The sequence below is a fragment of the Croceifilum oryzae genome (assembly GCF_030814315.1).
Taxonomy (GTDB): Bacteria; Bacillota; Bacilli; order Thermoactinomycetales; family Thermoactinomycetaceae; genus Baia; species Baia oryzae.
Genome location: NZ_JAUSUV010000001.1, coordinates 115,343 through 173,013, shown reverse-complemented (window position 1 = coordinate 173,013; position 57,671 = coordinate 115,343). Strand labels below are relative to the sequence as shown.

Below are 57,671 nucleotides of genomic sequence, written 5' to 3'. Positions count from 1 at the left end.
GAGTAGCTACATCAGCAAAATCCAGTAGGAGCTGTTACATTAATTAGTTGTATCTCTAGCATTTCAGTAAGTGATATTTGATCAGAAGTAGCAATCCATGAGTTATACTCTAGCGGATTTTCCCTTATTAATCCAGTCTCACGATGAAGAGGTACTAACGTCCCAAATTCTTCTGGGATCTCTTTATCATTGCACATAAATCCAACATAATAAGGCTAGTTGCACTAAGTTTGATTTGTATTATTTTTTTCATTCTAATTGACAATAATTATCATTCTCTATTACAATGAGGCTATAAATGAGATTAATTATCATTATCATATATATGGGGGATTTATTTATGAAGAAAGTCGTTAAGTTAATCGGGGTTTCATTCCTTTGCCTTGGGATTATGACAGCTTGTCAATCAAAGGCACCGGAAGCATCTGCTCCAAAATCATCCTCACAGATAACCGTTACGGATGCGGCGAAGCGAACACTTACTTTTAAACAACAACCAAAGAAGGTAGCCGCTCTGAGTTCAGGGGATATGGATATCATTCATGCTTTAGGTGGAGAGATCGTAGGGAGACCCTCGACAAAAGCACCCGTTTCCGATCCTGAACTACAAAAAGCAACTGAAATCGGAAATCCACACAGTCCTAATTTTGAAAAGATAGCCGCAGTGAAGCCAGATGTATTAATCGCAAACAGCGGTTTTGAAAGACATATTCCAACCTTAGAGAAACAAGGGATTCAGGTTTATATCGCAAATGGTAGTTCTGTCGAAGGTATAAATAAGTCAATCGAGGACTATGGAGTTCTCTTAAGCAAACAAGACGAAGCAAAAAAATGGACAAAGCAAATAGCTGATAAATTACAAACTCTCCAAAAAGAGCAACCTGCTAAAAAGGCAAAAGCATTACTTGTGTACGGAGCACCAGGCTCGTATATGGTAGCATTGCCATCTTCTCTATCGGGTGATCTCCTATCGAAAGTAGGGGGAGAAAACATCGCGGCATCATTCCCTATTTCAAAAGAAATGCCTGGATACGCACAGCTAAGTACAGAGCGAATCGTGCAAAGCAATCCAGATGTGTTTTATCTCATTACTCATGGAGATCCAGCAGCCGTTCAGAAAGCTTTTGAAGCTGAGATGAAGAAAAACTCTGCATGGAATAACTTGTCCGCAGTGAAAAATGGCAAGATCGTCGTCTTACCATCTCATCTGTTTGGCTCAAATCCTGGAACAAAGGTAATTGAAAGCTTAGATTTCCTAAAGGATAGCTTAGCGAAAGCGATTGGATCGTAATGGAAGGTTTGTCTGTACAGGAAAGCAAGGGGGTTACGCATCCTCTATCACGAAAGCGATTCACTGTATTGATCTTGTTAGTTTTCGGATTGCTTGGGGCTGTATGTTATGCGATATTCGCGGGACCTGTCTCTTTCACATCAACGGAATTAGTAGATGGAGTCCTCTATCAACAAGATAATATGGCGAAACGAATTGTATGGGACCTGCGGCTTCCTCGAATCCTGATTGGCGTAATTGTTGGGATTTGCTTGGCTCTATCTGGTTCTATCTTGCAAGGTGTAATGCGTAATCCGCTTTCTGATCCTGGGATTATCGGGGTTTCTTCAGGAGCGGGTGTCGTTGCGACAACGATGCTCATCATTTTTCCAACAGCTGCGGCAACATTTTTACCAATTGGTGCTTTTGTGGGCGCTTTTGGTACAACTCTCTTAATCTACTTCCTGTCATGGAACCAAGGGGCATCGTCCCACCGCATCATTTTGGTAGGAGTTGCGATTAACGCACTAATTGGGGCGATTTTATCTTCGTTAATGTTGTTATTTAGTGATCGAGTTCAGTCTGTACTTCCATGGCTTTCGGGTGGGATTGGCGGAGTTGGCTGGAGTCACTTTCAGATGGTCGTTGGATATGCTTTAATCGCGATCGTACTCAGTTTCTTTGCCGCGCATCATCTACGTGTTCTCAGTTTAGGGGATGAAGTGGCGAAGTTGCTCGGACATCGTGTAGAGAGAAGTCGTTTCTTCCTGATTCTACTAAGTAGTTTACTAGCGGCGATTGCGGTGAGTGTATCAGGATTGATTGGCTTTGTAGGCTTAGTCATCCCTCATATTTTACGAATGATAATAGGTAACGATGCACGGTATCTATTACCTGCATCTGCGTTAGGCGGGGCATTATTGGTAACTCTAGCAGATGCCTTTGCGAGAACTTGGTTTGATCCAATTGAACTACCTGTGGGTGTTTTCCTCTCCTTCTTAGGAGGACCGTTTTTCCTATTCATTCTACTAAAGGGGATGCGAAGAAATGCTACTAGCTAAAGAGATTTCCTATCAGCACTCTCAGCGGTTTCAACTACAAGTTCCTCATCTCCAGCTGAAACAGGGGGAAATCCTGAGCATTATCGGTCCCAATGGATCAGGGAAATCAACTCTGCTTCGTTTGCTGGGGAGATTGTGGAATCCTACATCAGGTCAAATTTTGTTAGATGGAGTCCCTTTGTCACAGTGGGATGGATGTGAGATTGCCAAGCGATTAGCCATGCTACCTCAAGTTCATGATCATTCGATTGAGTGGACGGTACGTGAGCTCGTGGAGTTCGGTCGGCATCCCCATAAGACGTGGTACAAACGTTTATCACCCGAAGATGAGAGAATGGTTCATTGGGCGCTAGAAGTAACGAAGATGGATGCTTTTCAAGATCGTCCACTCCCTGCTCTCTCTGGCGGCGAAAGACAACGTGCTTGGATTGCGATGACGCTTGCACAGAGTTCTAACATCCTACTTCTAGATGAGCCTACTACGTATTTGGATATTGCCCACCAATTAGAAGTGATGGAGCTTGTGAAAACGCTCAATCAAGAATTAGGCCTAACCGTTGTGATGGTGCTACATGATATTAATCAAGCGACTTTATATAGTGATCGCCTAGTGGTGATGAAGAATGGACGGGTTCATATGGATGGAAGTCCTGAAGAGGTAATCCAGCCGAGTATGTTTCAAGATGTGTTTGGTATTGAAGTATCGATTCAGCATTCTGATAAGCCGACCTTCATCCCAATGAGAACCTGCTGTGACCAGAGGAGGAAATAAGATATGACAGCGGCAGAAAGCAAGAAAGAAAAAGTGAGAATTCCCGATGAGATGGTACGAAATTTTGTAGCTTCTGCGCATATGGATTTTGATACAATCAAAGAGATGCTGGAGCAAGAACCAGGTCTACTCTATGCTGCATGGAACTGGGGGAATGAGGACTGGGAGACTGCCTTAGGGGCTGCCAGCCACGTAGGAAGAAGAGATATTGCTCTTTACTTAATTGAAAAAGGGGCCCGCATGGATATCTTTACAGCAGCCATGTTAGGTAATTTAGATATTGTAAAGACGATGCTCGACTCTTTTCCAGAGATGATTCATGCTAAAGGACCTCATGGACTTCCATTGATCGTCCATGCTCAGATGGGCGGAGAAGAAGCAAAAGACGTATTTGATTACTTAATTAGTCTAGAGCAAGTACATTCAAATTAGGAGGAGATTTATATGTTTATCGTTACAAATACCATTCGTGTAAAGTCTGGACATGGGCATGAATTAGAAGAAAGATTCCGTAATCCGAAAACGGTTCATGAGTTCCCTGGATTCGTCAGAATGCAACTATTAAAGACACAAGATACAACAGACCATGAGGAATATGTGGTGAGCACAACTTGGGAAGGCAAAGAATTCTTTGAAAAGTGGGTAGAGAGTGATTCATTTAAAGGCGCCCATGCGAAAAGAAGAGAGTCCAAAGAACCCTCTACCATTTTAGGAAACAGCCTCCATACGTATGAAGTTGTAGTGGAACATTTACCAGCTTAATATCCAAAACCCCCTATCCTTATGGTTTAGGGGGTTTCGATTATCCATCCTTTGCACCTAGCAATTTTGATCGCTTCCAATCGATTGCTGGTATTCATCTTACTGTTTACTTCTGATAGATAGTTCCGTACCGTGCCCGATGAGAGGAAAAGCCTACCTGCTATTTCATTGGTTGTAAGGCCTTGTTCAGCTAATATGAGAATCTCTTGCTCCCTTGAAGTTAAAGGGTTTTTTTCTTCCCAGACAATCTCGATTAATTCAGGAGAGATCTCCCGTTTCCCTAACATGATATTTCGTAGTGAATCGGTTAATTCATCGCTAGATCGATCTTTTAGCAGATATCCTTGAACACCAGCTGCCACGGCGCGTTGAAAATAACCTGGACGAGCAAATGTGGTTAAGACTACAACCCGACATGGATGTTGCTTCGCCTTTAGCTGTTCTGCTACTTCCAAACCGCTCATAATCGGCATCTCAATATCTACGATGCAAAGGTCCGGTTGGTGTTGATAAATCAATTCTAGAGCCTCTTTCCCATTTTCTGCTTGTCCAATAACCGTAATATCTTCTTCTAGATCCAATAAAGCCCCCAACGCACTACGCAACATTCCTTGATCTTCTGCAATCACAACCCGGATCATCGCTCTCCTACTTTCTCTTTATGTTTGTTTGATCACTTTCGGGATTTGGATCGTAATCGTTGTTCCTTTGTTAGTAGACTCGATTTGCAAATTCCCCTCCACCAAAGATAACCGTTGCCTCATCCCAATCAGTCCATGGCTCTCTGCTTTTTGCTTTTCTGGGGAAAATCCAGTCCCATTGTCTGTTACACGTAAATAAAAGTGACCTTCTTCTTCTCCCGATTGTAGACGACAAGTTGTCGCCTTACTATGCTTCACAATGTTCGTAATCAGTTCACGCAAGCACATCGCGAAAATGTTTTCCACAAATGGGGTAAGGGTCACTCCTCCTTCTTGAGAGGTGAATTGAATCTCGGCTGCACCTAAAATTTGACGGGAGCGGTTCACTTCATCTTCCCACTTTGCAATATGTAGATCCGAAACCAACTCCCGCACCTGTTTTAAAGCACTACGAGCCGTTGTTTGAATATCCCTCGCTTCTTGCTCAGCTTTTAAGGGATCTTTATGTATTAGTTTTTCTGCCAATTGTCCTTTTAAGGTAATCAATGAAAGTGTATGGCCCAGCGTATCATGCAAGTCTCTCGCAATTCGTTGTCTCTCATCATTCTTACCCATCTCTACAATTTGCTCTTGAGCAAGTAGGAGTTGGCTTTGAATGGCATCCCGTCTCCCTTGAATCCGACCCACAAAAGGGAGGGAAAGGAGCAATATAAGATAAGGAAAAGCAAAGGAAATTACTTTACCCAACTCAACTAAATCGTAAAAGGAAAAGAAAGTTATGATGATGAACGTAAGCAAAATTGCATACCCGATTAAAAATTTTCTGCGATTCGGCAAAAAGCCAATAGAGGCAGCCGGGTAACAAAAGGTTGTTATTACTTGGAATGAGAGGAACGAACAAATAACAAATGCGAGAACCAGTTGAGCAATGACATAAAGGAGTCCTCCCGATCGAGTATATAGAAGAAAAGCGATAATCAAAGCGAGAATAAGAAAGGAGCCCAGAACAGCATGAGTGGTCTGGGTCCAAAAACTATATAAAGGGTAGAACATGAAAATCAGCCAAATATAGATAAACGGTGATTTGTTTCTTCTCATGAAGATACTTCTTTCTTCTGTAAAATATAGGATGCAAGTCCTGTGAATAAGACGAAGTATATCGCTAAGATCGCCACACCACCCCAGTCTACTGGTTGATTTCCGAGGATATTCCATGCTCCATTCCCCATCAAATAGGAAGGAGTCAATTCCCCAAACTTACGCAACCACTCTGGAAATAGTGACATCGGATAAAAAATTCCTCCTAAAAAAGAAAGTCCCAACGTAACAATCTGATTGACGATTTGCGCGGTTTCCACCTTGTCCATCGTTCCAAGCAGTGTACCTATCGCAAGGAATGGGACGCTTCCAAGCAAGAGCCAAAAACCAGCTCCAATCCATTGCCCAGCGGTTAATTCTACACTGTTAGCAAAGTGCCCCACTAAAAACATCACGACAATCTGACCTAAATTCACTAGTAACTGCACACTAACTTTTGCTGCAAAATAGGTGCTTGGCGGTAGCGGTGTGATTTTGAGTTGATGTGACCATCCTTGCGTTCGTTCCTGAACCAATCGTAAGGATAGATTAAATATGGAGGAACCCATCAGACCATATGCGGTCATAGAAATCAAGAAATAGGCCTTCCACTCGACTCCCCCCATCTTCTCCGCACCATTTTGCGACATAATGAAATAAAAAATAATCGGCATTAACAGAGTAAAAAAGATCGATTTTCGATTACGGAATGTCCGTAATAATTCAATCTTAGACTGTGCTAAATAAGCTCTCATCATCAGACACCCTCCTTCATCAAATTCGAAAATGCTTCGTCAAGATTACCTCTATGAATATCAAAGTCTCTCACAGCTATATTTTGTCTCACTAGGTGAATTAAAATAGCATCCGTATCATCACCATAAAGCCTTACATGTTCTCCTACTCTCTCTACCTCAGTCACTCCAGGAATCGACTGGAGTGTACCAAGCTCAAGCGAATTATCGGCGGTTACAGATACATACTTCACTGTCAAACGGTTTTTAATCTCTTCTGGAGTCCCGTCCGCAACGATTTTTCCATGGTTCATCATGATAATTCGGTCAGACAAACGATCTGCTTCCTCAAGATAATGTGTCGTTAGGATAATTGTTTTCCCAGCATCTTTTAGTAAACGAATCGTCTCCCAAAACTCGGATCGTGATGTAACATCCATCCCCACAGTTGGTTCATCGAGAAAGAGAACAGATGGATCGCCAGCCATCGCTAACGCAAAGCCTAATCGTCTCTTTTGCCCTCCAGAAAGACTTGTCGCCATGATTTCAGCATCTCTCTCTAATCCTGATAGCTTAAGCAAATGCTCGTATGGAAGCGATTTATCATAATAGCTACGAAACAGTTGAATAAGCTCTGATACTTTCACCGTATCCATCACACTGACTTCCTGTAGCATCGCACCGATCTCTTGTTTTACTTTTCGCTCTGAGGGGGAACGTCCTAAAATTTGAATCGATCCAGAGGTAGGATTTTTTAGCCCAAGCATCATGGAAATCGTCGTTGTCTTCCCTGCACCATTGGGACCAAGAATCGAGACGATCTCTCCTTTTCCAATGGTAAAACTAATATGATCAACTGCGTTTTTAGCAGCATATTGCTTCGTTACTTCGGATAATTGGATTGCCGTTTCCACATTACTCACCTTCATCTTCTAAATTGTCGAGCTACAATCTATCTTAAAGGTTTCCCCTATTTGTAATTAGTAATGAGTATCATACATTTAATATTACATTTGTCACGTTTGATCTAAATTCGTACCGGGAACACTCTTACAATCGGTTCCACATCCTCTATTCTTCTATAAAATAACTACTATTATTGCAGAGGTGATGAAAATGATTATTACTTGCGACTCTTCAGTAAATATGGGGTATATATATCTTCAACAACCACGTAATTGTCTAGAATTTATCCAAACAAGAGAAGACGATTTAATCTCTTCAATAGGAACCCGGGGATACCAAATCCCTCTTTTACGAGATGAATTCGTCTTAGACAAGCTACTCAAATTAAAACAGTCTTCAAAGATCTATACCCATGCACATAGAGATGGAGAATTCCACTATGAATATCAGAACGATCTGGATTCAGAAGGGTATTTAACAGGAATTGAGATCTCATTACATAAAGAGTGTTTCCTTGCTCTTTTGCAACAGAACTCCTTTCGGTGCTACTCATTTAGTTGGAATCATAAGCAAATGCGTTTATTTACTTTTGAAGATGAGAACGTTGTATTTAATTCACTAAACATTCTCTATCCATTACACTGGGACCATGATTCTTTTCTCATTGTCGATATTGATCCAGTAAGTAAGATCGGGCGGATTCGAGGTCTTCTTACCTCCAATGAAGATCGCTATCCCACTCCATATCTTCTCCAACCTCTATTTTTTATAAAATAAAGACCAGATGAACGAAATCTCCATCTGGTCTTTTCTCTAACTCAATCCTTATGTCTGTTTTCCTTTTACCACATAAGAGGCGATAAATAAGAAAGCGACCACACCCAATGCCAAGAGAGACTTGGCAAGGTTATCAGGGGTAAATAAGATAATAGCTAAGATCACTGTAAAAGCAACAAGTGTCGCTCCTGAAATATACGGGAACCCTTTTAATAAAAAGCGACCTGGCTTATGGTAGTCCTTATCTGTAAAGCGAAGTTTCAATTGCGCTCCACAAATCATAATCCACATAATAAGCACAGTTATAGCTGGAATCCCCATTAAGATCGAAAAGACACTTTTAGGTGCGAAGTATGCAACAGCCGCTCCACCAAATAGGAAGATCGCACTAACGAGAATTCCTAAAACGGGAACTTGGCTTTTCGATAATCGTTGGAATACCTTTGGTGCTTCTCCATCCCCAGCTAGTGAGAACAACATCCGTGAGGTTGCATATACTCCAGAGTTCGCTGCCGAGATAACTGCCACCAGCATGACGAAGTTCATCACATCAGCTGCTGAAGAAAGTCCGATGTTTTGTAGTACGTTTACAAATGGACTTCCTTGACTTCCGATTTGGTTCCATGGCACTAAACCGACAATCACGAGAATTGGAAGAATGTAAAAGAGCGACACGCGTACTACTACGCCACGTAACACTTTCGGTAAGACTTTGTGTGCATCTTTTGTTTCACGAAGAGTAAGACCTAATAACTCTGCTCCTCCAAAGGAGAAGATGACGACTGTCACCGCAGTAGCAAGTCCACCGAGTCCAGTCGGGAAAAATCCACCGTGCTTAGTGAAATTAGATAGTCCAACCTCTTGATTCGCAAATAGAAGATATGCACCCAATCCTACAAATAACAAAATGGTAACGACTTTAATAATGGAAAGCCAGAATTCTATTTCTCCAAAGAGCTTCACGCTCGCTAAATTCAAAATTAAGATAAACAAAGCACAAAGCGTGCTTAATAACCAAATGGGTGTCTGAGGAAACCATACATGTAAAAATGTACCTGCTGCGACCACTTCTGCAGCTAAGACAAGCACCCAGTTGAAGTAGTACAACCATCCAGTCACAAAGGAAACTTTCCCTCCAAATGCCCGGTGGATCATTCCTTTTACATCGAGATCGGGATAGGCACTTCCCATTTCAGCCAATGCCCCCATCACAACGTACAACAAAAGTCCTGCTAAGAGATATACAAATACAATCCCAGGACCTGCTAGGTTAATCGTATCTGCACTCCCCATAAAAATACCTGCCCCAATCGTACCGCCAATTGCCATCATTCGCAACTGACGCGCCGATAAGGAACGCGCTAAACCTTGACTCATCTCTGCTCAACTCCTCTACGATTGCATAACAGCATACCACGATTAATTCTTTTTTTCTAGAGGTAAGTATTTCTTTTTCGAATTATTTTATGTGTGTATTAATATTTTTAATTACAAAACAAAAAACACCAAGGATCGTTTGTGATTCTTGGTGTTTTTTGTTGTATTTCCGTTTGGGCTGTGGATAGATCTGAGTCCTATTCTTTTTTTAGAAGAAGCCCATTGGGTTTTGATCATACGATACTAGCATGTTTTTCGTTTGGCGATAGTGTTCGAGCATCATTTTATGGCTCTCTCGACCAATGCCAGACTGTTTGTAGCCGCCAAATGCAGCATGAGCAGGGTATAGATGGTAACAGTTTACCCAGACTCGTCCTGCCTCGACTTTTCGTGCTACCTCATACGCTTGATGCATGTCACGAGTCCAGAGACCAGCACCGAGTCCGTATGGGGTATTGTTGGCAATCTCTAATAGTTCTTGTTCGTCCTCAAATTTGGTTACTGATACGACAGGACCGAAGATCTCCTCTTGGAAAATCCTCATCTTGTTACTTCCTTCAAAAACAGTTGGCTCAACATAGAAACCATCTGGATAATATTCGTTTGTATAAGGCTTACCACCTGTTAGACAAGCAGCACTCTCTGCTTTTCCGATATCTAGATAGCTGAGGATCTTCTCGTATTGTTCACGAGATGCTTGGGCTCCCATCATCGTGGTCGGATCAAGCGGATCTCCCAGCTTGATCTTCTTAACACGCTCTAAAGCTCGTTCCATAAACTCGTCGTAGATGGAGGCTTGGATTAAAGCCCGAGATGGACAGGTACATACTTCTCCTTGATTCAGGGCAAACATAGCAAAGCCTTCCAATACCTTGTCTAGAAAAGCATCATTGGCACGTAGCACGCTTTCTGTAAAGATATTAGGAGACTTACCACCTAGCTCTAGCGTGACAGGTTTAATATTCTCTGATGCGTACTGCATAATGAGTCGACCTGTATTGGTTTCACCTGTAAATGCAATCTTTCCAACTCTAGGAGAGGTAGCAAGTGGTTGTCCGGCTTCTAGACCAAAGCCATTTACAATATTTAAGACACCCGCAGGCAATAGGTCAGCAATCATTTCAGCAAAGATGAGAACTGTTACAGGTGTTTGTTCTGCTGGTTTCAAAACGACACAGTTTCCAGCAGCCAAAGCCGGTGCAATCTTCCAAGCGGCCATCAGGAGAGGGAAGTTCCAAGGTATAATTTGTCCTACAACCCCAATGGGTTCCTTCATCTGAATCGATAAGGTTTTGGCATCTAGTTCAGAGATACCACCTTCCTCCCCACGGATCACACCTGCAAAGTAACGAAAATGATCAACTGCGAGTGGTAAATCGGCCGCTAACGTTTCGCGGACGGGCTTTCCGTTCCCCCACGTCTCTGCTAACGCCAGTTGCTCCATATTTGCTTCCAGACGATCGGCAATCTTTAATAAACAGTTACTACGCTCTGCAACAGGGCGTGATCCCCACGCTTCTCTCACTTCATGCGCTTTGGTTAGCGCTAGCTCTATATCTTCTTTTTGGGAGCGTGCTACTTGAGTATAGACCTGACCATCCACCGGAGAGACCACATCAAAGTATTGTCCATTAAGCGGAGCAACCCATTCTCCACCAATAAAATTATCGTACCTCGACTTAAAACGGATCAGACTTCCAGCTAGATTTGGCTTCACAAATACACTCATGGCAGAACTCCTCCTTTAATCACAGAAAATAATGATTGAAAATATATATTCTTTCAATTAATATATTTAACATAAATGAGGAAAATTCCTTCTATTATTCTCAAAATAAGTATGCAAGAATATATAAAAAAACAGCACCTCTCCTGTTAGTTGTATCTAACCATTGAGGTACTGTTATCTATCTTCTAGTTATATAAATGACAAGCAACAAAATGCTTCTCTTTTATCTCTTTCCACTCAGGAATCGTACTTGCACAAATATCCATCGCCTGTGGACAACGAGTACGGAACTTACAGCCGCTTGGTGGATCGATCGGGCTTGGAACATCTCCCTTAAGGATAACCCGTTCACGTTCATTCTTAAGGCTCGGGTCTGCAATCGGTACTGCCGATAGAAGTGCCTGTGTATATGGGTGAAGTGGATTATCGTACATCTCATCGCTATCCGCTAATTCCACTAGGTTCCCCAGATACATAACCCCTACACGATCACTAATATATTTCACCATAGAAAGATCATGAGCAATAAACAGATAGGTAAGTCCACGTTCTCTCTGCAGCTTTTTCATCAAGTTTACAACTTGAGCTTGTACAGAAACATCCAGCGCAGAAATAGGCTCATCCGCAATGATGAAATCTGGCTCTACAGCTAGAGCACGTGCAATCCCGATCCGTTGCCGTTGTCCACCTGAAAACTCATGTGGAAAACGAGTTGCATGACTCTTATTTAGACCAACTGTTTCCAGAAGCTCAATCACACGATCTTCGCGCTTCTTCCCATTTAGTCCATGAATATCAATTCCTTCAGCAATGATATCCATTACTTTCATTCGTGGGTTTAGAGAAGCATACGGATCTTGGAAGATCATCTGCATACTACGATTCAATTGTTTCAGTTCTTTTCCCTTAAGTTCGTGTACATTCTTGCCTTTAAAACTTACTTCTCCAGAAGTAGCATTGTATAGGCGAATCAGTGTACGTCCAACAGTCGATTTACCGCATCCAGACTCTCCCACTAAACCAAGAGTTTCCCCCGGATAGATGTCAAAGCTAATACCGTCAACCGCTTTAAGAATCTTCTTACCACCTACTTGAAAGTGCTTCTTTACATTTTTCACGCTAAGGATTGGCTCTTTTTTTTCTGTTGCACTCATACTGATTCCCTCCCTTCAACTACTTCTTTGCGGTAAGCTTCGGCCATTGGATGCTCCAGCCAGCAAGCTACTCGGTGATCTTTACTATGCTCTGTTAGTTCAGGGTCAACTTCTTGACAGATCTTCATCGCATATTTACAACGTGCCGCAAAAGCACATCCCTTAGGAGGAGCCAATAAATCAGGTGGCGCACCTGGAATAGGGCTAAGCTCTTCTGAGCGATCCTGATTCAATTTCGGCATGGAATTCATTAGACCCCATGTATACGGATGGCGTGGCTCTGCAAAGATTTCATTAATCGTACCCGATTCGACTACTTTCCCAGCATACATCACCACGACACGGTCAGCTGTTTCGGCAACCACTCCGAGATCGTGAGTAATGAGGATAATAGAAGTACCTAATCGTGCTTGAAGGTCCTTCATCAAATCCATAATCTGTGCTTGAATGGTTACATCAAGCGCCGTAGTTGGCTCATCTGCAATCAAGACATTTGGATTACAAGAGAGAGCAATCGCAATCATCGCCCGCTGACGCATTCCACCTGAGAATTGATGCGGATATTGAGTAAATCTCGATTCAGGGCTAGGAATTCCTACTAACTTCAGCATCTCAATTGCCTTTTCTTTCGCTTCGGCTTTCGAGAGCTTCTGGTGCTTGATAATACCCTCAACAATCTGTTTTCCTACAGTCATTGTTGGGTTCAATGAAGTCATCGGGTCTTGGAAAATCATCGCAATTTCTTTCCCGCGAATCTGCTCCATCTCTTTTTCGCTCATCTTGACAAGATCTTTTCCGTTATAGAGAACTTCGCCGTGCTTATATTCTCCAGGAGGAGTTAAGATCAATTTCATAATCGCTTGTGAAGTAACACTCTTTCCACAACCCGATTCACCTACTATTGCTAAGGTCTGACCTTTCTCTACGTCAAAGCTCACCCCACGTACTGCCTTAACCTCACCACTATAGGTATGGAAAGAGACGTGAAGGTCGCGTACATCCAAAATTTTGCTCATCCTTATCTCTCCCTCCTATTTTTTCATTCGTGGATCAAGTGCATCTCTTAGTCCATCACCAATCATATTAAACGCGAACATAAGGATCGATAGGACAGTTGCTGGCCAAATCAAATTATGTGGAGAAAGTTGCATAAAACCATTTCCTTCACTGATCAAAACACCCAAACTTGCCTCTGGTGGACGAAGACCTAGACCAATAAAGCTGAGAAACGCCTCAAAGAAAATCGCGGATGGGATAGAAAACGTAACTGCAATGATGATAGGTCCTATTACATTCGGAATAAGATGCTTCAGTAAGATACGTTTATGACTCGCTCCTAAAGTACGAGCAGCCAACACATACTCTTGGGAACGTAGCTTTAACACTTGTGCGCGAACAATCCGCGACATCGGTACCCAACCTGTCATAGCGATGGAAATCGCAATCGCCCAAATTCCAGGTTCCATCAACATAATCAATAAAATAATAATAATTAAGTTTGGAATCGAGTAGATAATCTCAATGAAACGTTGGATAACGGCATCCACCCGCCCGCCAAAATAGCCGGATATTCCTCCAATGGTAACTCCGATTATTACATCTAAGAAAACGGCTAAAAAAGCGATCATTAGTGAGACTTTCGCTCCATACCAGACTCTTTGCCATAAATCTCTACCTGCATGATCAGTACCAAAATAATGACCATCCACCGCTGTATCTTGATTCTTAATCGTTACATTTTGAGACGACCAATCATAATCATTTATCAATGGGCCAAAAATTGCCAACAGACCAATTACCAACACTAGAAACAATCCAAGGAGTGCCCCTTTATTCTGCTTAAATCGTAACCAAGCATCTTTCCAAACGCCTACCTGCTTGCGATTTAGTTGTTCTGCTCGTTTGTCCAACTGGCCAATCGGTTCAAAAAGATCTGGTGTATAAGTTTTTTCTGTACTCATGGGATCACTCCTTTGCTCCAGTGATACGAATCCGTGGATCGATAATTCCATATAGAAGATCGACTATAAAAAGGGTAACGACAATGAGAACACTATAAAAAATGGTTGTTCCCATAATAACGGTATAATCATTATTCAAAATCGATTCTACAAACATTTTCCCCATCCCAGGAATCGCAAAGATACCTTCTACTACCAATGACCCCGTAATAATATTAACAGCAAGCGGGCCCATAACTGTAATAGCAGGAATCAATGCATTACGTAAAGCATGTCTTACCAAGATTGCGAAACGGTTGATTCCCTTTGCTTTCGCGGTACGCATATAATCTTGCTCCAATACCTCTACCATCTCTGTACGTACATAGCGAGAGATCTGAGCAATAACCGCAAAAGAAAGTGCGAAGGAAGGCATAATCGTGGCCGAATAAGTGTCATATCCAGTAGCAGGTAGCCACCCTAACTTCACTCCGACAAAGTAGGCTAAGAGCGCGGCTAAAACGAAACTAGGAATCGAGACACCCATGATAGAAGCCCCTGTAGCCAAACTATCTAACCATGTATTTCTCTTTAAAGCAGCTAAAACCCCTAATATAAGTCCAATCAAAACTCCAAATAAAAGTGCTTGTGATCCAATAAGAAGAGACGGTCCAAAGCCCTGCATCAACATATCGGTTACTTCCCGACCATCATAATTAAGGGATTTCCCTAAATCACCTTGTACGAGATGACCAACAAACTTAAAGTACTGAACATAAGCCGGTTTATCTAAACCATACTGTTCTAAAATCTGTGCCCGAAGCTCAGGGGATAACTTTTCTTCATTTTTGAGTGGTGTACCCGGCAAACTATGCATGAGAAAAAAAGTAGCTGTAATAATAACTAGTAACGTTACAATCATTAAAGAGAATCTCTTGAGGATATAACGTGCCACATTTTCACTTCCTTTCATCTGATGGGGAATAAAAAGAGAAGGTATATATCGTAGGAAGATATATACCTTCTGTCATCACCCTACTCGATGTAAGCCCATTTAAAGCTGTACTCCTCACCAAATCCTGCTGAGTTAAATACCATATCTTTTACTTCTGGCTTAACCATGTAGTAAACAGAACGGTAGTACTCTGGGACAATTCCAGCATCCTCTAGAAGGATCGCCTCTGCTTTTCTTAGATTTTGGAGACGCTCTTCAACATTTCCAGTTGTATTCTCTCTGGCCTTTTTCACTAGCTCATCATACTCTTTATTAGACCATTTACCACGGTTGTAAGGACTGTCGCTTGTAAATAGATCTCCAATAAAACTCAGTGAGTCACTGTAGTCTGCATGCCATCCAGAAGCTAGAAGGTCAAATTCGCCCTTTTTCCCACGATCTAAACGTTGCTTAAATGGAACAGAAGAAACTTTGATCTCCAAGCCTAGGTTTTTCTTATAGGCGTCTTTCACGTATTCTCCATGACGTTTAGCAGCTGTGGTATCATCAGTTACCATCTCTAAAGCAGGAGCTTGAGAAAGGTTCAATTCTTTTAAACCTGTCTCAAAAAGACTTTTTGCTTTTGTTGCATCAAACTTAGGTTCCTCTGGGAAAGCTTCGCGATATAACTTATTCGCATCGTTTCCGTTTGCTTTAATCTCTGGTGGAACTAATCCCCCTGCTGGAACGGACTTATCTTGCAGAACGTTCGCTTGGAATTCCTTCTTATCCAGCGCTAGATTCAATGCTTGACGAACTTTTTTGTTTTGAAGAAGCTTATTCTTTTGATTCATTTCCAGATACCAAGATGATCCCTCAGCAACTGATACTGCTTCTTTGTTGTCTTTATATTTTGGGATGTAATCAGTACCCAATAGTGTAACTTGGACTTGATTGGTATTGTAAGCATTGACGTTAGCGGAAGAATCCTTCATAACCTTTGTCACAATTTTATTAAGCTTGACCGATTTTGCATCCCAGTACTGATCATTTTTCTCCATCGTGTAGCTCTGTTCATGTTTCCATTCGGTCAATTTGAACGGACCACTGTAAACGTTTGTATTTGCCTCTTTGGCAAATTTGCCGGCTTTATCGCCGTGCTGCTTCACAATATCTTCTCGTTGTGGTAAGTAGTTAGGAAACGCTACCAAATCCAAGAAGTATGGAGTAACTCGCTCTAGCTTTACTTCTAATGTCTTGTCATCAATTGCTTTGACTCCAACATCTTCTGCTTTACCGTTCTTTTCATTATATGCTTTACCATTTTTAAGGGCATGTAAGATAAATGCATACTCAGAAGCCGTCTCAGGTGCTAATGCACGCTTCCAAGCAAATTCAAAATCTTTTGCCGTTACAGGTTTTCCATCGCTCCATTTACTGTCACGAAGTTTGAAGGTATAGGTTAACTTGTCATCACTGATTTTTGGTTCGCTCTCTGCCAAGGCTGGTTCGATTGATTTCCCATCCTTAGAATGACGGTAAAGTCCTTCTTGAGTGTTGGCAAGAACGTTACGAGATGCACTGTCTGAGGATATAGCACTATCCAAATTCGGTGGTTCTGCTCGATCTGTAACAGTTAATGTCCCCTTGTCTTTAGCACCTTTGTCACCACCAAAGCTACATGCCGTAACCCCTAGGCTTGCCACAAGAGTTAGTGCAAGAAACGGAACAAGCTTTTTTTTCTTCATTAACCTTCCTCCTTAAAGATAAAAGAATAATAGCTACATTTTGTTTTGTTTGTATCCACATCACAAGTTGATACTAACTAAATGCTCTTATCTGAAAGCATATCTTTATCCAAATAAACGATTTGAATATATTTAGATAATTTCATTAGGCAGTTTGTTGTGAGTAGGAATTGATTGCTATAAATTTAACTTAAAAGTGCTGATTTTGTAAAGAGTATTTTTTATCATCTCCCTACTCATTTTTATTCTAAGAGAGGATAGAAACTTATTTTTTGTGAATGCATAAAAATACTTTTTAGTATATGAATATGTCTCACAGAGTGCGTCGTTTCTACATTCTCCCCATTAATTCTTACAAGTTAATTTCGTAAAATCTCTCTTAATTTCCTCTTTTCCCTTTCCACATTTTACATATAAAAAATACCATTCAAAATTTTGTATGTTAGTGGAATAAACTAAAAATTATATCGATTAAACGATATTTTTTCTAAAAATATATTTTTTATATATGCATTTCTTCTACTGGAGGGGGATAAGAACGGATAAAGCAAACTTGAGTATTACTATGTTTTTGATTTACTTCCCATATCGACTCATCAAAGGATTTCCAGAATCTAAAAAAATCGTGCATTTTATGACACACTTGATCTACATTCTTCCTTGTGACTTGAAAGCGAAACCATATGACTCCCTTATGAACGACTCCATGAACCATAGGAGGGATTTGAATAATGAAGTCTTTGCCATTATGAGTAAGGAAAATTCGCTTTTCCTTTACCGCATATCGGAAGACCGCTTCATCATGAAATCCCCTCATCTGTACAGAGCTAACAGTCTCTACATCATAGCCAAGAGTATCAAAGAAATCTTTCACTCGTGGTGTCACATTTTCATCTAGAAACAGTCTCATTCCACTAGCTCCCCATAAATGGATCATCCAGAACTCGAATAGCAAAGCTTAATGCTTGTTGGATCTGTTCACGTGTTAATCCGTAATCCTCACAAATCTCTTCTATTGTCATCCCATCACGTAAGCACGCCAAAATCATCGTCACTTGAATACGAGTCCCTTGTATGACTGGCATCTCGCTTACCACTTTTTGATCCATGCTAATTCCAGGTTGATGAGACACAATCATGCGCAGAAATGATTTCATCTGGTTCATCCCCATGTCATTTGGATGGTAACCATTATAGTCGTGTAGGAAATCGTTTATGCATTTCCCCCACTTGGGGTCTTCAAGTAATTCTAGCAAAGAAAACGGTAAAGTTGGCTCTTGTATTTCTTTCATCTTGTGACAACTCCAATCATCATTGCATCATTTGCAAACAAAACAATTGCAATTGGATATGGTATGTTACATGCAATAAACTCAACTTCCACCAGTCAATTTAATCCCACACCTTCTATTTTATCAGTTCCGTATACACTTGTCAGAAAGAAATACCAGATAATCAAGATTGGAACACTCCCACTACTTGTCTTTTCACGCATCAACCTTGTAGACACCTTATGTATGGAAATTATGGATCGCATTTGGGACCCTTTCCTGAATTCTTAGGATCTTAATTTTGGTTTTTTTGAGCGCTGACAGATTTAGATTAAAATTCTAGCATGTTCCCTTATAGTTTCCTTTCTATTAGATGAGCCAACGTCGTTTGGTCTAGTAGTCGTGCAATCGAATCGCGAATTAATGCCCACAGCGGCTTTAGGAGACACGTTCCTTCTAGAGGACATGCTTCGTATGAGGTAATACTTACACACCCCATCGGGGCAAGCGGCCCTTCTAAGCTCCGAATCACTTCCCCAATCACGATTTGGTCCGGAGCTTTTGCTAACATGTAACCCCCGTGCTTCCCTCGTTTACTTTTTAGATAGCCTAACAATTTCAATTGAAGGAGGATCTGTTCTAAGTAGGCAACAGGAACTAGGGTTTGTTCAGATATCTCCGCAATCGTTGAAATTTCCTCCGCATGTAATCCCAGAACAATGAGTGCCCTTAATGCATACTCCCCTCTACTCGATACTTTCACCTTTAAATCCCCCTTTTCCGATCTAATATTATACCTATCAATTTATGATTTTTTCCTTTCGTTATGCCGATTTTAGTGCGCATAATGAATGAAAATGACATATATTAGTCTCATAGTCAGTTCGATACCTGAGTATGTTAGTCAACATAATCAAGTAGAAGGGGTAGATCGATATGAAGTATGCCAAACATATCCAAAATCTTTTGAACTTAGAGGGTGTAAATCTGGATCCCCGCAAGGATGCTTCGCATTATTATCAGGCCATGTGCCGTCTGCTACAAGCATCCGATTGTACCATTGACCGAATTGCTCCTTATCTAACTGCACCTGTTGCTCCACTTGAATATGGACGAAACCAAATCTATTGTTCTGATTTATTTGAGGTGATTGTGCTACATGTTCCACCAAATGTAGAAACCCCCATACACGACCACGGAGAAGCGTGTTGTTGTGTTCATGTGATAAAAGGAAGTACTTTAAACCGTGTATACCGGAAAGGAGCCGACGAATCACTACACATATTGAGTAGCAATCATTTTGCAGCAGGTGAATTTTTCTATAGCCCACATGGACAAATTCATTCGATGTACAATCCAACAGATCAACCGTTTGTTACCTTACATGTCTATACACCTCCTATTTCAGGCAATCATATCTATCCCCATAATGTGCTACAATCGCACAAGGAGGGGGTATAAACTTGAAGACAAGGGAGCAAGAATTTTCGGAAAGTTTAAACGATCAGCGAAGTATTTGGCTAAATGGAAAGCAAGTTCGTGTTTTAGAGGAAGAGGCATTTCGTGGTGCGATTCAAACGGTTTGTAATCTGTTTCGGATGATGGATGATCCTACTACTCAGGAAAGCGTCGCCTATGTGAGCCCTACTACTGGTGAGTGGGTTCATCAATCATTTCATATTCCACAGTCAATCGTCGACTTACAAAAACGACGTGTTGCTTTTGAACAATGGAGCGAAGCAACTGACGGGATGATGAGCAGACTTTCTGATTATGCCCGCTCCCGTTTAACTGGATGGTACTGTGCTCGAAATCAATTCTCTATGTATGATTCAGCATTTTCAGAGAAAATTGCTCGTTACTATGAACAAGCACGGGATGAAAATCGATTTATCACCGTTGTACAAAGAGATGTTCAAATCAATCGCGCGAATCAATATGACCCTCAGCTCTTACGTGAATCAGGACTACTACACATCACTCGAAAAACACAAGACGGCATCTACTTAAACGGGGCTAAGATGATTGCGACAGCAGCCCCTTATACGCATGACTTCCTGATCTATCCTGTGGTTCGGTTAAATGAGTCCCAAAAATCAGTAGCCAATATGTTAATTGTCCCTGCGGATTCCGCTGGATTACACATCGTATGCCGGGAATCGTTTGCCAAGAGTAATCAGGAACAACCCGATTTCCCTCTTAGCTCTCAATATGACGAGATGGACGCCCTCCTTATTTTTGATGATGTCTTCATTCCGTGGGAATATGTGTTCATCCATGAAAATCCAGAAGCGATTTGGGTCATCAAAGAGAATCCACATTCCATTTGCTTGGGATATCACCAAGCCATCATCCGCTTAAAAACAAAGCTGGAGTTTATCACTGGTTTAGCTTGTAAAATTGCCACAACCATTGGGGCTACTCAATTTCTTCATGTTCAAGAAAAACTAGGTGAGCTGATCTCACAAGTAGAAACCATTCACGCATGTATTATTGCCAGCGAAGCAGAAGGAGCAATGACCGAAGAGGGCATTTTTCTACCAAGAGCAACCGCCATTGACACAGCTAAAAACCTCGGAACCACCTTCTACCCGCGGGCAGTTGAGATTCTCCAGTTAATCGCGGCTGGGGGGGTCATTCAAATTCCCTCAAGTGTACAAGACTTTCAATCTCCAATATCGGACCTGATGAATCAATATTTCCGTGGTGCAGATGTAGACGCGGAAAAAAGGACCAAGCTATTTAAGCTGGCCTGGGACGTCATCGGGACTCCGTTTGCTTCACGATCGGAGTTGTATGAACGATTTTACTCTGGCGATCCCATCCGCAATCGCGCTGGGCAGTACTTATCTTACGATAAGGATAAATTAACAAATATGATTGATAAGTATCTATGAGCTCTTAAAACAAAACAAGCTCTCTATTCGCGAGAGCTTGTTTTGTTTTTTGCCTCAACTTTTCATCTCCGAAATGGCCACCAATTCGCTTTTCCTAAACTTTTCACTAGTACAGGAATCAGTAGAGGAAGCATAACAAAGGTGTATAAAAATAACCCGATCAAAATGATGGAAGCGATTTGAATGAGGGATAACATGCCTGACGGAATCATCGCTGCAAAGGTACCGCCTAATATGATCACAGCGGAGATGATAACGGTCCCCATCTTCTTCATCGATAATAGCATCGCATCCGCAACCTTTAGATCTTGATACTCATTAAAGCGATCCATGAGGAAGATGCTATAATCGACTCCCAGTGCCACTAACATCACGAAAGCAAAAAACGGTACAATCCAGCTAATTCCGCTATAACCTAGAATGTGTACGAACAATACTTCATTTATCGCCATGCTCGTATAGTAAGTGAGGAGCAACGATCCAATAATATAAATCGGCATCATGAAAGAACGGAATAGAAACGCCAAGACAAGCCCGATTCCTAGCAACATAAGCGTAACGGTACGAGAGTAATCTTGATTCGACATAGCCTTTAAATCAGCATTCATACTTGTAATACCGCCTACTGCCACTGTGGCATTTTCTAACTTGGTTCCTTTAGTCGCTCGACCGACAGCCTCCTTTAGCTTCTCTATTTGATCCATGGTTTCACGAGCATATGGATTCGATTTGAAGACTACGTCCATCGTCATAGTCTTCCCGTCTGGAGATAAATACACATCTAATACGCTTTGAAATCCCTTATCTTCTACTATATTGGCTGGCATATAAAATCCATCAACACTCGAAGTAGCGGAGAGATCTGTTAAATATCTTTGTGCAACTCCTAATCCATCTGATACCTTATTTAGACCATCTGCCCCCTGGCTTAGACCTGATTTTAATTCTCCTAATTGATCTTTTAGCTTGTCGAAACCGCCAAGTAACTCTTTTTGTCCATCATTCATTTTCGATAAACCATCGGTTAGACGAGGAAGTTGTTTGACAATCTGCCCTTGTGCATCCGCTGCTTTTTCCAAACCTTTTACTTGTTTCTCTATTCCTTGGGTAAAGGCATTGATATCCTTGGTTACCTGATCCTCATTTTCCATCACTTTTGTCAAATTAGAACGGAATTTCATCATCTTATCTTTTTTTTCAATAGCAAGCAGGACATTTTTTTTGATTTCTTGATATTCTGCTGACTCAGATAATCCCTTTACGCCATTTTCTAAATTTTGGAAATCAACCACTTTTATTTGATCTAATTGATTTAGCAAAGGATCAATCTGTTGTAAGTCACGGTTCACTCCTTTGTATGTTTTGGAAAAGTTTTGATACATCTGAAGCAGTTCCTGTGTCTTTTCTTTTGCGGTCTCTAGCTCCTTTTTTGCTTGTACAGAACCCGATCTCATTCCCTGTTCCATTTTAGATAAATACGTCTCAAGCAATGTTAGTTTTGATTCTGCAAGACTCGTCCCATCAATTAAGCGTTGGATTCCGTCTGTTGCTCGTTTCAGTTCTGGTTCTTTCTTTGTTAATTCACTATTTGCTTCCTGCAATCCCTCAGAAACTTTCTTAACACCTTCGTTTCCTTTTCCTAACCCTTTTCCTATCTTTTCTGATTGCTTAGTAATCAGAAATTTCTCAAAAGGTTCTCCCATAGGTCTGGTAATCGAGCGGACAGAAGTGACTAGGTCTACCTTTCCTAACTCTCTACTAATCCGTTCTACCACATAGAAGTAATCGACCGAATCCAACCGGTCATCGTTTTTGAAAACCAGCTTCGTGGGCATCGATTCCCCTGCACCAAAGCTAGTTTCAATTACGCGAAATGCTTTAATAGTAGGCACATCTTCGCCTATCTCTTCTATGGAGTTAAACGATACCTCACCTTTATATGCAATCATAAAAGGAACACAGATAGCCGCAACCACGAGTATAGAGAGTATCGGTCTAGATAGGGAAAAACCTCCTATAATGCTCCATAATCTACTATCCTTATGTTCTAGTTTTCTTTTAGATGGCCAGTACATCGCTTTTCCCAGAAGCGCCATAAAGAACGGCACGAGCGTAAATAAGGCGAGGAGCAACACGGCAATCCCTACCGCAACTGCCGCAGCAGACTGATACAGATTAAACTCAGAAAAGCCTATAGAAGCAAAGCCAACCATGACCGCAATCCCACTAATCAGCACCGTACGACCTGCCCGTTTATACGTTTCTATAATCGCTGGGATTACCTGTCCGCTATGTATTAACTCTTCCTTAAAACGGCTTAACAGCAAAATGCAATAATCCGTCCCAATGCCAAACAAAATAGCTACCAAAAAAATTCGTGTATTACCTGAGATCGGAAAATCAAATCGGTCAACTAATAGGGAAATAACTGATTGGGAAGTAAAATAGGAGACTCCCACCGTTAATAGAGGAATAATCGGGGCAACAACGGAGCGAAATACTAGTAGTAAGACGAAAAGGATAAAAGCAACTGTAATTCCCTCTGTCTTCTTTAATCCTTCTTCCGACTTTTGGAGCACTTGATTCGTAATCATCGACTCATTCGTATAAGCGTATTTAACCCCTATTCCATCCAGCGTTTGGGATAAGGATTTCGTAAGAGTAGATAGGCTACGTTTTTTTTGATCAATGCTTAATGAGGCTAAGATTGCTTTTCCATCTTTGGAAACGAGAGCTTCTTTCAAATGACTCTCTTTAAAATGAGTAGTAATCTTCTTAATCCCTAGCGATTCTTTGTTCTGTTCTAAACGATTAACCGCCTCTTCTGCTTCCTTCACTTCCTGATTCGTCAGTTTTTGATCACTATAAAAAACTAAGGCAACTTGAGAAGAGTTTCTTTTCCCATACCCTTCGACTATCAATTGAGAAGCAAGTTTAGATGAATATCCCTCCGGAACCTCTATCCTTCCTTTTTCTCGTACTAAATCAGACATACTAGGAGCTACATAGACCAAACCTGCTACCATAACCGCCCATACTAGGGCAATCCACCAACGACCTTTTAACATCCTCTGCAAATTCAGTCCCCCGTTATAACTTATTATATTTTTATATATTGTTTTAATTTCTATAAATTATTGAACACTTCCTCTTATGACCTTCACTTGTCATCATTTAGACAAATAAAGAAACCCTCTAAGGAGGTTTCACCTACTTACAGGGTTTTTCTCTACATTTATTTATCTGCGAAACGGCCACCAGTTTGCTTCCCCAAAGTTTTTAACCAGTACAGGGATCAAGAATGGTAACACAACAAAGGTGTACAACAATAATCCTGTTAAAATAATCGAAGCAATTTGCATGAGTGATAGCATGCCTGAAGGGATCATCGCCGCAAATGTACCACCTAAAATGATAGCCGCAGAAATAATAACTGTCCCCATCTTCTTCATTGATAACAGCATCGCATCGGCAACCGTTAAGTCTTGATACTCATTAAATCGATCCATGAGGAAAATACTATAATCTACTCCGAGTGCCATCAAAATGACAAAGCTAAAGAATGGGACAACCCAACTAATTCCACTATATCCCAAGATATCAATGAATAAGAATTCGTTCATTCCCATCGTCGTATAATACGTGAGAAGTAGAGAACCGAGGATATAAGCCGGCATGATGATCGAACGGAATACAAACACCAAGATAAGCCCAATTCCCATTAACATAAGCGTAACCGTACGAGCATAATCTTGATTCGACATTGTGTTCAAATCCGCGCTAGCACTGGTAATTCCACCTACGGCCACGGTAGCGTTTTCTAGCTTCGTTCCTTTGGTCGCCCGTTGTATCGCATCTTTGACATCCTCTATCTGATTCATCGTCTCACGAGCGTACGGATTTGTCTTAAACACTACATCCAACGTCATCGTCTTCCGATCGGGAGACAGATAGACATCTAACACTTTTAGAAAGTCTTTATTTTCTAGCACATCATCGGGGATGTAAAATCCATCGACACCTGAGGAATCCGTCAAGCCGGTCAGATAGTTTTGTGCATCTCCCAAGCCACCTGATATCTTATCTAACCCTTTGGCACCTTCAGCAAGGCCGGATGATAGCTTTCCAAGCTGTCCCGTAAGTGCTTGATACTCTTTCAGCAGCCTTTTTTGACCATTATTAATGTCAGATAAGCCTTTGGTCAGTTGGGGGGTATTCTTCACGATTTCCCCTTGTCCGTTTGCTAATTGCTTAGAGCCTGCTATTTGCTTATCGACTCCTTTGATGAGTTTGTCTAAGCCCGTCACTAGCTCTTTTTGCTTTGTAATCATGTCTCCCAAACTATCATTGGCATGCTCTATTTTTGACTTTAACTCCACTACTTTTGGCGATTGCTCTAACCCTTGTAATCCTAGACTAACCTCTTTGTATATTTGGTAAATCCCTTGATAGCCACCAAGCAATCCCTGTGCACCTGATTTTGCCTCCTGAAGCCCCTTCTTCACTTCCGTGGAAGCCATAGTTCCTTGACGAATGCCATTATCCACTTCAGCTAGCCCTGACTGCAGCTTCGATAGCCCTTCTTGAACACGGGAAGTACCGCTAACCAAGTCATTAATCCCGCTCACGCCACGCTGAATTTGGGGCTCTTGTTTGGATAGCTCTTCGCTAGTCTTATGCAGTTCATCTGAGACCTTGGAAACACCCTCTTTTCCTTTGTCTACTCCTTCTTCCAGCTTTTCTGACTGCTTCGTAATCAAGAATTCCTCCAGGGGCTTCCCTATCGGTCGTGTAACCGAACGAACAGATTGTACCAAGTTTACTTTCTCTAATGATCGACTGATGTTTTCTGTAATGTAAAGATAATCATTTGAATCCATACGTTCATCGTTCTTTAATACCACTTTTGTCGGCATGGATTCCCCGGCTCCAAAGCTATTTTCGATCATATGAAATGCCTTGACTGGCGGGGCATCCTTGCTAATTTCCTCTAATGAATTAAAAGTAAGTTTGCCTTTATACGCGAAGATAAAGGGGGCACAGATAATCGCCACAACGAGTAACGAAAGAATGGGTCTTGATAGAGAAAATTTTCCCACTGCTCCCCATAGCTTACTTTCTCTATGTTCCAATTTCTTCTTCGCTGGCCAATAGATTTTCTTGCCAAGTACCGCCATAAAAAATGGCACCAGTGTAAACAAAGCAAGCAATAAAACAGCAACTCCAACGGCTACTGCCGAAGCAGATCGATACAGATTGAATTCCGAAAATCCAATCGCAGCAAAACCAACCATCACTGCCAGTCCGCTAAAGAGAACGGTACGACCAGCGCTTTTGTATGTCTCTACAATCGCGGAGGTCACACTCCTACTATCGGATAGTTCCTCCTTAAAGCGACTTAAGAGCAAAATACAATAGTCTGTTCCTATCCCAAATAGGATCGCTACTAAAAACATTTGTGTGTTGTTGGAAATAGGGAAATCAAATCGATCGATTAAGATCGATACGATTGATTGGGAAGCAAGGTACGAGAATCCCACAGTTAAAAGTGGAATGATAGGTGCCACGGCCGAACGGAAGACCAGCAATAGAACAATCAGAATAAAGGCAACGGTAAATCCTTCTGTCTTTTTTACACCTTCTTCCGATGTTTTCATCAATTGATCCGTAATCATCCAATCACTCGTAAATTGATGCTGCACCTTAATTCCGTCTAACGCTTTCGATAGATCTTGGCTCAGAGCAGACAACTTCTTGTCCCCCTTATGTACGCTGAGCGAAGCCAAGATTGCCTTGCCATCCTTTGAAACCATCGTATCTTTCAACTGGCTGTCTTTAAAATGTGTCGCAATCTTTTCGATTCCAAGCGATTCCTTTTTCTGTTCCAAGAGGTCAATCGCTTTTTTCGCTTCCTGTATATCACTCTCGGTTAGTTTATTGTCGTTATAAAATACAAGAGCTACTTGTGAACTGTTTTTTCCATCCGTCTCGACTAGTAACTGTGATGCAATCTTAGAAGAGTACCCATTTGGAACTTCAATCTTTCCCTTTTCACGCACTAAATCAGCCATATTGGGAGCCATATAAAACAACCCCACAATCAATAAAAGCCACGCTAACGCAACCCACCAACGACCTCTAATAATCGTTTTCAATTCCGTTCCTCCCATCTATTTATGTTTGTTTATATCCTCTAGGACTCGATGTAGTTTCTGGTACGTACGAAGAAATTGTTCAAGCTCCTCTTGTTCAAAGTTGTTCAATATAGAATCCACAAGGTGATGAATCCTCTCTTCCGTTTTCATGTACAACGCTTTTCCTTCTTCCGTCAGCGTTAGATACACAACACGGCGATCTTTCTCATCTCGTGTCCGCTGAATCCACCCTTTCTTCCACATGCGATTGATCATTGCTGTAATCGCACTTTTCTTCACCTGAAACTTTTTCGCTAAATCAGAAGGAGTACAAGATTTGCTTTGATAGATATAACGAAGAGTATAATGTTGATCACTTGTCATATCGTCATTCATTTGATCTCTGACTAGGGATTCCCCACTCTTATTAACCGAGAATGACAACTCTATATACTGATCGATTAGGTGTTTAATATCGATAGGAGGCACGTTTCCTCATCACTCCTTTTATATATTCCACGGATCAATAGTTCATTCATTTAACTATTAATCCATTTAACTATATGATTACATCAGTTAATCGTCAATTCATTTTTCCGTTCGTTTTCAAAATAGACATACGTTCTGCTCGCCTCATTTTGAATAATATTCCATGTGCATATGCATAATATACCAATCTATATCGGGAAAAGAGGGCTTGAGCGATGCCTCCATGGTTAGAAATCATTATACGCACCTTATCTGCGATTATCTTTTTATTTATCGTTACGAAAATACTAGGCAAACGACAACTGTCCGAGCTTTCTTTGTTTGAGTACATTACTGGAATTACAATTGGTAACTTAGCTGCATCGCTCTCTATCGACTTAGATGGTCGTTGGTATCAAGGAGTCGAATCACTAGCAGTATGGACACTTGTAGCAATCGGGATTGAGTATGTTACACTGAAAAGCAAACGATTACGAAATGCATTAGATGGTAGGTCCACTTTCATCATTAGAAATGGACAAATCCTAGAAGAGAATCTCGGGAAAGAAAGAATTACAGTAGATGAACTAATGGAACAACTACGATACAAAAATATCTTTTCCCTTAGCGATATAGACACGGCCATTCTAGAGCAAAACGGAACGTTAAATGTATTGCTTAAAAAAGAGAATCAACCGATCACCCCCAAAATGCTAGGAATAAAGGTTGAGAAAGAATTATATCCAGAGGTTGTCATCTCAGACGGATGTATCATGGAAGAAACGTTAACTGGAATGGGCTTGTCTAAGAAATGGTTAACGTCAGAGCTTCAAAAACGTCGTTTAAAAGAAGCAGATATATTTCTAGCACAAGTAACTTCAAGCGGAAGTTTATACACCGATTTGTACCAGGATAAGATCCACCCCATACACGTAAATGAGGGTGAAAAAAATCTCCTCTATACTCTGTTAAACAAGTGCGAAACTGATCTAGCACTTATGCATCTATCCACTAAAGACCCTAAGGCGAAAAAAATATATAAACAATCAGCTGAACAATTACGAAGGGAAATCAAGAATCTCAAGCCCTTTTTAAAATAGAAAAAACATGGCAAAGTGATCTCTGCCATGTCTTTTCACGTTAATCAATAACGGTTGTGCTCCCTACATAGTAATCTTGCCACTGCTCACGAAGCTCTCGCTTGAGGAACTTTCCTACTCCCGATTTCGGAATCTCATCTACAAACACAATATCGTCTGGAATCCACCACCTAGCAAACTGAGTGTGTAAAAATTGGAGAATCTCTAATTTGAGATTTTGCCCCTTATACAAATCCTTTAAGACGATACATGCCAATGGACGCTCCTCCCATTTTTCATGGGGAATCCCCACCACACAAGCTTCAAAAACGGCTTCATGTGTCATAAGAGTATTCTCTAGATCAACGGATGAAATCCACTCTCCACCACTCTTAATTAAATCCTTCGTTCGATCCACCACTTTGATAGAACCTTCCTCATCTACCGTTACAACGTCCCCTGTATGAAGCCATCCGTCTTTAAATGTATCGTCGCTTCGCTCATCTCGATAATATTCGCTTGCAATCCAAGGACCCCGAAGTAACAGCTCGCCCATCTCTCTGTCATCCCATTTTACTTCGCCCTCTGCTCCCACTACTTTCATCTCGGTTCCCTGTACCATGTATCCTTGTCTCGTCAGTGATTGGATGCGATCTTCCTCAGAACCATCTTGATAGCTTTTTAATCTCGCAAATGATACTAGCGGGCTTGTCTCCGTCATACCATACGCATGATAAAATGGAACTTTCCACTTCTCTTCAAAAGCTCGTACCATCGCGAGTGGTGCTGCTGAGCCACCGCATAACACACCACGCAAGCTAGAGAGATTATAAACCTTCTGCTCTAATTCCTTCAGTAACCCTAACCAGATGGTCGGAACACCACCTGTAACGGTAACCTGCTCTGATTCAATCAACTCAGCCAGCAATTGAGGAGTGAAATAAGGTCCTGGTAAGACCTGAGTACTCCCAAACCATACACATGCAAACGGTAAACCCCACGCATTCACATGAAACATCGGCACGACGGTTAAAACTGTATCCCTTTCCGAAACGGCTGTACTATCCGCCAAACCAAGAGCCATCGCATGAAGGACGATACTACGGTGGGTATAAACCACCCCTTTGGGATTCCCGGTTGTAGCCGATGTATAACACATACCCGCCGCTTGATTCTCGTCTTCTATTGATGGGAACGAAAAAGCAGGGTCTGATTCTGCTAAAAGTGTCTCATAAGAATAGAGTGGCTTTAAAGGAGAGTCCGGGAGATCTGTATTAGACATGAGCACAAACGCCTTTACAGTAGAAAGATGTGGCGCAATTGCTTCTACAAGTGGAAGAATATCTGGATCAATCAGGAGAACGTTATCTTCCGCGTGATTGATAATATAAGCGATCTGTTGAGGAGACAGCCGAATATTAATGGTATGCAGGACAGCTCCTATGCTGGGAATCGCAAAATATGCCTCTAGATGGCGATGATGATTCCACGCAAGCGTCCCCACCCGATCCCCTTTCTGGACTCCTAGCTTTTCTAATGCATGGGCAAGACGACGTGTTCTTTGCGAAATCTCTCCATACGTAAAGCGATGAATACCCCCAGCTGTTCGAGAAATCACTACCTTCTTCGAAAAATAACGCTCTGCATGTTCAAACATCATAGGTACAGTAAGTGGAACATTCATCATCATGTGCATCTGCTCCTTTGATTGGTAATGAAAAGTTCAGTTTAATCGGAAAATTAACGTCATATGAGAAAATACCCATAGAATACGTACAAAAACGTATTTCTCGTTCATTCCTGATTTGATACTCATGCAATAGTATTAATTCTATTCTTTAAATATAAATTCCTCTTTATGATGCGGTTTTGAGTAGTAAGCTTACAAATGTGTAATCGATCTGTTATGCATTTTCGATAGAAATAAGTACATGCATCCCTTAAAGTGTACCTATATTTCGTAATCCGTGTAAAAATAGAAGAAAATGAGAAAATAAGATAACACAAGTTCAAAATAGGGGGCAGGACGAAGATGAATGAACTGGAATTGAAAAAAGTATGTAAAATTTATGAAGGAACTGTCTCCTATCAGGCCCTCGATGATATAGACTTCACAGTGAAAAGTGGTGAATTTGTAGGTGTGATGGGTCCTTCTGGAAGTGGAAAGTCAACCTTACTCAATGTGATCTCCACAAACGATTTCCCTACTTCAGGACAAGTCTTGTTGTTAAACCAAGACCTTCACCGTTTATCGGAAGATTCGTTAGCTCAGTTTCGCCGGTCCAACTTAGGTTTTGTCTTTCAAGATTTCAACCTGATGGACTCACTCACCATACGTGAAAACATCCTTCTACCCCTAGCACTAGAAGGAACCCGATTCTCTGCTATGAAGCAAGCATTACAGGAAATAGCAATGCAATTAAGATTAACCGAGATCCTTGAACGCTTTCCGTTTGAAATATCCGGCGGTCAGGCTCAACGAGTAGCCATCGCACGTGCAATCATTCATCGGCCTTCCCTCTTACTCGCAGACGAGCCTACAGGGAACTTAGATTCCCGCTCATCTCACGATGTATTAAGCGTCTTAGAACAGATGAATCAAGATTTCGGTGTAACCATTTTAATGGTGACACATGATCCTATCGTAGCTAGCCATTGTCACCGTGTCATCTTTATTAAAGATGGGCGGATTTATAACGAAATGTACCGTGGAGAAAAGCAACAAGATTTTTACCATGAGATTTTAAATGTACTTTCATTACTGGGAGGAGCCAGATATGACTTTTAAGCAGTTTGCCTTACGCAATGTACAACGAAATCTCTCCTCCTATTTAGCCTTCTTTATGGCAAGTACCATTTCGGTTATGGTCTTTTTTATCTTTTCAGTCGCTTACTTTCATCCCGATATGCATATAGCAAATAAATCTATGAACTTAACTGTATTATTAACGGCTATCCTACCTTATCAGTATGGATGTTCATTAGTATTTATTTTGTACTCATTTGGAACTTTTCTCCATAGACGGTGGGGAGAATTTGGTGTCCTTCGCCTACTGGGCATCACAGATCAACAATTCATCAAACTAATGTTTTTCGAAAATGTCCTGATTGGTTTCATTTCGATTATCTCTGGAATCCTACTAGGTCTTCTCTTTTCGAAGTACTTCTTTTTCGTCATATCCATGATATTTCAGTTCCGCTTCGAATTTAAATGGAGCTCTACTCCAATTGTGTTAACCTTTATCGCGTTCATCAGTTTATTTATGTTGGTGTCCATTTTATCTCCCTTATTTGTACGCTCCAAAAACGTTTACTACCTATTAACCAAAAGTAGAAAACAAAATCGTCGGCCGAAAGCGCCCCTCTTATCAGCTATATTTGGTATCACGATCGTCCTGTTCCTGTATAGCTTATTAGTGAACACCATCCAACATCAAAATGGACTAAATAACCTATTCCTTGCAAAAGTGGTGGAATACTTAGAGTACGACAACATCCTCGCTATCTTCATCATTCTAACCATTATTACGTATCTCATATTCTCCCAAGTCAGTGCTTTAGGTATCACGTTATTAAAACGAAGTTCGCGCTTTTATTTTCATAAAACTAACTTGCTTTGGGTCTCTAACCTAGCTCATCAAGCAAAGCAGAATGCTCGAAATTTGTTTATTTCTACTGTATTAATCACGATTTCTATCACGTTTACAGCAAGTTTGTATACAGGCTATCTGTATACAGCAGAGCAAGTAATAAAGGACTTCGTCGGTCCTATCTCATATTTATCGTTTCCTCAAGACAAACAGCTAAAAGAAAATATAAATTACATCGATACGTATCTAAAAAAGAATGGATATGAATTTGAGAGAGTCCAAATTCCAGTGCTCGCTTTAAACAAGATCGAGGACCAGACCAGAAATGAACCTGCTATAGCACTTATATCTAACTCCAATTTTAATCAATTGGCTCGTTTTCTAGGTAGGGATATGATTTCTCTAAAGGAAAATGATTCTCTCGTGTTGATTTGGAAAAGTTGGGGACCAGGGACGGATCCTCTAGCTGAGATTGGGTATCAAGAGATGGAAATAGGAGACAGAAAGATAAACGTAATCGAAGTAACGGATAAACCTTTTTTGAATTTCGGGGCACAGATCTACTATGTAATTAGCGATACATTTTATCGCCAAGTGAAAGCAAAGTACCCCACATACACGTTTGTAGAGTATCAGATTCCGAATTGGACTCGTCTAGGGGACTTTAGTGCACAACTCACAGAACGATTTAATATAGGACCTAGGGTAATAAAAACTGCAGCGAATTATTTTCAATCAGATTTGATACACAATAAAACCTATTTCTTTATTGGTTCTTTTATTAGTATGGTCTTCTTCATTGCGGCGATCAGCTTCCTCTACTTCCGCTTATTCGCAGACATCCAAGGAGAAAGAGAAAAGTATCACAACTTAACCAAAATCGGACTCAAACGAAAAGAAATCAGGCGGATCATCACTCAACAATTAGTCATTTTCTTCTTCTCTCCCTTTATCATCGCTTCTGTCCATACTTACATAATTCTTGTTCTCTGGAACCAAGAAAACATAGAATGGGCGCCATTTGATAAAATCCTTCAGGTCATTACCATCTTCGGCGCAATCCAAATTCTCTATTTCATATGGATTCGCTCCAAGTATATTCGTACAGTCTTTCACTACTTGGATCAAGGGAAGAACTGACTTTGCTTATTGCTGGAATACAATCGTTACCTTTGTTCCTTGGTTTAACTCGGATTGAATGTGTACTTCATGTGTTAGTTCATCACAAATCTTTTTCACGAGAAAGAGTCCAATACCCGTCGACTCACCAAATACACGTCCGTTTTTCCCAGTAAAGTACAAGTCAAATACGCGGGGAATGTCCTCCGAGGCAATCCCCACCCCCTGATCGATCACAGACAGATATACTTCCCTGCCCCTCTGACCGATCCGAATCTTGATTCTTTTACTCTCTCCAGAAGTGTAACGAATCGCATTGGTCAGCAATTGAAATAGAACAAATTTTAACCATTTGCGATCTGACGGAACCGTAAATTCTTGCTCTGCTTCGATCACAGGGAAAATTTCCTTTCGAATAAAGAGACGTTTCATTTCATTGATCGTTTCCGTTGCCATTTGATTTAACGAGACTTGTTCTACGTAAAAATCATTTAAAAATGATTTGATGCGCGATAAATATAACACCATGTTTAAACTATGCTCGATCCGATCAATCTCCTCTTGCATATCATCAGCGCTCTCCAAAGCCTCTTCTGCTTGGACAGTTAGCTTCAAGGCAGATAAAGGGGTTTTTAATTGGTGTACCCAGTGATAAATAAAATCGATATGTTCTTGTTTCTCCTTGAGTTCCTCTTGCGAAGCTAAACGAAGAAGACGATGCTGTTTGGAAAACGTTTTTTTCACCGCATCTGTCAGGGGAGTTTGATTTTGAATCCCTAAGAACTCATCTCCTTGGTCCCACTCCTTTTCCAATCTTTGATAGAACGATCTCTCCATTCCAAAGCGGACCAGCAGAAACATGGCAAACGGAAATAAGCTTACTAAAAATATATAAAGGACATTTCCTGTGATCGTCACTGCATCTAAATACCGAAGCGTATAGTATAGGAGTAAGAATTGGAGCACATAGATCAGGACAAAAGGGCTGTATACCTTAAAGAACAACCTCATTCCACGTTTTCCTCCCACGTAACATGAATTCGATAACCCACTCCCTTTACCGTCTCAATCGCATGATCGATCTCTAATTCTTGTAACTTCTTTCGCAGTCTGGCTATGTATACATTTAGTGTGTTTTCACCTATAAATAGTTGCTCATCCCACACATGCTCGAGTAGCTTATTCCTTTTGACAGCCCGGGGATATGCGCCTATGAGCAGATCTAACATATCCATCTCCTTCTTCACTAGGAACAATTTTTGATCACGGAAATGTAACTCAAGTCGTTCTGGGTACAAAATTAACCCATGAAAGAGAATTTCTCGCTCCTTATCTGAGGAAGCGGTCGCAGAAAATTCACCATAGCTACGCCGGATTTGACTCTTAATCTTGGCCATCACGATATCATAAGAAAAAGGCTTCGTAATAAAGTCATCTGCCCCATATTCAATCGCCATGACCTGATCCATCTCCCCAATCCGTGCCGAAACAAAGATAATCGGGCATGAAGAAAGTTGACGAATTCGTTTACACCAATAATAGCCATCATACTTAGGAAGATTGATATCCAGTAAAACAACATGCGGAGAGTGCTTTAGAAATAGATCATCTATCTGGTCAAAGTCATCTACTAGAATTGGTTCATAACCAAATTTAAGCAAGTGATTTGATAAAAGTTGAGCAATTTTCTGATCGTCTTCTACAATCAGTATCTTATACATATGTCGACCTCTCCCTTCCGCAATATACGTTTATAACCAAAAAAATCCTTTACTGGTCATAAAGAATTTCTTCTGATGAAAAATCCTCATTCCTTTTCAATTCGTTTAATGAAATCCTCAACCTCACCGAATAAAACTTTTCGTTCCCGATCCAATGTAATAATATGACAAGACTTCTCAAACCAAGATAATTCTTTATCTCTGGATTTTATATTTGCATAGATATAATCCGCACTCTCAGGCTTTACTGTCTCATCGATTGTCGATTGAACAATGTAGGCAGGTATTTTCACTTCATGCAGTTTCCGTCTTACCTCACGGATCAGCTTTAGAAGTTGAGCGATGCTACCTAATGGAGTTCGGGTAACCGGAATCATGGCATTTTGAATCTGTGCGCTTCTCGTGCTTCTCTTCTGGGATGTATGATATAAGTTAGGAGCAAAAAAATGAACGATCTCTACATACTTCGTCCGCTTATCTTGTATCCAGATAGGCGAACACATGGTAATCACTCCAGCGAGCGGACGGTTCATTGCCAGTTTTAATGCTAATACTCCACCCATAGATAGCCCCGCAGCGTATATCTTCTCCACACCCGATTGCTTAAGGTGGTCATACGCATCTAGAACATCTTGAAACCAGTCATGACGATTTGATTTTTGTAAATCCTCTGGAGTGGTACCATGTCCTTTTAAAAGGGGAGCACACACAGAATACCCTAACTCCTGAAAATATTGACCCATTGGTCGCATTTCTGATGCAGAACCTGTAAATCCATGTATAAGTAAAATGCCTATTTTTCCACCCGGATAATAAAATGCTTCTGGAGAACGCTGAATCGTTTCCATTGTTGTCATCTTCCTCCATTTCCCGCTAAACATATACCATTAGGATAACACAAACATTTTCTCTTTAAACCTGCGAAAGGACAACCATTAGCACTTAAACATGAAGCAACATTTCCCGAGAAATGGAGTGATCATAATAGTTGTCAATCAGGCTTTATTCGTATACCATTACCCAATACTTCTCTTCCAAATCCCCTTCTTCCCTCTCTCTCCTCCAACCATGATCTTCGTAGAACTTCATCGCCCTATGATTTTCTGACACACATTTTAATCGCAATGGTTTCGTCATTTTTTCAATAGAACTTTGGAGCAACTTAGTACCCACGCCTTCCCCAGAAAAATCAGGATGAACAAATAAATTGTGTATAAAGTTATCTGGTAAATACAATGAAGCAAACCCAAGAATGTTATGATCTTCTACTGCTACTAAGATAGATTCTTCTAAAGTATGTTGATCAAAATCCTCTAGAGTCATCTTCTCAACGTCCGCCCAATGAAAGCTTTTACGGCGGGACTCTAAGTATATACGTCTTAATTCAGGAACATCCGCCTCGTGTGCTTCTCTAATTTTCAAACTTTCACTCTCGCTTTCCCAGTAAGTGATTCGTTTTTTACGCTTAAGAAACGTTGGACACAATCCCAATCATAACTTTAAATCTAGCATATAAATATTACACAATGATATAGTTGCACATCATTTATTGTCTGTGTAATCAGATTCTAGGGAGGAAAAACATGCGATTAAATAACTGTGGTAGGCCTCATCCATGCCCCCCTTCTCCACCACGTCTACGCCGAAACTTTCGGTGGAGAGGTCGCTATATTGTTCCCGATCTGAAAATCAATGTGCCTTTTACCTGGCACGCAAACAATGGCAATGTCCAGATGATTGCCGGGAGCGAACATCACCGCATTCACTTTACAAACCTTATCTACAACCATCATCTTTATACCTACACATACAAGTGGCCCGGACTCCAACCAGAGTTCTTGCCACCACTGGAAAGTTGCGCCCCACTCTTCCAATTTAGTTTGAGAGACCTAAACGCCTTCTTTGCCACATCACAGTATGTAGGACCAGAGATCTTATTAGGGAAAATAAAACGATATGTCCATCATTTCCGAGCCAGCGTTGTCGTACCAGAGCTTCCTTCCGGATTCTATCCCCGTCTCCCCGTCTCGTCAGCTGACATCTATGTAGATCAATCAGATTCCACTCAATTTGTACAAGTACTCCACTTCGGTCTCCAAAATATCTATGATCCATCACTCGACGAATGGATTGTCATCAACCAATTTTCCAATCGCCCAGGCAGAGTCATCCTCCCGCCTGTTTGTACCTAATTTCATTTTCTATCTTTTATAAAAAATGCCCTATTGCTTTGGACACAACAAAAAAACCCTGCAACATGAACGGATACAGGATTTCTCTCTTGGTGCTGATGACAGGATTCGAACCTGCGACCTATCCATTACGAGTGGATTGCGCTACCGACTGTGCCACATCAGCGTATGGAATTTTTGACAACATCATCATTATAGTAAGCGGTATCTTGTCCTGTCAATATAAAAAATGGCTCTGTTTTGGTATCAGAGCCATTTGCTTGTTTTTACATAAAGTTGGTGGAGGCGAGCGGAGTTGAACCGCTGTCCGAAGACCTCGCCACATAAGCTTCTCCGAGTGCAGTCGTCGCATTGGGTTGTTTCATCATTTGAACTGCCCAACGACAGGCCTTTCAAATGACTAGCCACTAATGTTTCGCCCTTTAGACAGTAGCCGTCTAAAGCGCTAGCCTACTAAGTTATGAGACCCATCTACGCCACATAGGCGATGGAGCAGTGGATCCTAGTTGCAATTAAGCAGCTAGAGCAAAATTGTTTTGTTTGCCAGTTATAATTGGCGTCCGCGTGTTTAACGAGAAACGCAGCCCCTCGACTCGCTACTTATGCTCGAACAATCCCCGTCGAATCCCATAAACGCCCCCATAGAAGAAGGGTTTAGAGAGAGTTTCTAACAAGTCTCATCTTAACATGTAGAATGTGTCTACTCAATACCAAATGATACCTACTGGTTTTGTTCTTTTAAACGACGGTGAATCTCACGCTGTGCATCGCGTTTAGCGGCTGTATGACGTTTATCGTACAGCTTCTTACCACGTGCTAATCCTAATTCGACTTTGGCAAAGCCACTACGCAAATGGACATTGAGCGGAACCAAGGTAAGACCCTTTATCTTCGTTTGTCCAATCAATTTGCTGATTTCCCGCTTGTGCAATAAGAGCTTCCGCGTACGCGTCGGATCCACATTAAAACGATTCCCTTGCTCAAACGGACTAATATGCATCCCAACGATCCATACTTCTCCTCTGTTGTCCACACGAGCATAGGCATCTTGCAGATTGATGCGACCTTGACGAATAGACTTAATCTCTGTACCAGTAAGTACAACACCAGCTTCAAAAGTCTCTTCAATATGATAATCATGTGTTGCTCTTTTATTACGGGCAATCACTTTTGTCCCTTTGGAGCTCATTGTACCACCACCTAACAGAAAAAATATCGCATTTAACATTTTACCAGATTCCTACTTCTAACGTCAAATGTGAAAGTTAGCATTATTTTTAAAAAAGATCGCTCCTCGTTAAAATGTATACCCGCTCTTTGAAAATCGAAACCCAAGAGCAGGGTGGGGGTTCCCCGCTCTTATCAAGTTTTTATCGATTTCTCTTTCTACGAGTATCTTTTTTCGGCCCTTTGGATGCAAATGACTGATCTGGACTCGTAGTACTAATTCGACCTTTTTTGGAGCTAGAGCTAGAACTTCTTTTTTCAGAACGTTTATTTTTTGAACCGCCAGTTGATGATCTTGGATCGGCTTTTGGCTTCCGCTTTCCTTGGCTTTTGCCACGTCGGCGATCTCCACGATCTCTTTCGCCCGGTTTTGCTCTTTTCGCCTTTTTCTTCTCTCGATGGAAAAAGCTCTCGTCCAACTCGTGTTGGGTGATGTGCTCTACTAATTCAAAATCCACTTTCCGTTCTTCTAAACTAGCTCCACTTACCCGAATCTTGATCGGATCTCCCATTCGGAATATATGCTTCGTACGTTCGCCAATCAAGAGATACGCACGTTCATGGAAGTTGTAGTAATCATCCGTAAGATTACTAACATGAATCAAGCCTTCTACAGTATTAGGTAGCTCTACAAAAATCCCGAAGTTTGTGATACTGCTAATCACACCTTCGAACTCTTCTCCCACATGGGCCTTCATATACTCTGCCATTTTCAGTGCATTGGTCTCGCGCTCTGCATCAACCGCTACTCGTTCACGAATAGATGACTGCTCAGCCGCATCTGTTAAATAGGCTTGTAGATGCTCAATTCTTTCCATTGAGATATGTCCATTTTCCAATAGTTCACGAATCACACGATGAATGAGCAAATCGGGATAACGTCGGATTGGCGAGGTAAAGTGAGAGTAAAATGTTGCCGCTAAGCCGAAGTGTCCGACCGATTCGGTAGAGTATTTCGCTTGCTTCATCGAGCGCAGCAAAATCGTACTAATTACCATCTCTTCAGGACTACCTTCCACTCTACCCAGTAAGCTTTGGAGAGCTCTCGGCTTTACTTTATCTGCTTTTCCTTTGACGTTATAACCGAAATTATTTACTAACTCATAGAATGACATTAGCTTTTCCGGATCAGGATTTTCGTGAATCCGATAAACAAACGGGACATCTAACCGATAAAAGTGTTCCGCTACTGTCTCGTTGGCTGCTAGCATGAATTCCTCGATCAATTGCTCAGCCGCTGTACGTGGTCGTTTCACTATATCAGTTGGCTTTCCATGTTCATCCACCAAAATCTTCGCTTCCGAAAAGTTAAAATCAATCGATCCACGGTTCATTCGTTTCTTCCGCAATGTATTCGCTAAGCTCGCCATCAAGCGAAAATCTTCTACTAGATGCTGATATTTCGCTATTAACTCTGAGTCTTCATCAATCACAATTCTCTTTACATCTCCATACGTCATCCGTTCATTGGTACAAATGACTGAGGTATAAATATCATGATCCACAACATGACCTTCCGAGTTAATCTCCATATCGCATGTCATCGTAAGCCGATCTACCTTTGGATTTAAACTACAAATCCCGTTAGATAATCGCTTAGGGAGCATCGGGATAACACGATCTACCAGATAGACACTGCATCCGCGCTCATACGCTTCTCGATCTAGAGCGCTTCCTTCTTTGACATAGTAGCTCACATCGGCAATATGGACTCCTAAGCGAACATTACCGTTAGGAAGGCGTTCTATCGAGACGGCATCGTCCAAATCCTTCGCATCTTCTCCATCGATCGTTACCATAACACGCTCTCGTAGATCACGACGATGCTTGATTTCTTCTTCACTGATCTGATCTGGAACGAGTTCTGCTTCTTGCTCCACTGCTTCCGGAAACTGCTCTGGCAAACCATGCTTACGGATAATGGACAAGATATCAATCCCAGGAGCATCTTTATCTCCCAAAATCTCGATAATCTCCCCTTCAATCGTAAATTTATCCGAAGCCTTCGGAACAATCCGTACCACAACGATCTGACCATCCTGAGCATTCAATTGTTTTTCAGCTGGAACAAAGATGTCTACATTTAGTCTTGATTCTTCGGGTATGACAACTCCGAACAAAGGAGATGAGGCCTTAAAGCGCCCTACAACTTTTTCCCGCCCACGTTTCAAAATATCGATAATAACACCTTCTGGACGACGATCCCCTTTGCGAGGCTTATTCAGTCTAACTAATACGGTATCTCCATCAATCGCACCATTCGTATCACTACCGTGAATGTAGATATCGTTCATCTCTTCTGTTTTTGGAAGTACGAAACCAAACCCCTTGGCACTTCCTTGCAACTTGCCTACAACCATGTTGTAGTGCTTAGGGAGACCGAATTTCCCTCCCCGTGTCTGGACAATTTCACCTTCCGTCTCCAACTGGTCTAGTAAGGAGACGAACTCTGCTTTATCCTCTCCTGACACCTGAAGTTTACGCATTAATTCCTCAGAACCAATTGGTTTGTAGAGTGGATTTTTCATCATTTCTATTACTTGTTTTGCTGTGACCAAACTTTTAGCTCCTTTCAAAGCTACTTCCTTTTTATCCAACCTATGGATACATTTCAGAGGCTAAATGAATAACCATACATGAGTAGAATACCCGTTTTTCGATGAAGCTACTTAAACCAATGCTCATAACTCATGATTTCTATGTCATTCCCTGCACTATCTTCCATGTATCCCTAGCATATCACAATTTTTTCCTTTCCATCCTAAGTTAATCGATTCGAACCAACAGTTTCTGGAATGAAGATAACCGGTTTTCAAATAAAATTTCACCTAGTTCCGTTGCGATCAATTGAGCTCCATTCCATTTGGAATCATACCAATGATATGGAATCGCATTGTTGCTTAAAATGATGATTTCTGTCTCATGATTCATGTTCAATTCCCATCTTGAAATGAATCCAGATGGATGAACCCCCGAATATCCAATACTCATCCCATGGATAAATTGATAAAACCATCCACTCGCAATCAATGATACATCCAACCACTTTTTACGCCGGAACGAAACCGTCTCCATACTGTTTTTGCTATCACGATTTAGCAACTCACATCTCTTGTAGCATTGTAGAAATTGATGCAGATCTTTAGTTGTAGAAACGATATCTCCACAACCATACGCGTTGTTAGCATTCCGTAGGCCCTGCTTTTTTCCTTTTATATGCCCTTGGGCTAATAACGGCAAAGGTTCTCCTTCAAATCCCGAATCCTCCATGCCCGCCGGAACAAATATCTTTTCTCTTACATAGTCACGATAAGGCATGTCAGTTACCTTCTCTAAAATCATTGCTAACAAAAAGGTATTGGTATCATTGCAGGAAAACTTGCTTCCTGGTATAAAAGACAGGGTTCGATCTCGAACCTGCTGCCACATTTCATCCGGTTTCTGACACTCTCCGCCTGAAAGTTCCCCCCTTACCCTTCGATCATCTACGATGCCAGAGGTGTGGTTTAGTAAATGTTGAATCGTTACTCCACCAAAAGAAGAATCAGGAAGATATTTATCCAAAGAATCAGATAAGTGAAGACGACTTTGTTCCATTATTTGAAAGATAGCCAGAGAGGTGAACGTTTTTGTAAGCGATGCAATTGGAAAACGAGTGAAAAGGGTATTCTGAATCTCTGTATCAAAATCAGATTTACCGAAGGCTTCATGAAACACAATTTTCCCCTTCTTTGCAATCAAAACCGTTCCAGAGAAATTTGGTCTTTTCTCTCCGAAATAGGAAGCAAGTTGCTCCATCCCAATCCCCCTCATGTAGTAAATTCACTTGTATTTCCTTGTATTATATTCTAATTTCGAAAAACATTAAACTAATTTTGAATATAACAACGATAATTCCTTCTACATAGAACACCCACTCTTTGATATTAGATACCTTGCCTTAACCACCTATAATAATATTAAAAATATTTTTTAAAAAAGTATGGTTTAAAATAAATGGAAAAGTTAATATATAGTTGTTGTGATGCAAAATAATACCAAAAAGGAGAGTACATAACATGAAAACCTGGATTCGTTCTACTTCCATTCTTATGTTAAGTACAGCATTGTTGGTTGGATGTCAAACCAAAGATGCTGCAAAACCGGAGAAAGCTAAGGATGCTCAAACTACTGTTGAAACCAAGAAAGAACTTACAACTGATGAGCTTATCAACAAAATCGAAGAAAGTAAAAAGGCACACACTTATCAGCTAAGTGTCAAAGGAACTTTGTCTTTTGCAGGTAAACAAGTACAATTTGAAGAGAATTCTAAAGTAGAAGAAGTAATAAAGCCAAAAGCTATGCACAAAGCAGGAACATCAACATCACTAGGGACTAGCGAGAAAGTAGAGTCCTATGAAAAAGATGGATTGACCTATTCGTATCAAGAGAAAAAGAAAACATGGACCAAAACAAAGGCAACGAAAGAAACATCAGATCCATTTTCCCACATGGATACCTCTATTCAGTCATTCAAGTCTATGAAAGAGGCTGTCTCTTCTTCACACGAAGGGAACCAATACAAAGTTGTATTCGATATCTCAAAATCGAAAAATCGCTCTGCATTGGAAAAAGAATTAGCAAGTACCTTCACTCAGGATAATGACCCTCAAACGAAAGCATTATTCAAGGGCATGAAGCTTAAAAGCTATACCGTAACTTTCACATTTGATGACAAAACCTTTGCACAAACATCCCTAGAAGGGTCACTTGAGCTTGCAACAGATAGTAAAACAAAACCTACTATGGTAAAAGCAACTATTAAACAAAATCAGTTCGCACCGTTCAATGGATCCATTACGATTCCAGCTGATGTAGTAAAAAAAGCAAAATCAAGTTAATGTAGTAATGAAGGATGGCGGGAGGTTACGTCATCCTTTTTTATTTTTTTGATAACCAGATAAGATTTATAATTATTAAGCTTATGTTCTGCTCCTCTATAAATAGAGGGACTGATGGCAAACAAGATAGATTAATCAATATTCCAGAGACCAATGGAAGGTTTGATTGATAACGAAGCTTTGCTTTTAACCATAAAAAAAGAACAAAGCCATTGTGCCTTGTTCTTTTTTTATTATTTTAGGAAGAAAGCAACTACGATTGCCATAACCATAAACAATGTTGCAAAGATGGCTGTCAGTTTGTTTAGCAGGGCATCAATACCACGTGCTTTTGCTTTTCCCATTACTTGTTCAGCACCGCCACCAATTACACCAGAGAGTCCTGGGCTTTTGCTGGACTGAAGCAAGACAACTACAATCAGTAAAACGCTAATAACTGCAAGGAATACTTTTGCAGCGAGTGCCATAATGTGTGACCTCCCTTGCGCATAACTATCTAACACTACTTTATCATAGAGTAGAATCTTGATCAATGAAGGAAAAGAAGGATCGTGCCAATAGATTAGGATATCAATGGAAATATTGTCAGACGTTAAAAAGCAATGCATAGGAGCTACCCCTGCATTGCTTTTACTCTTCGTTCGTTTCTTATTTGTTACGTAGGTTATAGAAAGCAGTCAATCCTGGGTACTGAGAAGTGTAACCTAGTTCATCTTCAATACGAATTAATTGATTGTATTTCGCAACACGATCTGTACGGGATGGAGCACCTGTTTTGATTTGTCCAGCACCAGTTGCCACAGCGATGTCAGCAATCGTGGTATCTTCTGACTCCCCGGAGCGGTGGGAGATAACGGCTGTATAACCAGCACGTTTTGCCATCTCGATAGCGTCAAATGTTTCGGTGAGTGTACCGATCTGGTTTACTTTTACTAGGATGGAGTTCCCGATCCCCTTCGTAATTCCTTCATGTAAACGTTCAGTGTTGGTTACAAAGAGATCGTCACCGACTAACTGCACTTTGCCACCTAGACGTTCGGTGAGCAACTTCCATCCATCCCAGTCATCTTCAGCAAGACCGTCTTCAATAGAGATAATTGGATATTTGGAGATCAATTCTTCGTAGTAGTCTACCATCTCAGCGGAAGTACGAGAAACGCCTTCTGCTTCAAAGTGATATTTTCCATCTTTGTAGATTTCTGTTGAGGCAACATCGAGAGCAAGCTTGATTTCTTCTCCTACTTTGTAACCAGCATGTCCAATTGCTTCAACAATGGTTGTAAGGGCTTCTTCGTTGGATGAGAGGTTTGGTGCAAATCCACCTTCGTCGCCTACTGCTGTATTGAGCCCTTTGGATTTTAATACTGATTTCAGGCTATGGAAGATTTCAGAACCCATACGAACTGCTTCAGTAAAGCTAGGTGCGCCGACTGGCATTACCATAAACTCTTGAATATCCACATTGTTATCCGCATGAGCTCCACCATTTAGGATGTTCATCATCGGCACAGGAAGTGCTTTCGCATTAAATCCACCTAGGTAGGTGTAGAGAGGAACACCGAGAGCTTCTGCTGCTGCACGAGCTACCGCCATGGATACACCTAAGATCGCGTTAGCGCCTAATTTACCCTTATTATGTGTACCGTCTAGTTGAATCATGAGTTGATCAATTTCAACTTGCTCTAAAGCATCCATGCCTTCGACTGCTTCGGCGATGACTGTATTGACGTTTTCTACTGCTTGCTTAACACCTTTACCTAAGTAACGGCTTTTATCACCATCACGAAGCTCTACTGCTTCATGAGCACCAGTCGATGCGCCAGATGGAACAATGGCACGACCTACTGCGCCACCTTCAAGTGTTACTTCTACTTCTACGGTTGGGTTGCCTCTAGAATCGAGAACTTCGCGAGCATATACATCCATAATGATCGTCATAGTTTCATTCTCCTCTGATATTCCTTATTTTTGAATGAGAGACGTGCCCGTCATCTCTGTTGGTTTCGATACTTGTAACAAATCCAATAGGGTTGGAGTAAGATCTGCTAGAATACCATCCTCACGTAGCGTTACTCCCTCTTTGGTAATAATGCAAGGAACTGGATTGGTAGTATGAGCGGTAAAAGGTCTCTCGTTATCATCGATGACCATGTCGGCATTGCCGTGGTCAGCCGTGATGATCGCGACGCCACCTTTTGAGATAACTAAGTCCACAATCTTGCCTAGACACTCATCGACTGCCTCTACCGCTTTAATCGTTGGTTCTAGTTTCCCAGAGTGCCCAACCATATCGGGATTGGCAAAGTTTAAGATGATCGTATCGTAGACATCTTTGTTGATCGCTTCGAGTAATGAATCCGTCAGTTCGTAAGCGCTCATCTCAGGCTTTAAATCATAAGTGGCTACATTAGGGGATTTGATCAAAATGCGATCCTCGCCTGGATATGGATCTTCCCGACCACCACTAAAGAAGAAGGTAACGTGTGGAAATTTCTCCGTCTCAGCAATCCGAAGCTGACGCAAGCCTTGTTGTGAAATCACTTCACCATACGTGTTATCCAAGTTCGTAGATTTGTATGCTACATATCCACCTACCGTCTCACTAAAATGAGTGAGGCAGACATAGTAGAGATCTTTTGGAGCACGGTCACCACGATCAAATCCACGGAAATCACGATTGGTAAAAGCTAATGAGATCTGTATCGCACGATCGGGACGGAAGTTATAAAAGATAACAGAGTCATGATCTTGAATCGTACCCACTGGCTTCTGATTTTCATCTACAATCACAGTTGGCATGACAAACTCATCATAGACCGACTTGTGATAGGATTCCTCCACCGCCTTGATCGGATCGGTATAAGAAGGTCCTTCTCCATATACCATCGCACGATACGATTTCTCCGTACGCTCCCATCGTTTATCACGATCCATCGCATAGTAACGACCTTGCACAGTCGCAATTTTCCCGACACCCAGCTCCTGAATCTTATCTTCCAGACGCTTGATATAGGAGACAGCACTGTCCGGCGCTACATCTCGCCCATCCAAAAACGCGTGAACATAAACTTCTTTCACTTGTTCTTTAGCCGCTAGTTCGAGCAATGCAAATAAATGCTCAATGTGACTGTGAACGCCTCCGTCTGATAATAACCCGTACAAATGGAGACGGGTATTATGCTCTTTTACGTGACGAATCGCTCCAAGGAAGGTTTCGTTTTCAAAGAATCCCCCTTCGGAAATGGACTTCGTTACACGAGTAAGCTCTTGATATACTACACGGCCTGCCCCGATGTTTAAATGTCCTACTTCCGAATTCCCCATCTGCCCATCGGGAAGCCCTACGGACAAGCCGCTTGCTCCTAGGGTAGTATGTGGGTATTGATCCCAATAGCGATCAAAATTAGGTTTCTTTGCTTGAGCCACCGCATTGCCATGTTCCGAAGAACGTAAGCCAAATCCGTCTAAGATACATAATAATGCTGGTTTAGGATAGCTCATGCTTGACCACCTACTCGGCTCGCAGCCTTCACAAGTCCTGAGAACGACTCTGGGTCTAGTGCCGCACCGCCGACAAGAGCTCCATCAATATTAGGCTCTGCCATGTAAGTAGCAATATTTTCTGGTTTCACACTGCCACCGTATTGGATTCGTATTTGCTCGGCAACCGCTGTACCAAACTCACTCATCAACGTTTTACGGATATAGGCAATCACTTCTTCCGCATCATTTGCTGAGGAGGCCCTACCTGTTCCGATCGCCCAAACAGGCTCATATGCGAGAACCACTTTATGTAATTCATTAGAAGCAATTCCTTTTAACGCTTTTTTTACTTGAGAAGAAACGACTTCAAAAGTACGTCCACTTTCACGTTCTTGAATGGTTTCACCTACACAGACAATCGGGATGATTCCCGCATTTAGAGCCGCTATTGTCTTCTTATTCACTTGTTCGCACGTTTCCGCAAAATAGGTACGGCGTTCAGAGTGACCTAAGATCACATAACCAACTCCGAGGTCTTGGAGCATATGAACACTTACTTCTCCTGTGTATGCCCCTTCTTTTTCCCAATGAGCATTTTGTGCTCCCAGCCCGATCGAACTACCCGCTAGCTTGTCTTGTAGTGTGTGTAGAGTGAGAAACGGCGCGCAAATCACCGCTTCTACATCTTGTGGGAGTTGATTGGATTGGATGGTTTCTATATATTGAACGGCTTCATTAACCGTTTTATGCATTTTCCAATTTCCTGCTATGATTGGAGTGCGCATGAGCGTCATCACCTAACTATTCTTTGTCGTTTAACACTGCTACACCAGGTAGTGTTTTTCCTTCTAATAATTCCAAAGAGGCACCGCCACCTGTAGAAATATGATCCACTTCGTCAGCAAGTCCTGCTTTCTCAATCGCAGCTGCGGAATCCCCACCGCCAACGATGGATAATGCTTCAGAATCTGCAAGTGCTTTCGCAACCGTATTCGTGCCTTGTGCAAACTGATCAAACTCAAATACGCCCATCGGACCATTCCAAATCACAAGCTGTGAAGAACGAATCACGTCGGCATACAACTCGCGTGTTTTCGGACCAATATCAAGTGCCTCTAAATCAGTCGGAATTTGATCAACATCTACTGTTTTCACAATAGGCGGATGCGGGGAAAACTCATCCACTACCACCACATCAACCGGTAGATAGATACGGACTCCTGCTTCCTCTGCTTGCCGTAGATACGAAGCAGCCAGCTCAATCTTATCTTCTTCTAAAAGGGATTTTCCTATTTCAAGACCTTTTGCCTTAATGAAGGTATATGCAAGTCCTCCACCAATGATTAAGTTGTCCACTTTGGTCAGTAAATTTTCAATGACACCAATTTTATCTTTAACCTTGGCTCCACCCACAATCGCAGTAAAGGGCCGTTTGGGAGTCTGAAGAGCACTGCCTAAAATCTCTAACTCTTTTTGTAATAAGAACCCTGCTACTGCTGGGATATAATCAGCGATTCCCGCAGTAGAAGCATGAGCACGATGAGAGGTACCAAATGCATCATTTACAAATAAATCCGCTAGAGCGGCAAATTGACGAGATAGTTCAGCATCATTTTTTTCTTCGCGCGCATCAAAACGAACGTTTTCCAAGAGGAGAACGTCACCATTATGTAACTCTGATACTTTTTCTGTAACTTCTGGACCAATTACTTCATTTGTCTTAGTCACTTCTTTACCGAGCAGTTGGCTTAAGCGTTCTGCTACAGCTGTTAAACGCATCTCTTCTACTACTTTTCCCTTTGGTCGTCCCAAGTGGCTTGCTAGGATTAGCTTAGCCCCTTGATCCATCAGGTACTGAATCGTAGGTAATGCTGCTCGAATTCGCGTATCATCTGTAATCTTGCCTTGCTCCATCGGAACGTTAAAATCTACCCGACAAAACACTCGCTTTCCATGAACATCAACATCTTTGATGGATTTTTTGTTCAAGGATGCCCCTCCTTATTTAAGAAGAAAGAGGAGAATTATTCTCCTCTTTCCAAATTTCCTACTCATTCATTCTAATTCTTAGATCCCACGTTTGGCAATATATACAGCCAAGTCAACAACGCGGCTAGAGTAGCCCCACTCATTGTCATACCAAGAAACGACTTTTACCATGTTGCCTTCTAACACCATAGTAGAAAGACCATCTACAATCGAAGAATGAGGATTCCCATTATAGTCAGAAGATACAAGAGGCTCGTCCGAGAATGCTAGGATCCCGTTTAGCTCATTATCTGCTGCATTTTTCAATACTTCATTTACTTCTTCAATCGTTACAGATTTATCTAACTCTGCTACTAAATCCACAACGGATACGTTTGGCGTTGGGACACGCATCGAGAAACCATTTAGTTTTCCAGCAAGCTCTGGAAGTACCAAGGAAACAGCCTTAGCCGCACCTGTAGAAGTAGGAATAATGTTTTCAGCTGCTGCACGCGCACGACGTAAGTCTTTATGTGGTAAATCGAGAATTTGTTGGTCATTGGTGTAAGAATGAACGGTTGTCATCAAACCACGACGGATTCCGAATGTATCATGTAGCACTTTTGCAAATGGTGCTAAACAGTTAGTCGTACAGGAAGCGTTGGAAATCACATCATGTTTTGCTGGGTCATAACTTTCGTGGTTTACACCCATCACAACGGTGATATCTTCGTTATTTGCTGGAGCAGAAATGATTACTTTCTTCGCTCCACCTACCATATGTTTCGCGGCATCTTCACGTTTGGTAAAGCGGCCTGTCGACTCAACTACGATATCCACACCGTAGTCCGCCCATTTCAACTGAGCAGGATCACGTTCTGCTAGTACTTTAATTTCGCGACCGTTCACAACGATACTACCTTCGTTTGCTTCTACTGTTGCATCTAATTTTCCATGAATCGAATCATACTTTAAAAGGTGAGCAAGTGTTTTCGAATCGGTTAAATCGTTTACTGCTACTACTTCTAATTCAGAGTGATCTAACATTGCACGGAATACATTACGACCAATACGTCCAAATCCATTAATACCAATTTTTGTTTTTACCATTTCGAGTTTCCTCCTATGTTTCCTCTTGTGTAGTATGACCCGGTAAGTTTTGTCTTATTTATTTTCATAGCGGGTAATTTTGAGATAAAATTTTGCGCGCCGCAGCTTCGTCTGTAACCAATGTATCTTGTGGAAATACGGAACAAATCGCTGCGATCGCTTCCGCTTTACTAGCCCCACCTGCTACAGCAATCTTACGACCCACTTTCGGGAGGTCGCGAAGACGTAATCCTGCTGTCTTCGTACGATGAACAATGGTGCCGTTTCGATCGAAATAATATCCGAAGCTCTCTCCAACCGCTTGTTTTTCTTCAAGTAGTTGCATAAACTCACGACCATATTTTCTCCGACCTGCCATCGTTTTAGCATCTCCAATACTATAAACTAACACGCTGGCTTCTTGGATCATGTGAAGCACATCCGAAATCTGTGTTTCTTGAGTTAGTAGCTGGTATGCCTCTTCACTAATCTGGTCCGGCACGTGCAACATCCGATAGCGACCACCTGAGTTCTTTGCCATGCGGGAAGCAATGTAGTTGGCTTCATGTTCCACTGCATCGCCTACTCCCCCGCGCGCTGGTACAAAGGTAGTCCGCTTGAAAATTGGGGTCGGACTCATCGATTCCGCGACAGCTTGCATGGTTGATCCACCTGCTACTGCTACCACCTGATCCTCTTGGACCCAGGATTTAATCAATTGAGCTCCAGCACGTGCCAATTCTTTCTTCGCCCACTCATCATGCTCTGAGTCTCCTGGAACAATCCAAACTTCTTGGATATTGAGTCGTTCTTTTAATTCCTCGGAAAGCTGTGAGTAGCCCAGATACTCTTCTATAAATGGCTGGAGTTTCTGCAAAACCTCCAACCCTTGCTCTGTTAATGTCATCCCTGCTTGAGCGATGTTCACCAACCCTTGCTCACGCAAAAAATCAACCTCTGAGCGAAGAATTCGTTCAGTCATCTGGAGAGATGAGGTAAGGGAACGTCTCCCAACTGGCTGAAGATAATAGATTCGTCTTAGAACCGTATATCTCTTATGCATGACAGAAAGTAAATCGGGACATAACTGACTTTGAAGAGTTAAAAGAGTTCGCATGTTTTTTCCTCCAAGGGACTTATTATGTCCCTATTATACAAATTAAGTCCCACATAGAGCAAAAAAATAGATCCAAGCTTTTCTCCTTTATTTTAGCGGAAAGTCTGTTGAATGCAAAGGGTTTTTTTGTTTCTTTTTTTGGAAACGTTTGCAACTGGGGTCTGGTCTGGAATAAGTATGTGTGGTTTGAGATAGTAGGTTTATTGATTAGCTATTGGGTGATCGATGATCTGTTCAATACCTGCTCAAATACCGATCCAGCAGAGAAGTGGGGACGTCCGCTTCGCCATCCTCCGTTCGGGCAGGTGCAAAACTCGCAAAGTACGCGGGGACATGTTGCACCAAAAACGCCCTCACTACGGATTACGGATTGCTACGCTAAGTAGGATCGCTAAAATCGCAAGTATCAAACAGACTCTCCCTTCCCTCTGAACCTAATTTCTATTAATCAGTTGGTGAGTACATAGGCAGATACATCGCCTAATATATTTCTTATCTACACACCTTCTCTAAACCCTACGCCTCTTAGTCGAAGAAGGAATTCTCAACTCTTCGCGGTATTTAGCAACGGTTCGGCGGGAGATGACAATGCCGGTTTGTCCGAGTAGATTGGAAATGAGTTGATCGGATAGGGGTTGGGTTGGATTTTCACCTGTGATCAGTTCGACTATTTGATTTTTTACTTTCGTTGTTGTCATCTCAACTCCGTACTGATTCGTAATCCCATTGGGGAAGAAGTAACGAAATGGGAAGACACCTCTGTGTGTTTCGATAAACTTGTTTTGCGTGACACGACTCACTGTTGATTCGTGCACACCAATTTCCTCAGCTATTTCGCGTAAGTTAAGAGGGCGAAGGTAGGATTCTCCCTTCTCAAAAAAGGTCCGTTGATGTTCGATTACGGTTTGAGTCACCGATAAAATGGTTTTCCGGCGCTGTTCAATCGCTTTGTTTAACCAGATCGCACGTTGAATTGAACTCCGTACATATTCTTTAGACGAATCATCCATTAGATGATAAGTGGCTTCATCGTATCCGGAATGAATCTCAAACTGCGGAATCAACCGCTCATTTAGCTGAACGGTATAATCCTCTTGCTCCCAATGAACCCGAATATCAGGTTCAATGTATCGTGGGGATTCCGTACCATAATTAGCTACAGGCCTAGGATTGCACCGTTTAATTTCGTTTACTGCGGATTCGATATCGTCCACTGTGCATTGATACCGTATAGAGAGCTCTTGGTACTTCTGTTCCGCCAATTCGACCAAGTGATAAACTAATTGACAAGCAAGTTTAGTCGCCTTCATTCTCCGGAGCTGAAGCTCTAGACACTCAGAGACGCTTCTGGCCCCTACTCCCGCCGGATCTAAGGACTGGATCGTATGTAACGCGCGGGAAACAAGTGATTCAGCATTTTGTAAGCGCTTACATTCTTCAATGGAAAGGGAATCGATCATCCCACGTTCATCAAGTGAATGTATCAGAAACAGACAAGTATCTCGCTCCAAAGCAGTTAAAGGAAGCAATCGAATCTGCTCCTCTAGTTCTTGTATGAGAGATGGACACGCTTCGACCTGATACAGTTCCTGACTATGATGATCGTAACGTTGCTTTTTAGACGTGTAACGAACTCCGAAAAGACCTACCGATTCCTCATTCTTTGGTTTTTCTTTTAGAGAAGTAAGCGGATTTTCCTGTATTTGTTCATGAATATACAACGCTAATTCAGAAGCCGAGTATTGAAGGAGTTGAATGGATTGACGCAGTTCAGGGGTCATCGTCAATTGTAATCGCTGTTCTTGCTGTAAATGAAACCCAAGTTCAAGAGCCAATTCTCCACCTCCGAGCCACAGATAAATTCGTGATATATTTGTATTCAAATTACATAGCAATGGAATCATTCAGACTTCAGACAAAACAAACGATACTTTCATTATAGTCATCTTATCATAAAGGGGACTTACTCGTATGTATCAAAAGTTAACAACCAAGCGATCTCCTGTAAACAAACGAAAATACCTTGTTTACTGATAGATACATATGGTATAATTTCACTTGATTTGATGTGCGCCTATAGCTCAGGGGATAGAGCGTTGGTCTCCGGAACCAAGCGCCCAGGTTCGAATCCTGGTAGGCGCGTAGAATAGAATACCCTCAAACATGTTGGCACGCTTGGTGCTATCATGCTTGAGGGTGTTTTTTCTTGTGAAGAAAATGCGAATTGCAAACGGAATTGCAAACAATACTCATTCCTTATTACGCAACCACTACCCACTAGTCCCAGCCCTATCAGAGGGGGCTTTTGGAGGATAACGAAAAAAAGACGGATTCCTTATAAGTAAGGTTCCGTCTTTCGTTCATCTACACAAAGGGTTTCTCTCTCTTTTCGTAGAATATAATTAGTATAATCAGATAATAATATTACTACTTTGAGGTGATCCAATGTCTACTATTGAAGAGCGTGTCAAAAAAATCATTGTGGAACAACTAGGAGTCAAAGAAGAAGAAGTTACAAATTCGGCCTCCTTTGTAGACGATTTAGGTGCAGATTCGTTAGACACTGTGGAATTGGTAATGGCAATGGAAGAAGAGTTTGATATTGAGATTCCAGATGAAGAAGCGGAAAAGATTTCAACAGTTCAATCTGCCATTGATTATGTGCAAAATCAATCAGAATAAACTTTATTATCTCCTCCTTTGCATATTTGGCATGACAAGAGAATAGTTGTCCGTCGTGATGGTAATCGCTTAGTGACCCAATACGCCTTCTAATGTGTTTCGTGCTTATTGCATCGAAATTCACACTAGGAGGCGTATTTTTTGTCTAGAAATGGTCAATCCGACCACCACCAGAATCTTTACTTAAAATCGATTCCATCTTGACCTAATCTTTATCTCCTTACTCTAAAATATTCTTCAAAATGAAATCATAGAGAATAATCAGATCAGATCAACAAGAATCTTTTTCTTTTCTTAACCAGAAAACGGGAAAAACTCCATCATTTCTTGAGTACTAGATGTTGGGTTAAGGAGCTGCGACGACGTATGAAGAAACCAAAGATATTGGCCACTATCAAGCAAGTGCAGACAAGGAAGTTGGCAACACATGCTTCTCTCCCTTCTCGCTCCAAACATCTTTCGCGTTCTAAGCGAAAAGAGAAACATAGTGACGGAAGCCGTAGTAAGCAAAAATGGAAGAAATATGTGAATTGGAAGATTCTATTAGCTCTAATATGCCTTCCTATTCTAAGTGGTTCGATTTATTTGTCATACCTTATTTCGAAAGTACCAGAGAATGCAAACGCAGAACTTCAAAAGCCGGACTCTCCTTCAACTCTAGCGGATCGAAATGGTAATACCATAACGAAGATTGGTACACAAAAGATTGAGCCCGTCAAACTAGATGATCTTATGAAGGTAAATCCAAAACTACCTGCTACCTTGATTAAAGTAGAAGATCAACGCTTTTGGAAACATGATGGGGTCGATTTTTGGGGTCTTACGCGAGCTGTCTTCGATAATTTGAAGGGCCGTTCGGGGGGTGGGGGAACCATTCCGATGCAGGTGGCCCGGAACATGGTACTAGACACGAAGCAAAAAACCTTACAACGGAAGGTGAATGAAATCGTATCCGCTCAAAAGTTAATTGATACGCACAAACATGAAGGAGTATTAGAAGCGTATCTAAACTATATTGACTTTGGTCCGACCATCCAAGGAGTGCAGGCGGCTTCGAAATTCTACTTTGGTAAAGACTTAATCAAGACACCCTTAACAGACGAAGAAGTTGCTTTGCTTGTAGCAATTCCTAACAACCCTACTCGGCTTAATCCGAAGGGAAACGAAGAACAAAAGACAAATGCCAAGGAAAGACGCGATTGGATTCTACAGAAGAAAATGACCAATAGCGAAGACACGCCAGCCGTCATCTCGATGAAAGAGGCGGAGATAGCTACTGAAAAACCACTTCAAATAGCGAAGGATGAACAAAATACCTTCCTAAATGAATTTAAAATAAAGAGCCATGGAGCTTATATTGATTTAGTGCGGACTGAATTAAAAGAACGATATGGCATCACGAAAGAAGACCTACGTACAAACGCATATGAGATTAAAATTGCAATTGATCCAGAAATAGATAAAACGATAGAAAATGAGATAAAGAACACTCATTTTGAGGGCGACTCTAAGACAGGAACAAGCAGTGATTTAAATAGTAGCTTCATGGTAATGGATCGTAATACGGGACACATTCTCGCTTTATCAAGTGGGAAGGACTACATACCGGGAGGTCTAAACTGGGGGGTAACGAAACAACAACCCGGTTCCTCCATTATGCCTCTTGCTGTTTATAGCCCTTATCTAGAATTCCATAAGGATACAAATGAATATACTCCTGTTGGGACCACTCCACTTGCCGAAGTAGTAGCTAATTCATCTGGTTATGTTGCTACTCGGCTTTTCGAAAACGAAATTACAGTAAACCGAGGCGTTAAGTTCTTGCAAGATACATTCCAATTATCTCTTGAAAAAAAAGATTTAGAGTCACCATCTGCCATTGTTACAGGGGATTTATTCAAAGGTTATTCTCCCGTACAAATGGCACAAGCTTATTCTGTATTTCCTAATAACGGGAAACTTATGAAAGTATATACCATTCTCGAAGTAAAAGATAACAAACAAAACAAAATAGAACCATTGCCTAATCAGGAGATTGAACCAAATCAGAGTAATGCTCATCAAGTACTCTCTACTAAGACTTCATACTATATGACTCGAATGTTAAAAGGAGTAGTCGAAAATCCTAAAGGACCTGATAAGGGTGCGAAAATACCGGGATTTGAAGTAGCAGGTAAAACAGGAACCACTCCGAATAAGCGATCAGGTTGGTTTGTCGGATTTACACCGGATTACGTAGCATCTGCTGTAGTCTTTAATGAACCTAAAGACGGGAAGCAGGGGGATACCAAAGTTACCGGTGACTCCGTTGCTGAAATGTGGGGTAAGATCATGGCGAAAGTGGTGAAAAATAGTGATAAACATCGCTTTGAAAAGCCGGCAGATGTCCCGGAACCTATCGCCCCCATGAAGTTGCAGAATTTCGACATTTCCATCTCGTCAGAAGGAACCAGTAGAGAGATCAAGATCAACATTATCGGTGGTTCCCGTGACTCCAATGTCACTTATAGAGTAGAGAGAGTGGATTCAAAAGGTAAATATCTACTTGTCACAGAGGGTGCCGCAGATTCACTCAAAGATACATTTGCACCTGTGGATCCAAATAGTTCAAATCAGAAGTTTACCTATAAGATTATTGCTAAATCAAAGGATACATCCGTTATCCCAGTAGTTGTAGAGAAAGAGTTGACTCTTCAAAAATTGAAAGCACCATCGCCTGAAAGGGAGAAGAAACAACCAGATAGTCCACCTGATCAAAATACAAGTAAATCAGATAATAAAAAAACAGACTCAGAGGATGAGGATGAAAATCAAGAAAAGCCTAACCCAGGAAATGGCCATCAAGAAGGATCGGAAGAGATGGAGCCTACTGGGCCTAAAAAACCTATTAATCCTACACATTCTACAAATCCTACAAATTAGAAGGTACATTCTTGTTTCGACCTTCTTACAAACACCGAATGAAATTTACATCGATCGAATACTACTTATTATTAGTGTAGGTAAAAATCATGTGTGGAGGCGATTTTATTGACAGGATTGATTACAAATCCGACCGTTCTACACGACGATCCTTTGGTGTCCTTTTATGAACAAGTTATCACTCCAGACGAATGTAAACATATTATTGAGATTGCAAAGCAATGCATTATTCCCGCTCAATCGTATGGTCATGGACCAGAGCGTACATCGGATTATACTTGGCTCCATCATCACCTTGATCCCATTTTCTCCAATGTATGTGTACGTGTTGCCGTTCTTGTAAATCAGCAACTCAATCATGCAGAACCGTTGCAAGTAGCAACATACCAGCCTGGAGGACAGTTCCATTTTCATCATGATACTTATAATGTCCATAATGAATATGGAAAGAATCAAGTAGACTCAGGTGGGCAACGGATGTTTACAGCAATCCTCTATCTAAACGATGTTCAAGCAGGGGGAGAAACTTCTTTTGATTACCTAGATTTCAAAATTGCTCCTCGCGAAGGTAATCTTCTATTCTTTGAAAACTGTATAAGAGGAACCAATGTTCCAAATGACCGTGCGATGCATGCAGGGCAACCAGTAGTCGATGGAGAAAAATGGATTGCTACACTATGGTTTCGTGAAAAACCACAGTATTAATTTAGGGTGAAGATCATCCTATTCTAAAACCAAAAGCACCACCTAATTAACTAATTCAAGTTAGCTAGGTGGTGCTTTTGTTATCCATTCATATTACTTTTTCTCAGTGAGTAGTTCGGAGACTGTCCTAAATGTGTAACCTTGCTCCCGCAGAGACTCTACAACTCCTTTTATCGATTTCAGTGATTCCTCTCTGTTCTTATACATAACATGCAGGAGGATAATCGATCCCGACTTTACATTCT

51 protein-coding genes, 2 tRNA genes and 1 other RNA gene (1 of these 54 cut by a window edge) are annotated in these 57,671 nt (G+C 41.4%); 17 read left to right on the top strand and 37 right to left on the bottom strand.

Going from position 1 to position 57,671, the window contains the following annotated elements:
* Window positions 1-11: 11 nt before the first annotated feature.
* Entirely contained in the window at window positions 12-197 is a 186-nt protein-coding gene (locus J2Z48_RS00835; protein WP_307250060.1) for a hypothetical protein, read from the bottom strand.
* Between the two features lie 143 nt (window positions 198-340).
* Here J2Z48_RS00835 and J2Z48_RS00830 point away from each other — a divergent pair, with 143 nt between their 5' ends.
* The 5 genes from J2Z48_RS00830 to J2Z48_RS00810 are packed head-to-tail and all read left to right on the top strand — an operon-like array spanning window position 341 to window position 3,865.
* The gene (locus tag J2Z48_RS00830) at window positions 341-1,291 is read left to right on the top strand and encodes a helical backbone metal receptor (protein WP_307250058.1); all 951 of its coding nucleotides are present in this window, start codon (window positions 341-343) and stop codon (window positions 1,289-1,291) included.
* Window positions 1,291-2,331: a FecCD family ABC transporter permease gene (locus J2Z48_RS00825; RefSeq protein WP_307250056.1), complete on the top strand. Its 1,041-nt coding sequence runs from the start codon at window positions 1,291-1,293 to the stop codon at window positions 2,329-2,331. The genes J2Z48_RS00830 and J2Z48_RS00825 overlap by 1 nt, the downstream gene beginning before the upstream one ends.
* Window positions 2,318-3,103: an ABC transporter ATP-binding protein gene (locus tag J2Z48_RS00820; RefSeq protein WP_307250055.1), complete on the top strand. Its 786-nt coding sequence runs from the start codon at window positions 2,318-2,320 to the stop codon at window positions 3,101-3,103. Before J2Z48_RS00825 ends, J2Z48_RS00820 begins: the two co-directional genes overlap by 14 nt.
* A gap of 3 nt (window positions 3,104-3,106) precedes the next feature.
* Window positions 3,107-3,535 (top strand): ankyrin repeat domain-containing protein, encoded by a 429-nt coding sequence (locus tag J2Z48_RS00815; protein WP_307250053.1) that lies wholly within the window; start codon window positions 3,107-3,109, stop codon window positions 3,533-3,535.
* A 12-nt stretch (window positions 3,536-3,547) separates the two neighbouring features.
* Window positions 3,548-3,865: an antibiotic biosynthesis monooxygenase gene (locus tag J2Z48_RS00810; protein WP_307250051.1), complete on the top strand. Its 318-nt coding sequence runs from the start codon at window positions 3,548-3,550 to the stop codon at window positions 3,863-3,865.
* 26 nt (window positions 3,866-3,891) lie between these two features.
* Here J2Z48_RS00810 and J2Z48_RS00805 read toward each other — a convergent pair whose 3' ends face one another.
* The 4 genes from J2Z48_RS00805 to J2Z48_RS00790 are packed head-to-tail and all read right to left on the bottom strand — an operon-like array spanning window position 3,892 to window position 7,231.
* On the bottom strand, window positions 3,892-4,506 hold the full coding sequence (locus J2Z48_RS00805; protein ID WP_307250049.1) for a response regulator transcription factor: 615 nt from the start codon (window positions 4,504-4,506) through the stop codon (window positions 3,892-3,894).
* A gap of 18 nt (window positions 4,507-4,524) precedes the next feature.
* Window positions 4,525-5,604, bottom strand: a complete 1,080-nt coding sequence (locus tag J2Z48_RS00800; RefSeq protein WP_307250047.1) for a sensor histidine kinase — start codon at window positions 5,602-5,604, stop codon at window positions 4,525-4,527.
* The gene (locus J2Z48_RS00795; protein WP_307250045.1) at window positions 5,601-6,341 is read right to left on the bottom strand and encodes an ABC transporter permease; all 741 of its coding nucleotides are present in this window, start codon (window positions 6,339-6,341) and stop codon (window positions 5,601-5,603) included. The genes J2Z48_RS00800 and J2Z48_RS00795 overlap by 4 nt, the downstream gene beginning before the upstream one ends.
* A complete protein-coding gene (locus tag J2Z48_RS00790) occupies window positions 6,341-7,231 on the bottom strand; it encodes an ABC transporter ATP-binding protein (protein WP_307250043.1) in 891 nt (296 codons plus the stop codon). Before J2Z48_RS00790 ends, J2Z48_RS00795 begins: the two co-directional genes overlap by 1 nt.
* 202 nt (window positions 7,232-7,433) lie before the next feature.
* Between J2Z48_RS00790 and J2Z48_RS00785 the strand changes: the two genes are divergently transcribed.
* The gene (locus tag J2Z48_RS00785) at window positions 7,434-8,000 is read left to right on the top strand and encodes a hypothetical protein (RefSeq protein ID WP_307250041.1); all 567 of its coding nucleotides are present in this window, start codon (window positions 7,434-7,436) and stop codon (window positions 7,998-8,000) included.
* Between the two features lie 48 nt (window positions 8,001-8,048).
* On the opposite strand, the gene J2Z48_RS00780 is transcribed toward J2Z48_RS00785, so the two are convergent.
* The 10 genes from J2Z48_RS00780 to J2Z48_RS00735 form a co-directional block, all read right to left on the bottom strand.
* Window positions 8,049-9,377: an amino acid permease gene (locus tag J2Z48_RS00780; RefSeq protein WP_307250039.1), complete on the bottom strand. Its 1,329-nt coding sequence runs from the start codon at window positions 9,375-9,377 to the stop codon at window positions 8,049-8,051.
* A 208-nt stretch (window positions 9,378-9,585) separates the two neighbouring features.
* Window positions 9,586-11,106: an aldehyde dehydrogenase family protein gene (locus J2Z48_RS00775; protein WP_307250037.1), complete on the bottom strand. Its 1,521-nt coding sequence runs from the start codon at window positions 11,104-11,106 to the stop codon at window positions 9,586-9,588.
* Between the two features lie 185 nt (window positions 11,107-11,291).
* Window positions 11,292-12,260, bottom strand: a complete 969-nt coding sequence (locus J2Z48_RS00770; protein WP_307250035.1) for an ABC transporter ATP-binding protein — start codon at window positions 12,258-12,260, stop codon at window positions 11,292-11,294.
* Window positions 12,257-13,276, bottom strand: coding sequence for an ABC transporter ATP-binding protein (locus J2Z48_RS00765; RefSeq protein ID WP_307250033.1), 1,020 nt, complete (start codon window positions 13,274-13,276; stop codon window positions 12,257-12,259). Before J2Z48_RS00765 ends, J2Z48_RS00770 begins: the two co-directional genes overlap by 4 nt.
* A gap of 15 nt (window positions 13,277-13,291) precedes the next feature.
* The gene (locus tag J2Z48_RS00760) at window positions 13,292-14,221 is read right to left on the bottom strand and encodes an ABC transporter permease (RefSeq protein ID WP_307250030.1); all 930 of its coding nucleotides are present in this window, start codon (window positions 14,219-14,221) and stop codon (window positions 13,292-13,294) included.
* A gap of 4 nt (window positions 14,222-14,225) precedes the next feature.
* A complete protein-coding gene (locus J2Z48_RS00755; RefSeq protein WP_307250028.1) occupies window positions 14,226-15,155 on the bottom strand; it encodes an ABC transporter permease in 930 nt (309 codons plus the stop codon).
* Between the two features lie 80 nt (window positions 15,156-15,235).
* Window positions 15,236-16,882, bottom strand: a complete 1,647-nt coding sequence (locus J2Z48_RS00750; protein ID WP_307250026.1) for a peptide ABC transporter substrate-binding protein — start codon at window positions 16,880-16,882, stop codon at window positions 15,236-15,238.
* Window positions 16,883-17,384: 502 nt separating this feature from the next.
* Entirely contained in the window at window positions 17,385-17,792 is a 408-nt protein-coding gene (locus tag J2Z48_RS00745) for a DUF5615 family PIN-like protein (protein WP_307250024.1), read from the bottom strand.
* Between the two features lie 4 nt (window positions 17,793-17,796).
* Entirely contained in the window at window positions 17,797-18,174 is a 378-nt protein-coding gene (locus J2Z48_RS00740; protein WP_307250023.1) for a DUF433 domain-containing protein, read from the bottom strand.
* 331 nt (window positions 18,175-18,505) lie between these two features.
* On the bottom strand, window positions 18,506-18,916 hold the full coding sequence (locus J2Z48_RS00735) for an RrF2 family transcriptional regulator (RefSeq protein WP_307250021.1): 411 nt from the start codon (window positions 18,914-18,916) through the stop codon (window positions 18,506-18,508).
* A 173-nt stretch (window positions 18,917-19,089) separates the two neighbouring features.
* Here J2Z48_RS00735 and J2Z48_RS00730 point away from each other — a divergent pair, with 173 nt between their 5' ends.
* Together J2Z48_RS00730 and J2Z48_RS00725 are read left to right on the top strand one after the other, a co-directional pair.
* The gene (locus J2Z48_RS00730) at window positions 19,090-19,614 is read left to right on the top strand and encodes a cysteine dioxygenase (protein ID WP_307250019.1); all 525 of its coding nucleotides are present in this window, start codon (window positions 19,090-19,092) and stop codon (window positions 19,612-19,614) included.
* Between the two features lie 2 nt (window positions 19,615-19,616).
* Complete coding sequence (locus J2Z48_RS00725; RefSeq protein ID WP_307250017.1) at window positions 19,617-21,050, top strand: 4-hydroxyphenylacetate 3-hydroxylase family protein; 1,434 nt, start codon at window positions 19,617-19,619, stop codon at window positions 21,048-21,050.
* A gap of 62 nt (window positions 21,051-21,112) precedes the next feature.
* Here the strand turns inward: J2Z48_RS00725 and J2Z48_RS00720 are convergent, their stop codons facing one another.
* The 3 genes from J2Z48_RS00720 to J2Z48_RS00710 all read right to left on the bottom strand — a co-directional run bounded on the left by J2Z48_RS00720 (window position 21,113) and on the right by J2Z48_RS00710 (window position 27,673).
* Window positions 21,113-24,118: an MMPL family transporter gene (locus J2Z48_RS00720; RefSeq protein WP_307250404.1), complete on the bottom strand. Its 3,006-nt coding sequence runs from the start codon at window positions 24,116-24,118 to the stop codon at window positions 21,113-21,115.
* A 171-nt stretch (window positions 24,119-24,289) separates the two neighbouring features.
* Window positions 24,290-27,205, bottom strand: a complete 2,916-nt coding sequence (locus J2Z48_RS00715) for an MMPL family transporter (protein WP_307250015.1) — start codon at window positions 27,203-27,205, stop codon at window positions 24,290-24,292.
* 15 nt (window positions 27,206-27,220) lie between these two features.
* On the bottom strand, window positions 27,221-27,673 hold the full coding sequence (locus J2Z48_RS00710; protein ID WP_307250013.1) for a MarR family winged helix-turn-helix transcriptional regulator: 453 nt from the start codon (window positions 27,671-27,673) through the stop codon (window positions 27,221-27,223).
* A 215-nt stretch (window positions 27,674-27,888) separates the two neighbouring features.
* On the opposite strand from J2Z48_RS00710, the gene J2Z48_RS00705 reads away from it, so the two are divergent.
* Complete coding sequence (locus J2Z48_RS00705) at window positions 27,889-28,752, top strand: DUF421 domain-containing protein (RefSeq protein ID WP_307250011.1); 864 nt, start codon at window positions 27,889-27,891, stop codon at window positions 28,750-28,752.
* A gap of 40 nt (window positions 28,753-28,792) precedes the next feature.
* On the opposite strand, the gene J2Z48_RS00700 is transcribed toward J2Z48_RS00705, so the two are convergent.
* Window positions 28,793-30,418, bottom strand: coding sequence for a long-chain fatty acid--CoA ligase (locus J2Z48_RS00700; RefSeq protein WP_307250402.1), 1,626 nt, complete (start codon window positions 30,416-30,418; stop codon window positions 28,793-28,795).
* Window positions 30,419-30,763: 345 nt separating this feature from the next.
* Here J2Z48_RS00700 and J2Z48_RS00695 point away from each other — a divergent pair, with 345 nt between their 5' ends.
* Together J2Z48_RS00695 and J2Z48_RS00690 are read left to right on the top strand one after the other, a co-directional pair.
* Entirely contained in the window at window positions 30,764-31,519 is a 756-nt protein-coding gene (locus J2Z48_RS00695; RefSeq protein WP_307250009.1) for an ABC transporter ATP-binding protein, read from the top strand.
* A complete protein-coding gene (locus J2Z48_RS00690; RefSeq protein ID WP_307250007.1) occupies window positions 31,509-33,461 on the top strand; it encodes an ABC transporter permease in 1,953 nt (650 codons plus the stop codon). The genes J2Z48_RS00695 and J2Z48_RS00690 overlap by 11 nt, the downstream gene beginning before the upstream one ends.
* Before the next feature lie 6 nt (window positions 33,462-33,467).
* On the opposite strand, the gene J2Z48_RS00685 is transcribed toward J2Z48_RS00690, so the two are convergent.
* From J2Z48_RS00685 to J2Z48_RS00670, 4 genes are all read right to left on the bottom strand, one after another.
* Window positions 33,468-34,451, bottom strand: a complete 984-nt coding sequence (locus J2Z48_RS00685; protein ID WP_307250005.1) for a sensor histidine kinase — start codon at window positions 34,449-34,451, stop codon at window positions 33,468-33,470.
* Complete coding sequence (locus J2Z48_RS00680) at window positions 34,448-35,161, bottom strand: response regulator transcription factor (RefSeq protein ID WP_307250003.1); 714 nt, start codon at window positions 35,159-35,161, stop codon at window positions 34,448-34,450. The genes J2Z48_RS00685 and J2Z48_RS00680 overlap by 4 nt, the downstream gene beginning before the upstream one ends.
* A gap of 86 nt (window positions 35,162-35,247) precedes the next feature.
* Window positions 35,248-36,018: an alpha/beta hydrolase gene (locus J2Z48_RS00675; RefSeq protein ID WP_307250001.1), complete on the bottom strand. Its 771-nt coding sequence runs from the start codon at window positions 36,016-36,018 to the stop codon at window positions 35,248-35,250.
* 145 nt (window positions 36,019-36,163) lie between these two features.
* A complete protein-coding gene (locus J2Z48_RS00670) occupies window positions 36,164-36,583 on the bottom strand; it encodes a GNAT family N-acetyltransferase (RefSeq protein ID WP_307250000.1) in 420 nt (139 codons plus the stop codon).
* Window positions 36,584-36,744: 161 nt separating this feature from the next.
* Between J2Z48_RS00670 and J2Z48_RS00665 the strand changes: the two genes are divergently transcribed.
* Window positions 36,745-37,353, top strand: coding sequence for a hypothetical protein (locus J2Z48_RS00665; RefSeq protein WP_307249998.1), 609 nt, complete (start codon window positions 36,745-36,747; stop codon window positions 37,351-37,353).
* Window positions 37,354-37,443: 90 nt separating this feature from the next.
* Here J2Z48_RS00665 and J2Z48_RS00660 read toward each other — a convergent pair.
* The 5 genes from J2Z48_RS00660 to J2Z48_RS00640 all read right to left on the bottom strand — a co-directional run bounded on the left by J2Z48_RS00660 (window position 37,444) and on the right by J2Z48_RS00640 (window position 42,378).
* A tRNA-Thr gene (locus J2Z48_RS00660) sits at window positions 37,444-37,519 on the bottom strand.
* Window positions 37,520-37,630: 111 nt separating this feature from the next.
* Window positions 37,631-37,994, bottom strand: a transfer-messenger RNA (tmRNA) gene (ssrA, locus tag J2Z48_RS00655).
* An 80-nt stretch (window positions 37,995-38,074) separates the two neighbouring features.
* On the bottom strand, window positions 38,075-38,542 hold the full coding sequence (smpB, locus tag J2Z48_RS00650; RefSeq protein WP_307249996.1) for an SsrA-binding protein SmpB: 468 nt from the start codon (window positions 38,540-38,542) through the stop codon (window positions 38,075-38,077).
* A gap of 181 nt (window positions 38,543-38,723) precedes the next feature.
* A complete protein-coding gene (rnr, locus tag J2Z48_RS00645) occupies window positions 38,724-41,138 on the bottom strand; it encodes a ribonuclease R (protein ID WP_307249994.1) in 2,415 nt (804 codons plus the stop codon).
* A gap of 208 nt (window positions 41,139-41,346) precedes the next feature.
* Window positions 41,347-42,378: a serine hydrolase domain-containing protein gene (locus J2Z48_RS00640; RefSeq protein WP_307249992.1), complete on the bottom strand. Its 1,032-nt coding sequence runs from the start codon at window positions 42,376-42,378 to the stop codon at window positions 41,347-41,349.
* Window positions 42,379-42,638: 260 nt separating this feature from the next.
* Here J2Z48_RS00640 and J2Z48_RS00635 point away from each other — a divergent pair, with 260 nt between their 5' ends.
* The gene (locus J2Z48_RS00635; protein ID WP_307249990.1) at window positions 42,639-43,460 is read left to right on the top strand and encodes a DUF6612 family protein; all 822 of its coding nucleotides are present in this window, start codon (window positions 42,639-42,641) and stop codon (window positions 43,458-43,460) included.
* Between the two features lie 233 nt (window positions 43,461-43,693).
* Here the strand turns inward: J2Z48_RS00635 and secG are convergent, their stop codons facing one another.
* The 8 genes from secG to rpoN form a co-directional block, all read right to left on the bottom strand.
* A complete protein-coding gene (secG, locus tag J2Z48_RS00630; protein WP_307249989.1) occupies window positions 43,694-43,927 on the bottom strand; it encodes a preprotein translocase subunit SecG in 234 nt (77 codons plus the stop codon).
* Between the two features lie 181 nt (window positions 43,928-44,108).
* A complete protein-coding gene (gene eno, locus J2Z48_RS00625) occupies window positions 44,109-45,398 on the bottom strand; it encodes a phosphopyruvate hydratase (protein ID WP_307249987.1) in 1,290 nt (429 codons plus the stop codon).
* Between the two features lie 24 nt (window positions 45,399-45,422).
* A complete protein-coding gene (gene gpmI / locus J2Z48_RS00620) occupies window positions 45,423-46,961 on the bottom strand; it encodes a 2,3-bisphosphoglycerate-independent phosphoglycerate mutase (RefSeq protein WP_307249985.1) in 1,539 nt (512 codons plus the stop codon).
* Entirely contained in the window at window positions 46,958-47,728 is a 771-nt protein-coding gene (gene tpiA / locus J2Z48_RS00615; RefSeq protein ID WP_307249984.1) for a triose-phosphate isomerase, read from the bottom strand. The genes gpmI and tpiA overlap by 4 nt, the downstream gene beginning before the upstream one ends.
* Window positions 47,729-47,744: 16 nt before the next feature.
* A complete protein-coding gene (locus J2Z48_RS00610; RefSeq protein ID WP_307249981.1) occupies window positions 47,745-48,932 on the bottom strand; it encodes a phosphoglycerate kinase in 1,188 nt (395 codons plus the stop codon).
* Between the two features lie 78 nt (window positions 48,933-49,010).
* Window positions 49,011-50,021, bottom strand: coding sequence for a type I glyceraldehyde-3-phosphate dehydrogenase (gap, locus tag J2Z48_RS00605; protein ID WP_307249979.1), 1,011 nt, complete (start codon window positions 50,019-50,021; stop codon window positions 49,011-49,013).
* A gap of 64 nt (window positions 50,022-50,085) precedes the next feature.
* Window positions 50,086-51,117: a sugar-binding transcriptional regulator gene (locus J2Z48_RS00600; protein WP_307249977.1), complete on the bottom strand. Its 1,032-nt coding sequence runs from the start codon at window positions 51,115-51,117 to the stop codon at window positions 50,086-50,088.
* A 509-nt stretch (window positions 51,118-51,626) separates the two neighbouring features.
* Complete coding sequence (gene rpoN, locus J2Z48_RS00595; protein WP_307249975.1) at window positions 51,627-52,952, bottom strand: RNA polymerase factor sigma-54; 1,326 nt, start codon at window positions 52,950-52,952, stop codon at window positions 51,627-51,629.
* Window positions 52,953-53,187: 235 nt separating this feature from the next.
* On the opposite strand from rpoN, the gene J2Z48_RS00590 reads away from it, so the two are divergent.
* The 4 genes from J2Z48_RS00590 to J2Z48_RS00575 all read left to right on the top strand — a co-directional run bounded on the left by J2Z48_RS00590 (window position 53,188) and on the right by J2Z48_RS00575 (window position 57,426).
* Window positions 53,188-53,259, top strand: a tRNA-Arg gene (locus J2Z48_RS00590).
* A gap of 303 nt (window positions 53,260-53,562) precedes the next feature.
* Window positions 53,563-53,799 carry an acyl carrier protein gene (gene acpP / locus J2Z48_RS00585; protein ID WP_307249973.1) on the top strand — a complete coding sequence of 79 codons (237 nt, stop codon included), beginning with the start codon at window positions 53,563-53,565 and terminating at the stop codon, window positions 53,797-53,799.
* Window positions 53,800-54,165: 366 nt separating this feature from the next.
* On the top strand, window positions 54,166-56,721 hold the full coding sequence (locus J2Z48_RS00580) for a transglycosylase domain-containing protein (protein WP_307249971.1): 2,556 nt from the start codon (window positions 54,166-54,168) through the stop codon (window positions 56,719-56,721).
* Window positions 56,722-56,829: 108 nt separating this feature from the next.
* The gene (locus J2Z48_RS00575; RefSeq protein ID WP_307249970.1) at window positions 56,830-57,426 is read left to right on the top strand and encodes a prolyl hydroxylase family protein; all 597 of its coding nucleotides are present in this window, start codon (window positions 56,830-56,832) and stop codon (window positions 57,424-57,426) included.
* A 93-nt stretch (window positions 57,427-57,519) separates the two neighbouring features.
* On the opposite strand, the gene J2Z48_RS00570 is transcribed toward J2Z48_RS00575, so the two are convergent.
* Window positions 57,520-57,671, bottom strand: the end of a protein-coding gene (locus J2Z48_RS00570; protein ID WP_307249968.1) for a polysaccharide deacetylase family protein. 562 nt of this gene lie beyond the right edge of the window; 152 of the gene's 714 nt are visible here — the last part of the coding sequence; the start codon falls outside the window, past its right edge; it ends in the stop codon at window positions 57,520-57,522.

Excerpts from the sequence above, each read along its gene's own strand:
- J2Z48_RS00835 (WP_307250060.1), bottom strand. The coding sequence starts at position 197 with ATGTGCAATGATAAAGAGATCCCAGAAGAATTTGGGACGTTAGTACCT.
- J2Z48_RS00830 (WP_307250058.1), top strand. The coding sequence starts at position 341 with ATGAAGAAAGTCGTTAAGTTAATCGGGGTTTCATTCCTTTGCCTTGGG.
- J2Z48_RS00825 (WP_307250056.1), top strand. The coding sequence starts at position 1,291 with ATGGAAGGTTTGTCTGTACAGGAAAGCAAGGGGGTTACGCATCCTCTA.
- J2Z48_RS00820 (WP_307250055.1), top strand. The coding sequence starts at position 2,318 with ATGCTACTAGCTAAAGAGATTTCCTATCAGCACTCTCAGCGGTTTCAA.
- J2Z48_RS00815 (WP_307250053.1), top strand. The coding sequence starts at position 3,107 with ATGACAGCGGCAGAAAGCAAGAAAGAAAAAGTGAGAATTCCCGATGAG.
- J2Z48_RS00810 (WP_307250051.1), top strand. The coding sequence starts at position 3,548 with ATGTTTATCGTTACAAATACCATTCGTGTAAAGTCTGGACATGGGCAT.
- J2Z48_RS00805 (WP_307250049.1), bottom strand. The coding sequence starts at position 4,506 with ATGATCCGGGTTGTGATTGCAGAAGATCAAGGAATGTTGCGTAGTGCG.
- J2Z48_RS00800 (WP_307250047.1), bottom strand. The coding sequence starts at position 5,604 with ATGAGAAGAAACAAATCACCGTTTATCTATATTTGGCTGATTTTCATG.
- J2Z48_RS00795 (WP_307250045.1), bottom strand. The coding sequence starts at position 6,341 with ATGATGAGAGCTTATTTAGCACAGTCTAAGATTGAATTATTACGGACA.
- J2Z48_RS00785 (WP_307250041.1), top strand. The coding sequence starts at position 7,434 with ATGATTATTACTTGCGACTCTTCAGTAAATATGGGGTATATATATCTT.
- J2Z48_RS00780 (WP_307250039.1), bottom strand. The coding sequence starts at position 9,377 with ATGAGTCAAGGTTTAGCGCGTTCCTTATCGGCGCGTCAGTTGCGAATG.
- J2Z48_RS00775 (WP_307250037.1), bottom strand. The coding sequence starts at position 11,106 with ATGAGTGTATTTGTGAAGCCAAATCTAGCTGGAAGTCTGATCCGTTTT.
- J2Z48_RS00770 (WP_307250035.1), bottom strand. The coding sequence starts at position 12,260 with ATGAGTGCAACAGAAAAAAAAGAGCCAATCCTTAGCGTGAAAAATGTA.
- J2Z48_RS00765 (WP_307250033.1), bottom strand. The coding sequence starts at position 13,276 with ATGAGCAAAATTTTGGATGTACGCGACCTTCACGTCTCTTTCCATACC.
- J2Z48_RS00760 (WP_307250030.1), bottom strand. The coding sequence starts at position 14,221 with ATGAGTACAGAAAAAACTTATACACCAGATCTTTTTGAACCGATTGGC.
- J2Z48_RS00750 (WP_307250026.1), bottom strand. The coding sequence starts at position 16,882 with ATGAAGAAAAAAAAGCTTGTTCCGTTTCTTGCACTAACTCTTGTGGCA.
- J2Z48_RS00745 (WP_307250024.1), bottom strand. The coding sequence starts at position 17,792 with ATGAGACTGTTTCTAGATGAAAATGTGACACCACGAGTGAAAGATTTC.
- J2Z48_RS00740 (WP_307250023.1), bottom strand. The coding sequence starts at position 18,174 with ATGAAAGAAATACAAGAGCCAACTTTACCGTTTTCTTTGCTAGAATTA.
- J2Z48_RS00730 (WP_307250019.1), top strand. The coding sequence starts at position 19,090 with ATGAAGTATGCCAAACATATCCAAAATCTTTTGAACTTAGAGGGTGTA.
- J2Z48_RS00720 (WP_307250404.1), bottom strand. The coding sequence starts at position 24,118 with ATGTTAAAAGGTCGTTGGTGGATTGCCCTAGTATGGGCGGTTATGGTA.
- J2Z48_RS00705 (WP_307250011.1), top strand. The coding sequence starts at position 27,889 with ATGCCTCCATGGTTAGAAATCATTATACGCACCTTATCTGCGATTATC.
- J2Z48_RS00700 (WP_307250402.1), bottom strand. The coding sequence starts at position 30,418 with ATGATGAATGTTCCACTTACTGTACCTATGATGTTTGAACATGCAGAG.
- J2Z48_RS00695 (WP_307250009.1), top strand. The coding sequence starts at position 30,764 with ATGAATGAACTGGAATTGAAAAAAGTATGTAAAATTTATGAAGGAACT.
- J2Z48_RS00690 (WP_307250007.1), top strand. The coding sequence starts at position 31,509 with ATGACTTTTAAGCAGTTTGCCTTACGCAATGTACAACGAAATCTCTCC.
- J2Z48_RS00685 (WP_307250005.1), bottom strand. The coding sequence starts at position 34,451 with ATGAGGTTGTTCTTTAAGGTATACAGCCCTTTTGTCCTGATCTATGTG.
- J2Z48_RS00680 (WP_307250003.1), bottom strand. The coding sequence starts at position 35,161 with ATGTATAAGATACTGATTGTAGAAGACGATCAGAAAATTGCTCAACTT.
- J2Z48_RS00675 (WP_307250001.1), bottom strand. The coding sequence starts at position 36,018 with ATGACAACAATGGAAACGATTCAGCGTTCTCCAGAAGCATTTTATTAT.
- J2Z48_RS00665 (WP_307249998.1), top strand. The coding sequence starts at position 36,745 with ATGCGATTAAATAACTGTGGTAGGCCTCATCCATGCCCCCCTTCTCCA.
- smpB (WP_307249996.1), bottom strand. The coding sequence starts at position 38,542 with ATGAGCTCCAAAGGGACAAAAGTGATTGCCCGTAATAAAAGAGCAACA.
- J2Z48_RS00640 (WP_307249992.1), bottom strand. The coding sequence starts at position 42,378 with ATGGAGCAACTTGCTTCCTATTTCGGAGAGAAAAGACCAAATTTCTCT.
- J2Z48_RS00635 (WP_307249990.1), top strand. The coding sequence starts at position 42,639 with ATGAAAACCTGGATTCGTTCTACTTCCATTCTTATGTTAAGTACAGCA.
- secG (WP_307249989.1), bottom strand. The coding sequence starts at position 43,927 with ATGGCACTCGCTGCAAAAGTATTCCTTGCAGTTATTAGCGTTTTACTG.
- eno (WP_307249987.1), bottom strand. The coding sequence starts at position 45,398 with ATGACGATCATTATGGATGTATATGCTCGCGAAGTTCTCGATTCTAGA.
- gpmI (WP_307249985.1), bottom strand. The coding sequence starts at position 46,961 with ATGAGCTATCCTAAACCAGCATTATTATGTATCTTAGACGGATTTGGC.
- tpiA (WP_307249984.1), bottom strand. The coding sequence starts at position 47,728 with ATGCGCACTCCAATCATAGCAGGAAATTGGAAAATGCATAAAACGGTT.
- gap (WP_307249979.1), bottom strand. The coding sequence starts at position 50,021 with ATGGTAAAAACAAAAATTGGTATTAATGGATTTGGACGTATTGGTCGT.
- J2Z48_RS00600 (WP_307249977.1), bottom strand. The coding sequence starts at position 51,117 with ATGCGAACTCTTTTAACTCTTCAAAGTCAGTTATGTCCCGATTTACTT.
- acpP (WP_307249973.1), top strand. The coding sequence starts at position 53,563 with ATGTCTACTATTGAAGAGCGTGTCAAAAAAATCATTGTGGAACAACTA.
- J2Z48_RS00580 (WP_307249971.1), top strand. The coding sequence starts at position 54,166 with ATGAAGAAACCAAAGATATTGGCCACTATCAAGCAAGTGCAGACAAGG.